43 protein-coding genes and 1 tRNA gene (2 of these 44 only partly in view) are annotated in these 57671 nt (G+C 40.0%); 24 read left to right on the forward strand and 20 right to left on the reverse strand.

The annotated features are described in order from the left end of the window. Positions 1-866, forward strand: the 3' portion of a protein-coding gene (locus tag A9970_RS28925) for a translocation/assembly module TamB domain-containing protein (RefSeq protein ID WP_182982829.1). Its footprint begins 3514 nt before the window's first position; 866 of the gene's 4380 nt are visible here — the last part of the coding sequence; its start codon lies off the left edge, out of view; it ends in the stop codon at positions 864-866. Next, positions 863-1048 (forward strand): hypothetical protein, encoded by a 186-nt coding sequence (locus A9970_RS14725; protein WP_182982830.1) that lies wholly within the window; start codon positions 863-865, stop codon positions 1046-1048. The genes A9970_RS28925 and A9970_RS14725 overlap by 4 nt, the downstream gene beginning before the upstream one ends. A gap of 138 nt (positions 1049-1186) precedes the next feature. On the opposite strand, the gene A9970_RS14730 is transcribed toward A9970_RS14725, so the two are convergent. Beyond that, positions 1187-2512, reverse strand: a complete 1326-nt coding sequence (locus A9970_RS14730) for a trigger factor (protein ID WP_153846535.1) — start codon at positions 2510-2512, stop codon at positions 1187-1189. 68 nt (positions 2513-2580) lie between these two features. Continuing rightward, positions 2581-2662, reverse strand: a tRNA-Leu gene (locus tag A9970_RS14735). A gap of 149 nt (positions 2663-2811) precedes the next feature. Between A9970_RS14735 and A9970_RS14740 the strand changes: the two genes are divergently transcribed. From A9970_RS14740 to A9970_RS14760, 5 genes are all read left to right on the forward strand, one after another. Continuing rightward, positions 2812-3423 carry a hypothetical protein gene (locus A9970_RS14740; protein WP_153846534.1) on the forward strand — a complete coding sequence of 204 codons (612 nt, stop codon included), beginning with the start codon at positions 2812-2814 and terminating at the stop codon, positions 3421-3423. Beyond that, entirely contained in the window at positions 3420-3722 is a 303-nt protein-coding gene (locus tag A9970_RS14745) for a transcriptional regulator (protein ID WP_075991269.1), read from the forward strand. The genes A9970_RS14740 and A9970_RS14745 overlap by 4 nt, the downstream gene beginning before the upstream one ends. A 51-nt stretch (positions 3723-3773) precedes the next feature. Next, positions 3774-4265 (forward strand): hypothetical protein, encoded by a 492-nt coding sequence (locus tag A9970_RS14750; protein ID WP_153846533.1) that lies wholly within the window; start codon positions 3774-3776, stop codon positions 4263-4265. Positions 4266-4269: 4 nt separating this feature from the next. Next, positions 4270-5736 (forward strand): cell envelope integrity protein CreD, encoded by a 1467-nt coding sequence (gene creD, locus A9970_RS14755; protein WP_182982831.1) that lies wholly within the window; start codon positions 4270-4272, stop codon positions 5734-5736. Between the two features lie 181 nt (positions 5737-5917). Beyond that, positions 5918-7999 carry a S9 family peptidase gene (locus A9970_RS14760; protein ID WP_182982832.1) on the forward strand — a complete coding sequence of 694 codons (2082 nt, stop codon included), beginning with the start codon at positions 5918-5920 and terminating at the stop codon, positions 7997-7999. A gap of 468 nt (positions 8000-8467) precedes the next feature. Here the strand turns inward: A9970_RS14760 and A9970_RS14765 are convergent, their stop codons facing one another. Then, positions 8468-9415 (reverse strand): MlaD family protein, encoded by a 948-nt coding sequence (locus tag A9970_RS14765; protein ID WP_159731852.1) that lies wholly within the window; start codon positions 9413-9415, stop codon positions 8468-8470. Between the two features lie 61 nt (positions 9416-9476). Beyond that, positions 9477-10277 carry an N-acetylmuramoyl-L-alanine amidase gene (locus A9970_RS14770; RefSeq protein ID WP_153846529.1) on the reverse strand — a complete coding sequence of 267 codons (801 nt, stop codon included), beginning with the start codon at positions 10275-10277 and terminating at the stop codon, positions 9477-9479. A 201-nt stretch (positions 10278-10478) separates the two neighbouring features. On the opposite strand from A9970_RS14770, the gene A9970_RS14775 reads away from it, so the two are divergent. Continuing rightward, the gene (locus A9970_RS14775; protein WP_220801617.1) at positions 10479-13112 is read left to right on the forward strand and encodes a putative LPS assembly protein LptD; all 2634 of its coding nucleotides are present in this window, start codon (positions 10479-10481) and stop codon (positions 13110-13112) included. Here the strand turns inward: A9970_RS14775 and A9970_RS14780 are convergent. Further along, a complete protein-coding gene (locus tag A9970_RS14780; RefSeq protein WP_182982833.1) occupies positions 13109-13270 on the reverse strand; it encodes a hypothetical protein in 162 nt (53 codons plus the stop codon). The two genes, A9970_RS14775 and A9970_RS14780, sit on opposite strands and share 4 nt — an antisense overlap. A 114-nt stretch (positions 13271-13384) precedes the next feature. Between A9970_RS14780 and A9970_RS14785 the strand changes: the two genes are divergently transcribed. Further along, positions 13385-14644: a competence/damage-inducible protein A gene (locus A9970_RS14785; RefSeq protein ID WP_182982834.1), complete on the forward strand. Its 1260-nt coding sequence runs from the start codon at positions 13385-13387 to the stop codon at positions 14642-14644. A gap of 112 nt (positions 14645-14756) precedes the next feature. Beyond that, positions 14757-16106, forward strand: a complete 1350-nt coding sequence (locus A9970_RS14790) for a dihydrolipoamide acetyltransferase family protein (protein ID WP_182982835.1) — start codon at positions 14757-14759, stop codon at positions 16104-16106. A gap of 102 nt (positions 16107-16208) precedes the next feature. Here A9970_RS14790 and A9970_RS14795 read toward each other — a convergent pair whose 3' ends face one another. After that, positions 16209-17585, reverse strand: a complete 1377-nt coding sequence (locus tag A9970_RS14795) for an MATE family efflux transporter (protein WP_182982836.1) — start codon at positions 17583-17585, stop codon at positions 16209-16211. Between the two features lie 242 nt (positions 17586-17827). Here A9970_RS14795 and A9970_RS28930 point away from each other — a divergent pair, with 242 nt between their 5' ends. Both A9970_RS28930 and A9970_RS14805 read left to right on the forward strand, forming a co-directional pair. Further along, a complete protein-coding gene (locus A9970_RS28930; RefSeq protein ID WP_083663500.1) occupies positions 17828-18349 on the forward strand; it encodes a twin-arginine translocase TatA/TatE family subunit in 522 nt (173 codons plus the stop codon). 85 nt (positions 18350-18434) lie between these two features. Beyond that, entirely contained in the window at positions 18435-20672 is a 2238-nt protein-coding gene (locus A9970_RS14805) for a Tex family protein (protein ID WP_182982837.1), read from the forward strand. Positions 20673-21023: 351 nt separating this feature from the next. On the opposite strand, the gene A9970_RS14810 is transcribed toward A9970_RS14805, so the two are convergent. Beyond that, on the reverse strand, positions 21024-22220 hold the full coding sequence (locus A9970_RS14810; RefSeq protein ID WP_123865850.1) for an IS110 family transposase: 1197 nt from the start codon (positions 22218-22220) through the stop codon (positions 21024-21026). A gap of 133 nt (positions 22221-22353) precedes the next feature. Between A9970_RS14810 and A9970_RS14815 the strand changes: the two genes are divergently transcribed. The 5 genes from A9970_RS14815 (at position 22354) to A9970_RS14835 (ending at position 26106) form a co-directional block, all read left to right on the forward strand. Continuing rightward, the gene (locus tag A9970_RS14815; protein ID WP_182982838.1) at positions 22354-23064 is read left to right on the forward strand and encodes a hypothetical protein; all 711 of its coding nucleotides are present in this window, start codon (positions 22354-22356) and stop codon (positions 23062-23064) included. Positions 23065-23068: 4 nt separating this feature from the next. Further along, positions 23069-23347, forward strand: a complete 279-nt coding sequence (locus A9970_RS14820) for a hypothetical protein (RefSeq protein WP_182982839.1) — start codon at positions 23069-23071, stop codon at positions 23345-23347. Positions 23348-23838: 491 nt separating this feature from the next. Next, positions 23839-24183: a PadR family transcriptional regulator gene (locus A9970_RS14825; RefSeq protein WP_182982840.1), complete on the forward strand. Its 345-nt coding sequence runs from the start codon at positions 23839-23841 to the stop codon at positions 24181-24183. A gap of 49 nt (positions 24184-24232) precedes the next feature. Further along, positions 24233-24790 (forward strand): hypothetical protein, encoded by a 558-nt coding sequence (locus A9970_RS14830; protein WP_182982841.1) that lies wholly within the window; start codon positions 24233-24235, stop codon positions 24788-24790. Beyond that, positions 24787-26106 (forward strand): serine hydrolase, encoded by a 1320-nt coding sequence (locus A9970_RS14835; protein WP_182982842.1) that lies wholly within the window; start codon positions 24787-24789, stop codon positions 26104-26106. The genes A9970_RS14830 and A9970_RS14835 overlap by 4 nt, the downstream gene beginning before the upstream one ends. A 178-nt stretch (positions 26107-26284) precedes the next feature. Here A9970_RS14835 and A9970_RS14840 read toward each other — a convergent pair whose 3' ends face one another. From A9970_RS14840 to A9970_RS14885, 10 genes are all read right to left on the reverse strand, one after another. After that, a complete protein-coding gene (locus A9970_RS14840) occupies positions 26285-27553 on the reverse strand; it encodes a family 16 glycosylhydrolase (RefSeq protein ID WP_182982843.1) in 1269 nt (422 codons plus the stop codon). 169 nt (positions 27554-27722) lie between these two features. Continuing rightward, complete coding sequence (locus A9970_RS14845) at positions 27723-28880, reverse strand: exo-alpha-sialidase (protein ID WP_182982844.1); 1158 nt, start codon at positions 28878-28880, stop codon at positions 27723-27725. A 72-nt stretch (positions 28881-28952) separates the two neighbouring features. Then, positions 28953-30935: a family 20 glycosylhydrolase gene (locus A9970_RS14850; RefSeq protein WP_182982845.1), complete on the reverse strand. Its 1983-nt coding sequence runs from the start codon at positions 30933-30935 to the stop codon at positions 28953-28955. A gap of 1 nt (position 30936) precedes the next feature. Continuing rightward, entirely contained in the window at positions 30937-32157 is a 1221-nt protein-coding gene (locus A9970_RS14855; RefSeq protein ID WP_182982846.1) for an AGE family epimerase/isomerase, read from the reverse strand. Between the two features lie 51 nt (positions 32158-32208). After that, positions 32209-34314, reverse strand: coding sequence for a GDSL-type esterase/lipase family protein (locus A9970_RS14860; protein ID WP_182982847.1), 2106 nt, complete (start codon positions 34312-34314; stop codon positions 32209-32211). A gap of 34 nt (positions 34315-34348) precedes the next feature. Continuing rightward, a complete protein-coding gene (locus tag A9970_RS14865) occupies positions 34349-35584 on the reverse strand; it encodes an MFS transporter (RefSeq protein ID WP_182982848.1) in 1236 nt (411 codons plus the stop codon). A gap of 52 nt (positions 35585-35636) precedes the next feature. Next, complete coding sequence (locus A9970_RS14870) at positions 35637-36776, reverse strand: hypothetical protein (RefSeq protein WP_182982849.1); 1140 nt, start codon at positions 36774-36776, stop codon at positions 35637-35639. 89 nt (positions 36777-36865) lie between these two features. After that, positions 36866-37786: a dihydrodipicolinate synthase family protein gene (locus A9970_RS14875; protein WP_182982850.1), complete on the reverse strand. Its 921-nt coding sequence runs from the start codon at positions 37784-37786 to the stop codon at positions 36866-36868. A gap of 40 nt (positions 37787-37826) precedes the next feature. Further along, positions 37827-39362 (reverse strand): SusD family outer membrane lipoprotein NanU, encoded by a 1536-nt coding sequence (gene nanU / locus A9970_RS14880; protein ID WP_182982851.1) that lies wholly within the window; start codon positions 39360-39362, stop codon positions 37827-37829. Between the two features lie 18 nt (positions 39363-39380). Then, positions 39381-42680 (reverse strand): TonB-dependent receptor, encoded by a 3300-nt coding sequence (locus A9970_RS14885; RefSeq protein WP_259655403.1) that lies wholly within the window; start codon positions 42678-42680, stop codon positions 39381-39383. 147 nt (positions 42681-42827) lie between these two features. Between A9970_RS14885 and A9970_RS14890 the strand changes: the two genes are divergently transcribed. Continuing rightward, complete coding sequence (locus tag A9970_RS14890) at positions 42828-43556, forward strand: FadR/GntR family transcriptional regulator (RefSeq protein WP_182982852.1); 729 nt, start codon at positions 42828-42830, stop codon at positions 43554-43556. A gap of 119 nt (positions 43557-43675) precedes the next feature. Here A9970_RS14890 and A9970_RS14895 read toward each other — a convergent pair whose 3' ends face one another. After that, positions 43676-44848 carry a glycoside hydrolase family 27 protein gene (locus tag A9970_RS14895; RefSeq protein WP_182982853.1) on the reverse strand — a complete coding sequence of 391 codons (1173 nt, stop codon included), beginning with the start codon at positions 44846-44848 and terminating at the stop codon, positions 43676-43678. A gap of 228 nt (positions 44849-45076) precedes the next feature. Here A9970_RS14895 and A9970_RS14900 point away from each other — a divergent pair, with 228 nt between their 5' ends. Together A9970_RS14900 and A9970_RS14905 are read left to right on the forward strand one after the other, a co-directional pair. Further along, positions 45077-46606: a sulfatase gene (locus A9970_RS14900; RefSeq protein WP_182982854.1), complete on the forward strand. Its 1530-nt coding sequence runs from the start codon at positions 45077-45079 to the stop codon at positions 46604-46606. Positions 46607-46900: 294 nt separating this feature from the next. Beyond that, positions 46901-49588, forward strand: a complete 2688-nt coding sequence (locus A9970_RS14905; RefSeq protein ID WP_182982855.1) for a carboxypeptidase-like regulatory domain-containing protein — start codon at positions 46901-46903, stop codon at positions 49586-49588. Positions 49589-49636: 48 nt separating this feature from the next. On the opposite strand, the gene A9970_RS14910 is transcribed toward A9970_RS14905, so the two are convergent. After that, the gene (locus A9970_RS14910; RefSeq protein ID WP_409079951.1) at positions 49637-50059 is read right to left on the reverse strand and encodes a hypothetical protein; all 423 of its coding nucleotides are present in this window, start codon (positions 50057-50059) and stop codon (positions 49637-49639) included. Between the two features lie 614 nt (positions 50060-50673). Between A9970_RS14910 and A9970_RS14915 the strand changes: the two genes are divergently transcribed. The 3 genes from A9970_RS14915 (at position 50674) to A9970_RS14925 (ending at position 55897) form a co-directional block, all read left to right on the forward strand. Then, positions 50674-53793: a SusC/RagA family TonB-linked outer membrane protein gene (locus A9970_RS14915; protein WP_182982857.1), complete on the forward strand. Its 3120-nt coding sequence runs from the start codon at positions 50674-50676 to the stop codon at positions 53791-53793. A gap of 138 nt (positions 53794-53931) precedes the next feature. Beyond that, entirely contained in the window at positions 53932-55371 is a 1440-nt protein-coding gene (locus tag A9970_RS14920; RefSeq protein ID WP_182982858.1) for a SusD/RagB family nutrient-binding outer membrane lipoprotein, read from the forward strand. 100 nt (positions 55372-55471) lie between these two features. Further along, positions 55472-55897, forward strand: coding sequence for a tol-pal system YbgF family protein (locus A9970_RS14925; protein WP_153847922.1), 426 nt, complete (start codon positions 55472-55474; stop codon positions 55895-55897). Between the two features lie 10 nt (positions 55898-55907). Here the strand turns inward: A9970_RS14925 and A9970_RS14930 are convergent, their stop codons facing one another. After that, on the reverse strand, positions 55908-56783 hold the full coding sequence (locus A9970_RS14930) for a glycerophosphodiester phosphodiesterase family protein (protein ID WP_182982859.1): 876 nt from the start codon (positions 56781-56783) through the stop codon (positions 55908-55910). Positions 56784-57072: 289 nt separating this feature from the next. On the opposite strand from A9970_RS14930, the gene A9970_RS14935 reads away from it, so the two are divergent. Then, positions 57073-57671 carry the 5' end (the start) of a TonB-dependent receptor gene (locus tag A9970_RS14935; RefSeq protein WP_182982860.1) on the forward strand. Its footprint extends 1732 nt past the window's final position, so the window shows 599 of its 2331 coding nt (coding positions 1-599); it begins with the start codon at positions 57073-57075; the stop codon falls past the right edge of the window.

The following is a 57671-nucleotide window of genomic DNA, read 5'->3' on the forward strand; positions in this document are numbered from 1 at the left end:
TAAACAGTGGAAAATTCAATTTCACTGCCCAAGACTATATCAACAAGATTTTTGATCTCAAAGAGGGCGGAACAGTGCGATGGGCAGGAAACCCAACCGAAGCGAATATCAATATCAATGCCATCTATCAACAAAGAACAAGCTTAGCCCCTTTGTATAATGCAGCAGGCCGGGAAGAAAATCCCGAGCGTGTATTGGCACAGGCCGACATGATCCTAAAAGGGCAGTTAAGTCAGCCGGAAATCACGTTTGATATCAACTTTCCACAAAACCCCGGGGTTAAGGATGAACTGCAAGGATACTTTTCAGATGCCAACAATGTCAATCAACAAGCGCTTAGCCTAATCGTGAGACGAAGTTTTACACCTGGTACACAGACAGACTTCGGTAAAGAAGTAAATAACACCTTGCTATCCGCAGGCACAGAAATAGCATTCAACCAAATCAACAACATCATAGCCCAATCGCTAAACATCAATTTCTTTGATATTAATATCAAATCTTTAAATGATGCATCTGCCTCGCTGCGTCTATTCAACGACAGGCTTGTTTTGACAGGAGGTATCTCCGACCGTAGAAGTCAGGCTCTAACGGATTTGAATGTATTTTCAGATCGGGTCTCAACCGATGCCGAGGCTATGTTTTATTTAAGAAAAGACGGACGTTTGGTCCTACGTGCTTCCAATCGCCTAAATACACGTAACTTTCTTCTTAGCCCCAACGACGGCGAATATATTAGTGCTTTCGGATTACTCTATCGACAGGAATTCAACACCTTCTCAGAGTTCTTGAAAAGGCTATTCCCTTTTGGCAAGAAGACGATTACGACAGCTCCTGCTGAAACAAAGAAAAGCAAGGTCAATTGACCTTTCGAAATAGTCCTTTGCTATTTCAACAGGCCTCTTCCAATTCCAGCAGACCTCTTTCAGCTCAGGCTGAGCTCGTTCAACTCGGGCAGACCAACTCCTATTCCAACCGCATGCCCCTATTCTGGGAGTCCGCTTCGATTCCACCAGTAGAACTTATCCAGCTATCCAGCTCCATATAACTACCGACACAGGCGATCTGTGGATGATCTGAACAACAAAAAAAAAGAATAGTGTAAAAGCTGCGACCACACTGCGCTGAAAATAAAAAAGTCCCTCCAAATAGATTGAAGGGACTTTCTTTTTATTTTAAAAATCGCTTATGCTAATTTCTCGAATTCTTTGTATTCAATGTCACTAGCATTCAATTTCACTAAACCTTTCAAGTGATCAAATACTTTTAAAGCTTTAGCTTCTTCGAACAAACGATTACCTTGTTCTCTATCTTGCAACAATTGAATTGCAAATTGGTTCAACTGCTCATCAGAAGGCTCTTCGTTGATGTTGTACATCTTAATTTGCGCGTAGATACGTTCTTTTGCTAAATTGATAACTTCATCATATTTAACTTCAAGACCATTTTCAGTAACAACGCGATTTTCGATGATTGTCCATTTCAAGTTATTCAAGAAATCAGCAAAACCTTCGTTCAATTCTTCTTCAGAAATGCTTGGGTTAGTTGCTTTCAACCATCTTTTCAAGAATTCTTCAGGGAAAGATACATCAACCTTCTCCATACCAAAAGTATACATATCATTACGTAATCTTTGATCTGAATTTTGTTTGAATAAATTCTCAACTTCTTCTTTCACTTTTTCTGTGAATTGAGCTTCTTCTGTTACTTCACCTTCCGCGAATAATTTATCGAAAAATTCTTGGTTAAGATCAGCTTCTTCTAAGCGGTTGATATTCTTAACAGTCAATTCAAATTTAGTGACGTCTAAAGCAGTTGCTTCTTCCTCAGTGATACCTAAGATACGTGCTAAATCTTCAGTTTTGAATGCTTTTTTAACATCAATCTTAACAACATCGTCTTTTTTAAGACCAACTAATGATTTTTTAATCTTAGCATCTTCTACGATATCTGTACGGATAGAAGTTGTTTTTTCTAGACCTTCCTCTTTATCTTGTTTCAATGTTGCATACAATACATCACCTTCTTCAGATACTTCTGGATTAGTCATTTTTCCATAGCTACGACGCAAGTTCTTGATACGATCTGCCAATGTCTCTTCATCAGCTTTGATTTCGTACGAAGTAAATTCAGTCTCAGCGGTAAAAGGTAATTCAAAAGCAGGAGCAAGACCAATTTCATATTTGAAGTTGAAATTGTCTTTATAATCCCAGCTGTATTGTGCATCATCTTCCAAAGGAAGTGGTTGACCTAAAACTTCTAATTTATTTTCAGCAATATAATTGGTGATTTTCTCATTCACTAATTTATTGATCTCATCAAATAAAATAGATTTACCATAAGTACGTCTGATATGTCCCACTGGAACTTGACCTGGACGGAACCCTGGTAATTTTGCTTTTTTAGCTTGCGCTTTAATCTCTTTGTCGACTTGAGGATTATAATCTTCAGGTGCTAATGCGACGTTGACTACCGCATTGATTGCATCTACATTCTCGTGTGAAATATTCATACTCTTTTTAGCTATATCGCATTCATAAAAAAATCCTCCCGAGGTTTTAAGTTCGGGAGGACATCAAGTGCGGAAGAAGGGACTCGAACCCCCACGCCTCGCGGCGCCAGATCCTAAGTCTGGTGCGGCTACCAATTACGCCACTTCCGCATTAGGATTTCTTTTGATGCCACAAAGATAGAAACCAAACCTATATCCTGCAAGTATTTTCCACTCTTTTTTTTATTTTTTTTCAATATTCTCCCAATCCCTTGCATAATTCATTATTATTCATTTACTTTGAATATCAAAGTACTTTTATGGAACAGAAAGATTTATTTAGAGAACTTGGGCAGATCAGATCATTAATGGAAAAATCGTCCAAATTTGTTTCAATAAGCGGATTATCAGGTGTACTCATGGGCTGTTATGCTTTGGTCGGAACACTATTGGGATACTATATTATACATCAACCCGAAAGTATCGCTCTACTATTGGGCAAAAATCTGAATGAGCCCCTACTGTTTTTAATGATTGCGCTGATCGTCCTGTTATCATCCCTAGTGACCGGCTGGCTAATGGCACGTAAAAAGGCGAGAAAAAATAAGCAGTCGATTTGGAACATTACAAGCAAATCTCTTTTATTTGCAGTTTCAATCCCTTTACTAACAGGTGGCATGATATCCTTGTTGTTTTTTGTCCAAGGCTACTACCAGCTGATTGCTGCTATGCTGCTGATCTTTTATGGACTGGCACTGACTGCGGGTAGTATCTATACCTTTGCCGAAGCAAAAGGCCTGGGTATACTGGAAATCTGTCTGGGTTTGATTGGTATATGTTTCCCGGACAACGGATTACTATTGTGGGGATTGGGATTTGGTGTGCTACACATCATCTATGGTTTTATCGTTTACAAAAAGTACGAATCGTGAAATTAGATCTTTCCTTATATGACAAAATATTTGAAAACAGAGTTCGCCTCCAAATTATGAGTGTTCTCGCTGCCAATGAAGAATATGATTTTAATTCATTGAAAGAATTGTTGGATGTAACCGATGGTAACCTTGCTTCCAACCTAAAAACATTGGAAAAAGAGGAATACATTATTGTCGAAAAAAGCTTTGTCGACCGGAAGCCGAACACCAGATACAAAAGAACGACAAAAGGACTTAAAGCCTTTGAAAATCACCTTATTGCACTTGAAAATTTAATAAAACAGCAATACAAATAATTTTTTTATCTATTTACTTTGAAAACCAAAGTACTTTTAAAACATAATTAAATGAAAGGAATTAGACTGAAACTGATGCTGCACCTCTACAATTGGTCCTCCAAAGTGTATGCAAACATCTTTAAATGGAACAAAAAAGCCTGGGGAATCTCTAAAGCAGATTTCATGACCTACCCCATTGGAAGCATCGGCCATAATTTGGGGTTCTTTTATGAAAGTAAAGGTTTCGATGTCATGCCCAAACTGGAAAATCACGATGTCTTTCATATCCTGACTGAAACCGGAACAGAGATACAAGATGAAATTGCCATGCAATTCCTTTTGCTTGGTAATGGAAAGATAAGCCTGTATCTCATGGCAATGATTTTTATTGGCGGCACCTTATTTCCTGAATACTTCGGTTATTACAAAAAACATTTTCAAAAGGGGCGATCGCTCCAGAGCTTTCATCATTTAGAATTTAAAGAAATCCTTCATTGGCAATTAACGGAGCTTCAAATTGCCTTATACAGCAAAAACATTCAACTTAACTTAAACCGCTAAAACAATGGACTACAATAATTTACCTCCGACAGAGCAATCCTCATTTTTTGAGAAAATCAGTAATTCTACTGTCCTAAAGCTATTTGTCATTTTCTTTCTTTCCCTCATACTACTTATTCCGCTAGCCTTAATCAGCGATTTGATTGAAGAGCGGAAAAACCGCGAACAGGAAGTATCCGATGGAATTACATTAAATTGGGGAAAGGATCAGGTTATTTCAAGCCCTGTTCTCGCCATCCCCTATCGCGAGACTATCCCACTTTCTGCCGAAAAAGCCGAAAAATCTAACCTTAGAGAAGAGCTGAAATGGATATTTGTCTTACCCAAAACTTCCAATATTGCAACAGATGTAACACCACAACATCTCTCCAGAGGTATTTATAATGCGGTAGTTTACAACAGCAACATAACATTAGAAGGTTCTTTTGACAAAATATCCCTAGAAAAACTCGAGATCCCTCATGAGCAAATTGACTGGAAAGGCAGCAAGCTTATTTTCGGTATCCAGGATTTTAAAGGCTTAGGCAAGCGCCCATCCTTGAATTGGGATGGAAACGAGTTAACTTTCGATCCAGACTTTAATAATCTCAAATTATTTACTCAAAATTTAGTCTGTCCGGTATCTTTGGATCCGCAGAAAACGGACAATCGTTTCAAGATAAAACTAAATCTAAAAGGATCCAAATCATTGAATTTCCTCCCTCTTGGTGACCAGACAAACATCCAGGCTAAGGGTAACTGGGCTAATCCAAGTTTCACTGGTGCATTTTTACCGAGCAAACGTAATACCGAAACATCCAATTTTTCGGCTTCATGGGAAATCCCATCTTTCAGTCGGAAGTTACCACAACAATGGACTGGCGATGCCCGTCCAATCTATCAGTTCGATAACAACCTCGAAAATGGAAATGAGGGCAATGAGCACAAAGCGGCACAAACCGCCACCACTACACTTGCCTCTGCAAATAACCTATTGGATAACACGGACATGATTACAATTAACTTCTTACCAGATATCAACAACTATCAAAAAACAACACGGGTTGCCAAATATGGTATTTTAGTCATTCTCCTGACCTTTACTTCGCTCCTATTCACCGAGGTGATCAAGAAAAAACGGATCCATATCATTCAATATATTCTAATTGGAGCAGCGATGGTTCTTTTTTACACATTGCTACTCGCGCTATCCGAGCATATTGGATTTAATCTAGCTTATTTAACCGCTTCCGTGGCGACAGTTATGCTGATTGGCAGTTTTATTAAATCTATTACCAAAGATCAGAAATCGGCGCTGTTGCTCAGTTCAATTCTGGCTTTATTTTATCTCTTTATCTATATCCTCATGCAACTTCGGGATTATTCCCTTGTCGCTGGAACAATTGGCATCTTTATCATTTTAGCGATTTTGATGCGCATTTCGACAAAAATAAACTGGTATCAATTTGACAATAGCCATGTGGATCAATAGACAACATCTTCGACTTTATTGGGTATTGATTCAGATATTACTTAAAAAATAGGGATTTACAATTCTCATAAGCCATTTCTAAATGAAAGAGATGGCTATTTTTTTTACTTGACTTAGCATTTATGACCAAATTCTGTAACTTGCGAAGAAATTTTTCAGCGGCATAGATATGTTTAAACAGATGAAAAAACTTACAATACTTACATTAGCGATTATGGCGTGCAACCTAAGCAATGCGCAAGAAAGCAAAGGTGGAAAAAGCAATTTTAAATTAGTGTCGGAATCGCCACAACCGATCAACCCAAGTACACTTTGGGATCTTGGTCGTGTTTCGGCCGAAGGACTTTCTGCAGATGGCAAAACATTGGTATATGGTGTTTCCAATTATAATTTGGAAAGCAATTCAAGTGAAAAAAATCTATATACGATTTCACTGGCCAATGGCACCAACCATCAGTTCACCGACCAAAAAGGCGGTGAAACAGTCGTTCAGATCGACCCCAACGGCGACGTAATTTATTTGTTAAAGGGGCAGTTATGGAAGAAGAACCTATCTAAGGGTGAAGCACTTCAATTGACCAATGGCGATATCGCCTTAGAAAATGTCAAATTTTCGCCCGATGGTAAGCAAATACTCTTCAGCCAGTCCATTCTGGTAAAAAAATACCACAGTACAGATAAATACCCCGAATTGCCAAAGTCAGACGCTTATATCTATGACAACTTAGATTATAGGCACTGGGATACCTTCAATGATGGTAAGTTCAGTCATCCTTTTGTGGCGAGTTTTATTGACGGTAAAGTTGGTGAGCCGGTAGACCTATTGAAGGACCAAGCCTTCTATAGCCCTCAGGCACCATTTGGTGGCGCCGAAGATTTTGCCTGGTCTCCAGATAGCAAAGCAGTGCTGTATGTCTGTAAAAAGAAATTCGGAACAGACTATGCCGTCAGTACCAATACCGATATTTATCGCTATGATATCGCTACCGGAACGACTTCTAACCTGACAGAAGGCATGAATGGGTATGATACAACTCCAACCTACTCTCCCGATGGAAAAAGCCTAACCTGGCTCAGCATGAAGACCGATGGTTATGAATCGGACAAAAATGACATCATGCTATTTGACAAAAACAGCTCAATTCGTTTAAATCTAACAGCACATTGGGATGGTACGGTCAATAGTTTTATCTGGAGCAGTGACAATCGCAAAATCTATTTTACAGCTGCTACGAAAGGTACCGTTCAATTATTTGAACTTGAAGTACCGACCAATATCAAAGCTAAAAGTTTACCAAAAATACATCAAATTTCAGAAGGAGACTTTGACATCACCGGTATTGTAGGCCAAGTAGCGGACAAATTAATCGTTAGCTCGACAAAGTTTACCCGGGCTACAGAAATCTTCAGCTTTGATCTAAAAACCAAATCATTAACTCCGGTCACCAAAGTCAACGATGCAAAATATGCAAGCATCAGCGAAAACAAAATTGAGAAGCGTATTACAAAGGCATCCGATGGAGCAGATCTTTTTTCATGGGTAATCTATCCGCCAAACTTTGACCCTGCAAAAAAATATCCAACCATACTTTACTGTGAAGGCGGCCCTCAATCCGCTCTGACACAATTTTACTCGTTCCGTTGGAATTTACAATTGATTGCATCACAAGGTTATATCGTCATCGCTCCAAACCGTAGAGGTATGCCTGGCTGGGGGGTAAAATGGAATGAAGCTATTTCCCAAGACTGGGGCGGTCAGCCAATCCGTGATTACTTAACAGCCATAGACGATATCTCCAAAGAATCTTATGTAGATACAACACGCCGCGCGGCGATTGGAGCTAGTTATGGTGGATACTCTGTTTATCAGCTAGCTGGCGTGCATCAAAACCGTTTCAAAACTTTCATTGCGCACAATGGTTTATTCGACATGAGAAGCTGGTATGGTACCACAGAAGAACTCTTTTTCGCCAACCACGAACTGGGCGGAGCGTACTGGGATAGCAAAAATGAGAAATCCTATACCGCATTCAACCCGATTGAAAAAGCAAATAATTGGCACACACCAATTTTGATCTTTCAGGGTGGAAGAGATTATCGTGTTCCAATCGGACAAGGACTGGCAGCATTCCAATTGGCTCAGCTCAAAAAAATTAAGAGCCGTCTGGTCTACCTACCGGATGAAAATCACTGGGTTCTGTCAGGACAAAACGCACAGGTTTGGCAAAGAGAATTCTTTACCTGGCTTAAAGAAACCTTATAGAAAGCACGGTGAAATCGGATTGGAAGATCATCTACTTTCGCGACTAATAAAGTCGCTCCTAAAGTGCTGAATTTAGCAGATTAGAAACGCCACTCCATGAGTGGCGTTTCTATTTCAACTCATAATTGACCGTATCATGCTCCTATTAACCAACGATTAATATCAAGTTCTAGTTTCACTAGGGTTTTACAGGGGGTTAACAGGGGTATAACAGGGGGTCAACAGGGGTCTACCCCTATTAACCCGGTGTTAATACCCTGTAAAAAGGCAGTTAAAACGCTGCTAATTTAGAACATCGTATAAACTTGGTTACAGGAAAGTACTGGTCGGTAAAGCATAGACCAAGGGAGCAAATTTAAGGTATTGGACCGCCGACAAATTCCAACGTCCAAAGGCAATCTTATGAAAACAGAAAAGCCTGCTATATGCAGGCCCTTTATGTATATTATCCGATTTGATTGCTGAAATCTACTTTTCACCTTTTTTTCCAAAGATGGAAAGTTTGATATATTTCCCTGGCTTCTCTTTAACGTCCTTCATCAAATTATCCATTTCCTTCGAAGCATTATTGAGATTATTGTATAAAGCTTCATCATTGAGCAATAAACCGATAGATCCCTTACCACTATTAATTTTTCCAGTGATCTCCTGAAAATCATTGACTGCAGCATTTACTTTGTTCATGGTGTGTTCAAAATCCAATCGTGCAGCCTTATCGGTTATATTATTCAGATTAGACATAATCGCATTGATTTTTTCACCATTTTGTGAAAAATTGGAAGTGATTGATTCCAGATTAGCCATGATTCTATTCAGTCTTCCCTTTTCATCCCCGACCAGACCTTCGACATCTTTGGTGATGCCTTCCACATTTTTCAAAGAAGTGGAGATACTATGGATACTCTTTTTAAAGTCGTCCTGAAACTGTTTGTCTAAGACACTATTAACGACTGATAGCGTCGAGTCTAGTTTAATAGTAATGGTTTCGATCCTTTTTTGAATGGGTTCGACCTTATCCATAATATTCGGTTGAACACCTGAAGCTAAAAAATCACCATCCTTTGCCAATTCCTTACTATTGCCCATTTCGAAAACAATAGCTTTACCGCCCAATAAATCTGTACTAGAAATTCTCGCTACTGTATTTTTTGGTATATCGTAATGAGAATGGATCTTGAACTCGGTTTTGATCTTCCCATCTGCCTGTAAAATCATTTTTGAAACACGCCCAATCTGATAGCCGTTGACTAGGACAGGCTTGGAGGGAGTTAAACCATCTACAGCCGTATAGGTCGTATAAAAAGTATTATCGCTACTAAAAACATCATTTCCTTTTAGAAAGCTATATCCTATAAATAATAAAACTATTGCAACTGTTGCTAATATGCCGACTTTTGTCTCGTTTGAAATTTTCACAAATAATCTATTTAGTAATGATCATTAATTTAAGTTTAAAACAGCATAAAAGCAAATCTGTTTAGCGTTCTACAGAATTTTTATAAATTTTTAGAGCTGAAACCAAATTATCAACAATCTCCTGTTGTCCTTCATCGGACAATAGATAGCTCTCTTCTTCTCTATTACTAATAAAGCCAATTTCTGTCAATACAGCAGGCATACCTGCTTCTGCTAGTACAGCTAAACCTTTCTCCCAGAACCCTCTACTGTATCGACCTGCTTTCACATACTCGCCTTCGATCATCTGCGCCAGACGAATACTTTTTTCACGGAATCGGTTTTTCATCAAGGAGAAGATGATCGCACTTTCAGGATCTTTTGGATCAAATCCCTGGTAATTCTCTTTATAGTTTGATTCCAATAACAATGAAGCATTTTCACGAACTGCAGCATCCTGCTGTCCCAAACGATGCGAACCAGAAACCAGTGTTTCGGTACCATGTGCACTAGCGCCACTTGAATTACAGTGTATCGAAATAAATAAGTCTGCCTTATTGGCATTCGCTAAACGGATCCGTTTATAAAGCTCAACAAATTCATCCGTCGTTCTTGTGTAGATGATCTTGATACCTGGAATATCTTTCTGAATCTGCTTTCCCAATTTTAAAGCAACATCCAAGGCTACATTTTTTTCTAAAGATCGTCTTCCCTGTGCTCCGGTATCTTTACCACCGTGGCCAGCGTCAATTACAATTGTCCTTATTTGATAGTCTGGAGGCTCGGGCTGTCCATTGTTTAATTTGAAAGAATTCAATAAAAAAAATCCCAAAGTAGCAAACACAACGCTACACCATTTTCTAATTCTTAAATCTGATTTCATTGAATAATTATTTGCTCTACTATAAACGAATCAAAATGAGTCTATATTATTTCTTTAATAGATAACGATATTTAACATATTTTCTATTGCTTTTTTGACTAATTTTGTCTCTCAAAGTTTAACATTATTTCACAAAAATAACATTTGTCTTTAATTTTGAAGTCGTTAATCAACATTTTAACACTATTTATCATTCTTGCAATGAGCAATTCTAGCTTTGCTCAAAGTAATATTCCATTAAAACAGAACGGACTTCAAGGTAAAGATCCTATTTCGGCGACCAATAAATCGCAAGATACGAGTAAATCCAAAACTGTAGATACGACCAAATCTGTAAGCGATACGACCAAGAAAAAAGGAAGTGGCTTACAGGCCGAAGTGAGTATTATTGCGGTTGACTCGCAGAAATCTGAAGTTGCCAAGAATATCAGTCACCTTTATCGCGGAGCGAAGGTAAAGTATCAAGATTTTGAACTTTCTGCCGATTATATCCGTCTGGACCGAAACAAGAAAAAGATTTTGGCTTCGGGGATCTATGACAAAACGGGGAAGTATGTGGGGCGTCCGATCGTCATTATGGGAAATGGTGAATCACCGAAAACGGTAGACTCACTCTATTACGATTACGAGAAACAAGAGGGAAATACCTATGGTATTATGACCGAAGTTGATGGTGGATTTATCCAGGCCAATATTGTGCGAAAGAATATCTACGACGAAATGTCGATATACAAGGGATTATATAGTACTTGTAATCTACCCTACCCGCATACCCATTTTGGCATTCATATCACCAAAGGAATTGTTACTAAAAACCAGATTATTTCTGGTCCGGCTTATCTTGTGGTGATGGGTGTGCCTATGCCCGTGGCATTTCCATTTGCATTTTTCCCAAAACCAGATAAAAGAGCATCTGGATTTCTCTTCCCATCTTTTGGGGAAGATTATACCAGAGGATTTTCGATGCGGGATATAGGTTGGTATTTGGCCTTCAACGATTATTGGGATAGTGAGATTAGAGGTTCCTTGTATTCAAAAGGTTCATGGGAAGCTTCCATCAATACGCGCTATACCGTCAACTATAAATTTAACGGTGGTTTTAATATCCGTTACGCCAATACCAAAACGGGTATTGAAGGAACATCTAATTATGGCTCCAATAAGGATTTTAATGTCACTTGGAACCATACCCAGCGCCAGGAAGCCAATCCAGGAACATCTTTCTCAGCAAGTGTTAACTTTGGTACAAGTTCTTTCTTTCAAAACACCGGAACCGGAAGTACACAAAACACCTATGAAAATCTTGCACGTAACCGTATGGGATCGTCCATCAGTTATGGAAAAGTATTTGCCGATGGCAAGGTAAACCTCACGGCCAGCTTAACGCATAATCAGGATATGGCTACGCGCAGTATACAGATGAGTTTACCAAATATCAGCTTAAACGTATCCTCTTTCAATCCATTTGACAGCAAAGACCGTGTCGGTGAACAAAAATGGTATCAACGAATTAATGTCGGCTATAGTTTCCAAGCACAAAACTCGGTAAGCACCATTGATACATTGTTATTTAAACCAGGGGGATTCAAGAAATTCCAAAATGGCTTCCAACACAATATTCCAATCAGTTTATCACTCAATGCTTTTAAATATTTTCAGTTCAACACCAGTGTAAACTATACCGAACGTTGGTATTTGCAAAGTACACGACAAAGCATCGACAATACGGCCGCAGGTTATAAACAACGTATCGATACCGTTCAGGGATTCAATCGTGCATACGATTATTCTGTTTCGACCGGACTTTCGACCAAGGTTTATGGTAATTATTATCCGAAAATCGGTAACCTTCAGCAGATCAGACACGTCGTCACACCGTCGATCAACCTGAACTATAGACCCGATTTTTCGGATCCAAGATATGGTTTCTATCAGCAATATAACGATCAATATGGAAACAGAAATGTATACTCAATCTTTAGTCAGGGTGTCTACGGATCTCCTTCTGCAGGAAAATCTGCAGGGATAGGTTTTTCCATTGACAATAACATCGAAGCAAAGGTCAAAAGTAAATCCGATACCACAGATGGTGGCTTAAAGAAAATCCCTATTCTTCAAGGTCTGACGTTCAGCGGAAATTACAACTTTGTTGCCGACTCGCTGAAGTTGTCCCCAATTACTTTCTCTGGCCGTACAGCTTTTTTCGACCAAAAGATGAATGTAAACTTCAACGGTACATTTGATCCCTATTCGGTCAACGAAAATGGTGTCCGCGTCAATCGCTATGCCATTAAAGACGGTAGCCTTGCTCGTCTGACAAACTTTGGTCTTTCCTTTGACTATAGTCTGAATCCTAAGGCTGCGAAATCACGTAATAACAATATCGACTCTTTAAGAAAAGAAATGTCTGGAGCAGGTATGACTCCTGAGCAAGCACAGGCCTTAGCTCGAATCAGCTCAGATCCAAACGCATTTGTGGACTTTAACATCCCATGGAACCTTGCGGCATCGTTCAGTTTCAATATGGCAAAATCGTTCAACTCCAGTACGCGGAGAATGGAAAGTCAAATCACAAGTACCTTAAACTTACATGGTGATTTCAGTGTTACGCCCAAATGGAAAGTCACCTTTCAATCGGGATACGATTTCAAACAGAAGGAAGTGGTCATGACCTCTTTCAATATCTATCGAGATCTGCATTGTTGGGATATGTCATTTGGCTGGATGCCTTTTGGGCGGTTCCGAAGCTATAACGTCACCATTCGTGCAAAGGCATCGATCTTACAAGATCTTAAGCTCACAAAAAGAGCCAGTTCAGGAGGCAGTTATTTTTAAAATAACTGCTTTTTTTTTGAAATGCCGTACTTGTATTGGTCAGCAGAACCGTCAGTTTTTTTCAAAAAACTTCTTCCATCAAATACATTTTTACCATTTCGTTGAGCCGCAATTTTATGTAAGTTTATATCCTGAATCTTTTGGTATTGAATTTTCATTTTTTAGGCGCTAGCGCATGGACATTTTAACACCAAAAGATTAAGAAAATCCAACACTATCCTCCACAGATGCATTTTTCAAAGTAGGGAGGTGGTTGCATAATTATTTTAAAGATGAAAGCAGAGATTATTACCATAGGCGATGAGATCCTCATCGGGCAGATCATTGATACCAATTCAGGCTGGATTGCCAAGCAACTGCTCCAATTCGAAGTCGATATCGTTCAAATGACATCGATCCCAGATACCGAAGAGGCTATTTCAACGACATTGAAAGAGGCCTCAGCTCGAGCAGATCTTATTTTAATCACCGGAGGTCTGGGCCCGACGAAAGATGATGTGACAAAAAAAACTGCCGCAGCGTATTTTGGAACCACCTTGATACGGGATGAGCATGTACTTCGGCACGTGACCAACATATTTGAATCGCGCAATCTAAAAATGCTCGACATCAATCTGCAGCAGGCCGATGTTTTGGCAAATTGTGAAGTCCTATTTAACGACTATGGTACTGCACCTGGCATGTTGGTACACCAGAACCAAAAGAAGTTTATTTTTATGCCTGGAGTGCCATTTGAGATGAAATTTCTGATGGAAAAACATGTGTTGCCTTTATTAGCCAAACAGGATCCTGACTTATTTATCTGTCATGAGACAATTTTGGTCGGCGGAATCGGAGAATCTTATTTGGCAGAAGAAATAAAGGATATTGAATCAGAACTTCCTTCAAGCATAAAATTGGCCTATCTACCAACCTTGGCCTTTATCCGATTGAGACTCTCTGGTAAAAGCAGGAATAAATCTGACATTATGCTCCAGGTTGCCCTTTTTAAAACAAAGCTACTCCATCGTTTACAACAATATGTCATTGCAGATTATGATACCAGCATCGAACCTTATTTAATTAAAGAGCTTGGCCGCCGAGGTGCTACATTGACTACCGCAGAAAGCTGTACAGGCGGTAGCCTTGCCGCTTCAATAACCGCAGTAGCGGGAAGCAGCGTTATATTCCTTGGTGGTACTATCCCCTACTCCAACGCTTTAAAACAACAATTGTTGAACGTCAAAGAAGAAACACTGATCCAATATGGCGCAGTAAGTGAGCAGACTGCTATCGAAATGGCTTCGGGTTCAAAAAAGGCATTTTCGTCGGATTATGCTATTGCGACAACTGGGATAGCGGGGCCAGGTGGTGGAACAATTGAGAAACCAGTTGGCACTATCTGGGTGGCTGTTGCGGGAAAAAAAGAAGTTTTAACCAAGAAGTTTCAGTTTAATAACGAAAGACTGATCAACATCGAACGTACCCGTATGAATGCTTTATTACTTTTGTGGAAGTTGCTTGTAAAAGAAAAAGAACAAGATACACAATAAAGTAAAATAATATTTCAACAAACACGTTATTTAAGGAATAATATTTTAAATTGTTGAAAGTAAACCACAATTTATTTAACTTCGTTTTTCTATAACGAGATTGCTAAAAAATATGGCTTTATATAAACTCTTGCTCCCAAAAATGGGAGAAAGTGTATCCGAGGCAACAATCACAAAATGGTTAAAACAACCTGGTGACCTGATTGATGAAGATGACACTTTATTGGAAATCGCAACGGACAAAGTTGATTCAGAGGTACCTTCCCCTGTAAAAGGTGTTTTAAAAGAGCATTGCTATACCGTAGACCAGACTGTCCAAGTTGGTGAAGTCGTTGCAATTATAGAAATTGAAGGCGAAAATGAAGAACCTGCGATTCAAGCGCAAGAAAATACAACTCCTTCAGCGACAATTCCCGAAGAGATCATAGCATTGAATATCCCTGGTGTAGACCAGCTGCCAAATGTAGCAGCTGAAATTTCGTCTTCTCCCTACGAAAATACCCTTCGTTTCTATTCACCTTTAGTAAAGAATATCGCACGCCACGAAGGATTGTCGCAAGATGAACTTGACCGTATCCAGGGTACTGGAGCAGAGGGAAGAGTGACTAAGGAAGATATTTTAACTTATGTAACACACCGAGATTCATCCTCAGCACCTACAAAGTCTATTCCGGTAGAGCACACGAACACGGCTACGGAATCTCCGAAAATAACCTCCACAGCTCCATCGCATGTTCATACTGTTGCCAATGGCAGTGATGAAATCATTGAAATGGACCGCATGCGAAGGTTGATTGCAGACCATATGGTCAAAAGTGTACAAACCTCTCCCCATGTATGTTCTTTTGTTGAGGCAGATGTAACCAATTTAGTTTTGTGGCGCAATAAAGTTAAAGATGCCTATAAAAAACGCGAAGGAGAAAACATTACGTTCACCCCTTTGTTTATCGAGGCTATTAGCAAGGCGCTCAAAGATTTTCCATTGGTCAATATCTCGATCGACGGTTACAATATCATCAAGAAGAAAAACATCAATATTGGTATGGCGGCAGCATTGCCTAATGGCAATCTCATCGTTCCTGTTATCAAAAATGCAGATCAATTAAGCTTAGTAGGCTTGAGTAAAAGTGTCAACGACCTCGCACAACGGTCACGGACAAATAAATTAAAGCCTGACGACACACAAGATGGCACATTTACATTCACCAATATCGGCGCTTTTGGCAATATTATGGGAACTCCTATCATTAACCAACCGCAAGCTGCAATCTTGGCTGTAGGTACAATTACGAAAAAACCAGCAGTCATAGAAACAGAGTATGGTGATATGATTGGTATTAGACATATGATGTATCTTTCACTTTCTTACGACCACCGTGCAATCGATGGTGCCCTCGGAGGTACCTTCTTAAAACGTGTGGCGGACTACCTGGAAAATTGGGATAGCAATAGAGTGATCTAACAATCAAAATCGATAAATAATAAAAATGCCCCAAATAAGTGTCTAACTTTTTGGGGCATTTTTATAACCGAGCCTTTTTTATTATTTAAAATATATTTTTTGTTACTTAAACATACTTTGTTCGAATTGTATTTTCTTCTTCTTGATCACCAATTGAAACCGCAGATAAAGTAAAAGCGAAGAGGTTAACAAGCCTAATGTCAGCCCATACCAAATCCCCTTGATACCCCAGTTAAATACCACTCCCATGAGGTAGCCACTTGGTAGCCCTATAATCCAGTAAGCAATAAATGTGATAATGGTTGGAATATTCACGTCACCCATCCCACGTAACACCCCCAGACCGACAACTTGCGTACCATCAAACAATTGGAAAAGTCCCGCAATAATCAACAGCTGAGAAGCAATAATCACCACGGCATGATCTGAGGTAAAGATATAAGGTAAATAATTATTCAACAACGCGAACAAAGACGCTGTAATCACCATAAAGATCAACACCAATTGATACGAAGTGATGGCAAATCGTTCGAGGCGAAAAAGGTTTCTATTACCATAACTATTCCCCACCTTGATTGTTGCAGCAGCAGCAATACCACTCGCCATCATATACGTCATCGCGGCCAGCTGGATGGCTACTTGATGAGAAGCTTGCGCTGTAGCACTTATCGTACCGGCCAATAGGGAAGCCCCCGCAAAAGCCCCAATTTCAAATACATATTGCATAGCCACGGGTGCCCCGATCCGTATTATCTTAAGTAATCTTTGCCGATCTATCAATGTCACCTTAAAGTATTGAATATATCCTTTAAATTTCTGCGATCGCAATACATAAGTCATCATCACAGACATCATTAACACACGGTCGATCAATGTACTGTATCCGACACCCTTGACCCCCATAGGACTAATGCCAAACATCCCTTTGACAAAGATGATCGCCAAAATAATGTTCAGTACATTCCCCCAAATAGTTACATTCATGGCTTGCTTTGTAAACCCCAAGCCTTCGGCAAATTGCTTAAATGTGCTAAATACCATCAACGGAAGCATCGATAAACTCAGAATAAGTAAATAAGGCTTTGCCTCCTTCACCACAGCCGGATCTTGGTTGAGGTGATCGATAGCTAACATCGAACCAAAGTAAACTAAAGCGAACAACAAGAGTCCTGCGATAATATTTAACCAAAAGCTATTGGACAACAATATGGCACATTCTTTTTTATTATCACGGCCATTCTCCTGCGCAATCAACGGCGTGATACCATAAGCAATTCCCAACCCGATGACCATAACAACCATAAAAACAGCATGTACCAACGAAACTGCGGCCAATGGAATGGTTCCTGCAAAATGTCCAACAATCACACTATCTGCGGTATGCACCAGTGTATGTCCCAATTGTGAGATCACCACGGGCCCCGCCAATACCATCGTACTTTTGTAATACGGTTTAAATGTTTTAAAATTTCCCAACATAATCGATTTCCCTAAAAAAATAGCCACAAAAATACGAAGATATTGCTACCCTATCGTCATATTAAAAAATATTTAGCAAAAATATAACAATTTACACCCATCAAATAACCGCACTTTGTTAAGTAATTTTTATGTTTCAAATACCTTAAAATTATCTTAAATTTACTTTTGGGTCTAAGAACTATAGAAATATAAATGTACCTTAGCATCTAGTTAGTAATCAAAAGAAGAGGAAAAAGAGTATGTACAATCCAGTAATAGCATTTCTAAACATCGGAACACAAGAGATGATCTTAATTGTGTTTGCAATCTTGTTACTTTTTGGAGGCAAAAAACTTCCTGAATTGGCGAGAGGTTTGGGAAGAGGAATACGTGAGTTCAAAGATGCATCAGAAGGTATCAAACGTGAAATTTCAGATCAAATCAATAATTTCGAGAAAGACATAGACGTTAAAACAGAAGTAAAAGAAGAAGCTGTTCCTAATGATGTGCGTTTAGCTGAAGAGAAGGCTCAAGCAGCACACGAAGAAGAGGCTAAGCCGCAGGAAACCGTAGAAGGTTCAGAAACAGAGCAGCCCAAGAAAAAATATGAATTCACAACACCTGCCGGTGTCGTTGAACATAATCCACATAAACAACCCGATTACGGCGAAGAGCCATCTCACATCACGTACGGGTATAACGATCATTTTGCTGAAACTAAAAACAACGAGGTAGAAGATAAAAAAGTTCCTGAGCAGGACAATACCAATAAACCTGCTTAATTTTACTACTTTAGTTTATAATTAGATATACTTAGAGCTGTTGAATGGTGATTCAACAGCTCTACTTTTTAAGATTAAACCGACAATGAGCTTATCAACACACGAAATTACTATTGCTAACGAGCTTTCTATTAGCGAAAAACAGGTTCGCACGACTATAGCACTATTAGACGAAGGCGCTACCGTTCCGTTTATCTCACGCTACCGCAAGGAAATGACTGGTAGTTTGGACGAAGTTCAAATCACCAATATCAGAGATCGTTTCCAGCAGCTGCGCGATTTAGATAAACGTAAAGAAGCTGTTCTTAAATCTATCAACGATCAGGGGAAATTGACACCGGAGCTTGAGCAGCAGCTTTTAAGTGCCGAAACCATGGCCAGTCTTGAAGATATCTATCTGCCTTACAAACCTAAGCGTAAAACTCGCGCCAGTGTGGCACGTGAAAAAGGTCTGCAACCTTTAGCGGATCTTATTTTAGCGCAAGAAACAGGCGATTTCCTCGCTCTTGCCGACAGTCTAATAGATGAAGAAAAAGGCGTAAAAAATACAGAGGAGGCACTAGCAGGTGCCCGCGATATCATTGCAGAGGTCATTGCCGAAGATGCGACAGTGAGAGCCAAGTCGAGAGCAATATTCCTCGAAAAAAGCGCATTTGTTTCAAAAGTAGTTCCTGGAAAAGAAGAAGCCGCCCTAAAATATAAAGATTATTACGAATGGTCTGAATCTTTGAAGGATGCACCTTCCCATCGTGTGCTGGCCATGCGCCGTGGGGAAAAAGAAGAGTTGCTCTACTTAGATATAGCGATCAATGAAGAAGAAATTCTACCCCGTATCGAATCCATCTATGTTAAGGGTGCCAACGATGCCGCAGCTCAGGTAAAACTCGCCTTGGTCGATAGCTACAAGCGTCTGTTAAAACCTTCCATGGAGACGGAAATTCGTGTATTGACACGTCAAAAAGCCGATGAAGAAGCCATCAAAGTTTTTGCCGACAATGTTCGCCAATTACTTCTAGCCGCTCCACTAGGGCAGAAAAGGCTACTTGCGATCGACCCAGGATTTCGTACAGGCTGTAAAACGGTTGTTCTGGATGAACAAGGACAGCTCAAAGAAAATACGGCTATCTTTCCGCATACGGGTGCCAATGGACTAGCAGAAGCAAAAAAAACAATTCAGTATTTAGTCTCGAAATACGATATCCAAGCCATCGCAATCGGCAATGGAACCGCTGGTCGCGAAACGGAAGAATTTGTACGGAAACTCGGATTAAATAACGTTACTATCGTTATGGTCAATGAAAGTGGAGCCTCTATTTATTCGGCTTCCGAAACTGCACGTGAAGAATTTCCAGATCAAGATATTACGGTACGTGGTGCAGTATCTATTGGTAGACGATTAATGGATCCCTTGGCTGAGCTGGTTAAGATTGATCCAAAATCGATCGGTGTCGGACAGTATCAGCATGATGTTGATCAAAATAAACTCCAGACCTCATTGGATGATACTGTCATTAGTTGCGTAAATGCTGTCGGTGTTGAACTGAATACTGCCTCCAAACAAATTTTAGCCTATGTATCTGGATTAGGTCCTTCCCTAGCACAACAGATTATAAAATATAGAAATGAAAACGGTCCTTTCGCCTCCAGACGCGAGCTAAAGAAAGTTCCTCGCCTTGGTGATAAAGCTTTTGAACAAGCAGCGGGATTCCTTCGCATTCGCCATGCGGTAAATCCATTGGATTCCTCTGCAGTACACCCCGAGCGTTATACATTGGTGGAACAAATGGCCAAAGACTTGGGAAAAAAAGTGGAGGACCTATTGACAGATGCTGACTTAAGGAAATCTATTCCCTTAAAAAATTACATTTCGGAGGAAGTTGGATTACCGACATTGAATGATATTCTTCATGAATTAGCAAAACCCGGATTAGATCCAAGGGAAAAATTCGAAGCATTCTCATTCACGGATGGGGTCAACAGTATTGGCGACTTACGGGTTGGCATGAAACTGCCGGGAATCGTGACCAATATTACGAATTTCGGAGCCTTTGTTGATATTGGCGTACATCAAGACGGTTTGGTACACCTAAGCCAATTATCTAATCGCTATATATCAGATCCGCATGAAGTCGTCAAAGTACAGCAACACGTCATGGTAACGGTAACTGAAGTAGACGAAAAACGTAGCCGCATCGCATTGTCAATGAAAACAGATGAGAAGCCTGCGCTACCCAAAAACAAAAAAAATGATTTTAAAAAGCAGGCCGAACCACAAACGGATATGGCCAGCAAGCTCGCTGCATTGGCGAGTAAGTTCAAATAGATACATTTAACTCCGAATCAAAAAAGCTGACCGTTCGCTGAACTGCCAAGAAAAGTGTCTAACTTTTTAGAGGCAAGGCATCGCTTGGTCAGCTTTTTTTGAGTCGATTAAATCCAATGTTCGTCGTTCGTGTCGCTGTTTTATTTTGTATCTTTCCTCTATAAATTAACTATAATACAGTCCCCTTGCGCATTGGGTTTTGCGATTTTCCTCTTCGAGTTTGGTCAGCCGTAAGGCTGGCATTAACTCATGCTTGTGTACTTATAGCCTTTTCAGGCATTTGCATTGGCCAATTTAAAAACGGGGTCTTTTAGCCACCATAAAGATACCCGGCCTTTACGCAAAAAATTGTTATGGTTTAAGTTTCGCTATGCGTTCCATTTCTTTTTGGTGATACCGTATCCTGGCATCTAGTTTGGCTGGTTCGTAGATCACCTGTAGTGCCGGATTATAAGGGGTTAAGTCTTTTAGGATATTCCATACAACAACGGATATTTTTCGTGCGATAGCGATCAGGGCCTTTTTCGAGGATTTTCTTATACTTAGACGGTTGAATTTGTCTTTAAAATAGGAGCCTTTACAGCGGCTTGCCGCCCAGGCAACCTGTACCAGTATTGGCTTGAGATATCTGTTTCCTTTAGTGATCGCTGTACTTTTATATTTCCCTGCGCTTTCATCATTCTTTGGTCGTAATCCGACCCATCCGCTCAGTTTACCGCTGTTTTCAAAAACTTTCATGTCTGCGCCGGTCTCGGCGATGATCACAGCGGAACTGATACGGCTAACGCCGGGAATCGTCTTTAGCAAGGCACTCTGCCGTGGAAAATCACGCAGGCAGATCGCTTCAATCTTTTCTATATACTCAGCAGACTGCTTGATCAACAGGTCGTATTCAACTTTTGCCATCTGCAGGTTGAAGCGGTGGTGCTCCTTCATGCAGCCGGTTAGTGCTGCTGCCAGCTTTCCGTTTTCTTTGTTCTTCTTACTGGCATAGACCAGTTTGCTTAAACGTACGGCATCACGCTCCCCGGCTATCAGGGCATCAATGACACTCAGCATACTTTTCCCTCCGATATCGGTCACAAGACTACCCAAACGGATTCCGGCCTGTACGAGGATATTGTCCATTTTGGTAAGCATACGGACTATCCGCTGCTGCAACTTGCTATAGGAACGGGTGTAGCTCCTGAGTTCCTGTATTCGCTCACCGGGCACAAAACTCCCGCGAAGCATATCTTTGTGAAGTAGCTGGGCAATCCACTGTGCATCCTTTACATCGCTTTTGCGGCCGGGCAGCTGTTTGATTAAAAAGGGATTCACCAGCATCAGATCAAAGCCCATTTCAGAGAGAATATTCCAGACCGGGATCCAGTAAATACTGGTACTCTCCATCGCTACTCGGAGAACACCCGCAGCCTTCAAGTAGGCTCCCAACTGTCGAATGCCCGTACTGAAGGTTTCGAAAACCTCCACATCCGAATAATGCTTCCCATTAAATACCGCACAAAAAATACTATCTTTATGCACGTCAAGTCCTGCTGTTTTCATATAACTTTTTTTTTCAACATAAAGATAAGCAGCGGGACTTGCTTTGATTGCGATAGCTCTCGCCAATTTTTATCCGCTTGTGTGTAATCGGAAAATTAAATGTAAATTTAGAGGAAACAAATTTAGACCCGTTATGAAAAATTGTACCCTCCTATTCTTTCTATTTTTTGGAATCTATTTTTCTAAAATCCAGGCACAACAACTTCACGACGGAGCCTATCTATATCAGGATGGCATCAATAAACACTTAATGCTCGTTAAAGATCATTATATCTCGTTTATAAGTTACGATGACGTCAGAAAACGTTTTCAACATACCTGGGGTGGCGCACTTGATAAACAACCTAATCTGATCAATGTCGTCATCGAGTATAACTCACAGGATTCGTCTGCCATTGGCAAAACAACCCAATTGCCTTATCGGAGTGAAGCAGACTCCCTTCGCCTAAAAATAGCCAATAGCTACCATCTCTATATTAAGCAGAAAAAAGTTCCGCAGGACCTCGACGCACTTTGGCGTATCACCGGTCGCCAACAAGAAGGCAGAATGCATGGTATTCCAAAAGCAGATCGTAAAACAATCAAAATATTGGTTGATGGATATTTTCAATGGATAGCGATTAATCCTGCTCAAAAAGGCTTCTATGGTACAGGCGGAGGCAACTATCAGTACAATAACAATCGGTATACTGAAAAAATACAGTTCTTTTCGAGAGACAATAATAGAGTTGGGCAGGAACTGGCCTTTGATGGTGAAATCGTAGAGGACAAATGGCAGCATAAAGGAAAAAGTTCGAAAGGAGATGATATTTATGAAATCTGGAGCAAAGAAATAACAGAATAAAAATATGACAATAGAAGAATTTCAATCTCTTGAAGCTCCGCTTCAGCATTGGACAGCGGTACAAAAGTCACTTTGGTATGATCTAAAAGGAAATTGGAAAACCGCGCATGACCTGATCGATCAATTGGGCGGAACCGACGCAGCACATGTTCATGCTTATTTACACCGCAAAGAAGGCGATCAATGGAATGCAGAATATTGGTATCGGCGTGCCAAACAAAATGTATACAAAGGTAATTTAGATGATGAGTGGAAAGACCTCTTCAAATGTTACGTTCCATAACTACAATTACCCTATTTTCGGACAGCCGCTGTTTTCTTTTATATACACAAAAGGACAATTTGAGTGTTAAAGTAGTCAAAAATAGTATAGAAAATTAACTCAGTACTTTTTTAGGCTGTTGAATATCTTTAAAAACATAAAAATATTACCAAATAAGATATAACATCCGCCAAATCCGAAGATAATACGTAACAAAAATAACACAAAGAAAAATATTATAAAACTAACAAATAGAATGGCACAGATATTGAACATAGTTTGTTATACTTGAGAAAGTATACTTTTCATAAATTTAGGTTAATAATTGGTTAGGTTAAACACTTGAAGTTCCCCACTTCAAGTGTTTTTTTTTAGAAAAAATTCAATCGAGTAACATCAAATCCACTTCCCCCATCTTTTTTTAATTAGGATACTTTCCTTCACTAAAAGGTATATTAAAAATTTAAAACAATACATTGTATTACTATGTATTTTGTTATATATTTACTTCTATGAACAAAGAATTTATTGACAAATGGGTTTCACAGCTAAAAAAAGGAAGTCTTTCTTTTGTTGTATTAGGTATTCTTGCCTATGATCAGGAATACTATGGCTACGATCTTATCCAGGAGGTCAAGAAGAAAACGGCCATTGATATTGCTGAAGGAACTTTATACCCCTTATTGATCCGTTTAAAAAACGAAGGCCTGGTCGAATCGAACTGGGTGCCTCAGGCTACTGGGATTCCAAGAAAATATTACAAAATAACAAAGGAAGGCCAAAGTACCTTCTTAGAGATGAGAACCTACTGGACAAGCTTAAACCAACATTTAACCACTTTGACGCATGCATTATAACCAGATACCCTTTACAAATAGATCCTCAGCTCAGCTATATCAAGACTACATGTCAACAGCATCGGCTCTTGTGAAAAAATTAGCCTTGGAGCAAAGACAGGATATATTATGTGAAATCAATAGCCACATATTTGAGGCATTGCAACAGCAGCTTCCTCCGCAATTAATCCAGAATGCCCTGCCCAGTCAGCTCCAAGATATCTTGGATAAACTTGGATTACCGGAAATTTTTATCCGGGAAATGATTTCGACAACGTACGTTGCCCCGTCAATAGAACCTTCTCGTAAATCGGCATCCCTTTTGCAGGCACCTATTATACTCACACAAGGGATAGCAAACATCATTTATTATACCATCTATACCCTTATGCTTATCGCCGTCTTTCTAGTCGTGGCCAAATTTATTGATCCTCAGGGAGTCGGATTTTTCTATGCACCCAACAAGTTTTTCATATTCGGCAAACTTATTTTACAGCACGAAGAAGCCCTACGTTACGAACAATTGGGCAATTATTTCATTCCGGCCTTTCTATTTATCATCAGTGGACTTTACTATTCCTCTACGTTAATTTTGAAACTCAAAAAATCTATTCACCATAAATTATGAAAAGAACCACAGTCTTATTGCTCCTCTTAGCAACGCTAACGGGCCCCACTCTCAAAGCCCAGGAATTCAATCCTGTTCGCATGGACAGCCTGATGTCTCTCATGGATAAAAATAATGTCTGGATGGGCAGTATTGCGATCAGCAAAGGCGATCAACTACTCTATCAAAAGGCAATTGGGTATGCAGACCTGGCACAGAAAAAGAAAGCGACCATAGATACACGGTATGGGATTGGCTCGATCTCCAAAACTTTCACCGCAACACTTGTTTTAAAAACGATAGAACTCGGAAAACTCCAGTTAAACCAGACATTAGCAACATACTTTAAGAGCATTCCAAACGCCGAAAAGATTACCGTTCGTCAATTGTTAAATCATAGCAGCGGAGTTCATAGCGTCACGGACGACAAAGATTATTTGACATGGAACACTAAACCCCAAACTGAGCAGGAACTTGTTGAACGCATGGTCAAAGGCGGAGCTGAATTTACCCCCGGAAGCAAACATGAATACAGTAATTCAAACTATATTCTACTTACTTATATCCTGGAAAAAGTATGGAAAAAAGACTATGCTGCTCTATTGAAAGAATATATATGTCTACCATTAAAGTTGGAACAGACCACATTTGGCCGTCCACAAAATAACAGCAGGGATGTTAGCGAATCCTATCGTTACACGCAAGAATGGAGCCTTGAACCACACACGGACAATTCTGTTCCGCTTGGTGCCGGAGCAGTTTGGTCAACTCCAGCAGATCTGGACAAATTTTTCAATGGTTTATTTAGCCATAAAATAATCAATGCTGCAAGCCTGGAAGAGATGAAAAAAATAGATCAGGGTTATGGACTGGGCTTATTCCAATTGCCATTCTATGAACATATAGGGTTTGGCCACACAGGTGGTATAGATGGATACTCCTCCGTAGCTGGTCATTTTGATGACGGCAATTATAACGTCGCACTTATTAGTAATGCCAACAATTATAATAATAATGAAATTCTAAAATTCAGCCTTGGCGAGCTTTATAAAAAACCTTTTCCACTTCCTGATCTTACGGAAATACAATTGACAGAGGAAGAAATTTCAAGTCTCGTCGGCGAATACAAAAGCGAGCAACCTCCTATTCAGATAAATATTACGAGAGAGGGCAACAAGGTGTTTGGACAGGTCGTTGGTCAACCTTCATTTCAACTGAAACCCAAGGATAGAAACACGCTGGTCCAACCACAATTTGGTGTAAAAATAGTTTTCGAACGTAGTGAAAATAAAATGACACTCTATCAAAATGGACATACTCTTGTTTTGAAGAAATAAGGAGACACTGAGGTTAAATACTAAAGCGAAGATCCATGGCCTTTATTCGGCACTAACTTACATTTTTCCTTCGGTAGTGATATCGACATCCTCACTGAGGACCGATGCCCCGTCATCACGCAGTATCGCTAAAAGAGCAGCGGTTTAGTTCAACCGCTGCTCTTTCAACTACGGTGTTTTACAATTTTTCCAAATAGAAATCATCACCATACACCGTACCGCTCAATGGTTTATAGAAATAGACCGTAGCAGTGGTATTATTGGTTCCAGTTGTAAAAGTAACCGAATTATTGGAGTAGCTGGTTGTACCTATAGTTGCATCGACAGCAGTTCCCCCATAATTTTTGACACCGATACTGACCGACTGGCCAGCTGCAGACACTTTGGCGTAGCCACCGAACCGATAGGTGGTATTCGGCGTTAGACCGGTCAGGTATTGTTCAATGGATGTCTCTCCGCCTGTTTCGCGGATGCATTTGGTTCCTGTCCGGGCATCGGTAGAAACAACCGATGAACCACCGCCCCATGTTGTCCATGGATAGATGACACCATTTTCGAAATCGCCATTACTAAATAAAGGCAGTTTATACACACGTACATAATCTACCTGCATATTAAAGGGCAAGTCAGCATTTGTGATCGCCCCTGGCCATCCAGCTCCACCGGCCTGATTTAGAATCAGATAAAAAGGGACGTCAAATGGCCACTGCTGCGTTCCCCCACCGGAAACTCTTGCGTAGGTATACTGCAATACATTGTTGACGTAAAATCGAATGTCGTTTGGACTCCAGATCATTGTATATAGGTTGTAATCTGTCGTATTATAGGTGGCAGATTTCGATGCTGTGCTCCCACCATTTGCATTGGTAACTGAACCATTGTGGATCGTATGGTACATTACATTTTCGTTGTTGACATGCTCCATAATGTCAATTTCACCACAGCCAGGCCAGCCGCCATACGCTGTAGCAGGTTCGGGCATCATCCAAATAGCAGGCCATGAACCTCTTCCTTGCGTAAATTTGGCCCTCACTTCAACTTTTCCATAAGTCATACTAAATTTCCCCATCGACTTAACTCCTCCTGCATGATAGGCAACAGGATCTCCGGCCACAACAGCATTATCCATACGCAATACGAGATTGCTCCCATCTTGGGATGCATAAGCTGGCAAGGAGGTCATATACTTATTCCATGCGACAGTGCCCCTATCAGCATAAGACCATTTTGTGGAATCAAATCCCCCACTACTATTAAACTCATCCGACCAGATCAATTCGTAATCTGTTGTCGCTACGGTAGTCGCATTTAATAGCTTAGTCGAGGCCTTCGCCTTACTTACTTCCGGAATCGGAGTTTTTGTTGTTGTCGAGTCTTTCTTGCAGGCAAAAATAGACAGGCTGGTTGCGATTAGGCTCAACACCAGCCAAAATTTGGTTTTTCTCATTTAGTTTTGGATTATTGGTTTTATTTAAGTTTATATCGTTATTTAACAGCTTGTGGAGCAAGCCGGATAATAATCGAAGATTCATTTTTTTCTTTCATTCCTTCCTGTTTTAACCAAAAGGAAGAAATGAAAGAAAATGCGGATTATTTCGATAATACGATGTGCCCGATCATTTAAAATTTACGGGCAAAAAGACAATTTTGCTGTAATTTTCTTTTTCAAATAAAACGCCGAGATTATTTTTATTTAAAAGTACTAAATCGGAATAAGCAGCATAATCCCCTTTCACACCCTCCGGCGCTTTGGCCACAACCTGATTAAAATACCATGTTTTGCCCTGATCTTTACTTAATCGAACGGTTAGATTGTCTCTTCTATTGGTTGATGCAGCATTACACACAGCCAATATATATTTTCCTTTCTTTTGCCAGGAAAGCACTGAACCCTGGTTGACCGGATCGGGCAGATTTTCATCATAATAGGTTGTATCCCAATTGACACCACCATCACCGGAATAGGATACAATCCTCGATTTTATATTACCTTGTTGATTACGGGAATTCATATACAGCCCTGTGTTAGAGATCTGCGCGGCCATTGTTTCATTTGATCCCTCAAATTTCACACTTGATCCTATCTTGAATGTCTTTCCATGATCGTCCGAGTAATACGAATGCGCAAAATAGTCCTTGCCATTTTCTTTCGGGTTTCCTTCAGAATGGTTAGCCGGAATATAAATACGTCCTTTATATTTGCCCGAATCAAATTGTAAAGCATGTCCGGGCGTATTTGCGTAAGTCCGCCAGTCTTCCTTAAAAATATATTGTGCATTTACGGATGGTTGATTGGGACGATGCGTCTCAAGCGTTATGTTTTCTGGATTAGACCACGTCTTACCACCGTCGGTCGAACTAATTGACCAACATTCTCGCAAACCATTTCCTTTGCGGACTTCTCCCTCATGATTATTACCCGTATTATAAAAAAGAAACAGGCGTCCTTTCGGATATGCCGGATCCAATAGATCCACTACCGGAGCTGGATTTCCGACCTGCAAATTATCATTGTCAACAGCAACTTGCAATGGGCCCCATGTTTTTCCATTATCCTGACTGATTTTATAAACAATATCTACATTACCAAAATCGCCGGCATGATCCACCCTACCTTCTGCAAAAGCAATTAACTGTCCGCTTTTATCCTTTACAATAGCAGGTATGCGGTAGCTTTTATAGCCATCTTCTCCTGAAACAAATACATTCACTTCCTGAGCGTGACAAATTCCTGCCAACAGTGCAAATACCAACATTGTCCCTAATTTCTTCATATCTATATAAGTTTTATTGTTACTTCTATTTAAAAAATTCATCTGTGTTAATACAATGCGATCGGTTATTTATTACTCCCTTTCAATCGGTAGGCAGGTAAACATCCATTTTAGTGGATTTTGCCAATCTTTCCCATTTAATTTTCCCACAGGAAGTTTCACCACAACTGTATTCCAGCCTTTCTCCAGCAGAACAATGCTTGGACTTCGGTAGCTGTAACCTTCATCAACCAATGGGAGCTCCAAATTTCCTTTTTGGCCAGCATGTTGCCAATTCGGCGGAAGCACTTCACGTCCGTTTACCCAAATCTTGCTCATTCTATCGTCCCAGGTCCCCAAATTTGGTGAATCACTGGCATATGAACGGGAGAGGTCGTTAAAACCGATCCAAAAACTTTGGTTTCCCCCTTTTTCACTCCATACTTTGCTCACAGCATATACGGTGTTATTTTCAAGCGGCCGATCAATAGCCCCTTTTACCACATCAGCCCACCAATGGCGTAATACGATAGTTCCACCATAAAACTCACCGATCTTTTTTAAAGCGGTAAATTTTCCTGTCGCTTCATTTTTTAAGACCATGCTCAGATCACCTTTATTTTCCACAGGCCCATACAACATCCATTTTTGTCCACTTTGTGCGTAATACGGAAAAATAAGATCTTTAAAATATAATCTTTTATGTTGGAGCAAACGCTTTTCAAATTCAACAAATTGCGTTAATCCCTTTACATCCGTTTTGATATTACTACGCCATTCAAAATCTCCTCCTCCTCGCCAAATTCGTTCCGCAAAAGTCAGCAAAGCCGGGTAAACTGCATTCTGATGGAATACATCACGCTCATGATGGACTGCACGATCGGGCCAGGAACATAACGTCGCACCCATTAACTTTTCATTTTCTGACGATTGACCGCCCAATGCCCTATAGAACAAGGTCGGCACCGTTTCCAAAGGATCCATATGATTGATATACAAATGCTTTGAGTCAATCACTTCAAAAGGACAGTTATTGGTAATAGCCTGTGGCCCACCCATCCAAAGCTGGCGGATTGTGTGTTCCTGCAAATTACCACCAGGCTCCCAGCCGATGGTTTTTAGACCTAAGTCCTCCGTCCATTTTGTCATCATCGGCAAAAATGCTTGGTTGTGAATTTTCACCTCATCTCCCCCAATATGCAGATAAGGTAGCCCGGGATAGGTGGACGCAAATTCCTTCAGCAGTTCTTTGATGATCGCTATGCCGCTATCGCTCTGCATATCGGTTTTAAAATTACGGCGAAATGCTGCGGAATGCCCTGGCATATCAATTTCGGGTACGAGCTGAATATGACGATCACGACAATACCGGATGAGCTGCTGCATATCGTCGACTGTATAATACTTTCCCTTCCAACGCTCCATATTTGCCGAGTCGGTCAAACCGGGATATTTTTTACTTATCAGTCGCCATGCAATATCCTCGGTGAAATGAAAGTGAAAAATATTCAGCTTATACCGCGCCATCATATCGATCTGCTCCTTCAACACCTGCATAGACTGAAAATTTCTTCCCACGTCTACCAAGTAGCCACGCCAACGAAAAGATGGATAATCTGTAATGACGCAATACGGCAACTTACCATCGCTGCCTCCCAGTTGACGCAAAGTTTGCAGGGCATAGAAAACCCCTTTACCCGCTCGGGCTTCAATGTTTACTCCCCTTTTATTTATAACGATCCGATAGCCTTCCAAAGAAGACGAGGGAAGTTTCATTTCTTTATTGCAACTAATCGTTATAGCTATATTTTCTTTGCTATCGAAGTCTATCCGCCTTACATCCCAATCGCTTAGCAGTGCTGTCAAAGTCTGTCTATCTGTAGTTGACACTTCTCCTTTGGTGCGTACACACACAATATGTTTGACCTGGTAATACCCGGTTTTCCAGGTAACAGACTGCGGCATGGGAAGCAAAGGTCTGATTTTTTCGGACATACCATATAGCGGAGAGATCATCATGACAATTATCATCAGCCTTTGGAGGAACTTAGTTGTCGCTACAGTTTGTCGCATCATGTTATCCCTTAATCGTGTTAAATTCCTGTAGTATTTGCATACAATACCACTCTTGACGAGGGAGATGGAAAGGTCCTTTAAATAAATTACCTTTTGCCGTTTGCGCAATCTTCCCATCACGATGCAGATACCCATACCACTCACCATTGATTTTATCATGAAAATGATCATAGGCATACTGATTGATCTGCTGATGCCAACTTTTATATTTCTCATTTCCCGTCATTAGGTAAGCGAGTAATGTTGCTATAATCGTTTCATTCTGCGGCCACCAAAACTTCATATCTTGCCAATATTCTTGTACCGGCTTTCCATAGACATCTCGAAAATATAGTATACCACCATATTCTGTATCCCAGCCGCGCTCCCACATATAATCGAGCATACGACAACCAAGATCAATCAGATGCGGATCGTTCGCCCGATATTTCGCTTCATGCAAGATAAACCAAGCTCCTTCGATGGCATGTCCGGGATTGAGTGTGCGCCCGTCAATATGATCAACAATTTCACCTTCAGGACCAACTTGTTCCATCACACAACGTATGTCATCTTTTACAAAATCACGTTCAATCTGCGCGATAAAATCACTGATAACGAAATCACAGCGTGGATCTCCAATTGTTTCGCGAATTTGCTGTGCGGTATTGATCATAATCATCGGCACACCGATCCCTTTCATTGGCCTGGTCTGTTCGTACTTTGGTTCCACCAATCTTTCTCCCTGTGCATAAGCCAGACAAATTCCAAACAGCTCACGTGCTTCCACAGCAATACCGGCATCTCCCGTCGCTTTTGCATAGGCTGCAAAGGCGATTGCCGCAAAAGTCTCCGAAAAGAAATAACGACGCATACGAATTGGGTTACCGATGCGGTCTACATGAAAATACATTTTGCCGTTTGCATCAAAACAATGTTTCTTCAAAAATTCATAGCCTATCCGGGCCCCTTCCAGCCATTCCTCTTTTTGCTCAACTGTATTGTAAAGTGTGGCCAGCAACCAGCATGCTCTTCCCTGTATCCACACGGCTTTATCTGTATCAATCAAAGCCCCATCATGATCACGCATAAATAGGTAGCCGCCACATTCATGGTCAATCGATCGTGGAAACCAAAATGGTACAGTGTCTTTTAAAAGCTGATCACGATAAAAAGCTTCCAACTCCTTCAAGTAATCAGTGTCTATTATATTTGCGGTATCTTTTATACTTGTCTGTTTCATCTGTTCTAGTTTTTGTGTCAATTTATTTCTATTTATTTGATCGTCTTATGTTTAGTTGATCGTCAAATCAAAAGTGGACACTGGCGTTCCAATTTCATTTTGAAGATTTGCTCGGCTAAAAGGTTCATATCCATACAGTATTTTGGTGATTTGGAAATTCGGCTTAACGATTTCGACGACATTGCCCAATAGGATATTTGCATTTACATCAGAAACTTTCCCCTTATTGTCCATTACCTGAAAACCTTTCACAGCCACATTCCCCGGGGTTATTAATTTTATACAATGATCAAATGTCAATAACAGCTTATCATCGCGAAGCGCATACCTGACCAGATCAGGATGATCTGCATTCAATTCAACACCATATATATGTTTACGCACTAAATTTGCCAACCGTCGGCCTACCACAATCTTTTCACGGGGATGTACATCCAAAGAATCACCGACATCGATCGTTACGGCCATGTATGTACCAGCAATGGCTTTCTCCAATAAGCGTTGTGAGTTTCTAAAATCACCCCATGAAGGCCTATCTATACTTGTGAGCTGAACAAAGAAAAAAGGTAGATCTTGGTGAAAACTCTTCCGCCAGGAAGAAACCAATGTTTTAAAAAGACGTTCGTGAAGTTCTATATTATGCGCATTGCTCTCACCTTGATACCACAGTATACCTTTCAATCCTGTGTTCAACCATTTGCTGACACCCGCTTCAAAATTGTAAGCTGGTTGATACGGATGGCGTTGATTTTTCACCTTTGAAACTGCTAGATTTTGACTGGCGCGCTCACGACAGAACTCCTGCAGGAAATCTGATTTTTGCCAGTTGTGAATATAAGAGGCAAGAAGATCGTCGCTTTCCAATGATTTTCGATCAATCCATGATTCGGTATTAGACCCACCTACCGATAGATCAATAATGCCAATAGGAATATGCTGTTCGTTGGCGATCTGCTGGGCAAATGAATAAGCAACAGCTGAGAATTGCGCGGCCTCCGCCCCGGTAGCCTGCCGCCAGGCACCGCTGAAAAAGGACAAATCGTTTACTTTCCTTAAGGTCGCGGTATCCCATGCAACAGCATTGGTCTCCGCAAGGTTGCGGCATTTAAAAAGGCGCACATTCTTTAAGTGCGGTGCATCGTTGATCAGCTCTTCGCCCTTTATGGCTCCACGAAGTTGAAAAGCCATATTTGATTGCCCCGAAGCAAGGTATACATCGCCAAAAAGAATATTTTTCAACACTATTTTCTGCTTGCCCGAACGCACTGTTATTTCATAAGGTCCTCCGGCTTCCATTTTAGGCAACTTTATTGCCCAGGAGCCTTCGGGATTGACTTGGGTCTTATAGTTTTTCTTATTAAATGCAACAGTGATCTCATCGGCGGCAGTACCCTTACCATAGATGCTATTTTCCCAATTACGCTGGAGCACCATATCCGAACCGATGGTTTCGGACACTTGCAAATCTTGGAGAACAGGGATCAATACATGCATGACCTGTTCAGCAATCAATGCAGCTCCTTGCTTATTCGGATGCAAGTAATCGTCAAAAAGATCAATCCGATACCGCAGTGGGCTGTTCAGATCGATCAGTCCCACTTGGTTATTTTTTGCTATCTGCGGTATAAGCGCCTGAATTTGATCGTACCAATCGCGTGTCCCGGATAAGAAGCGCGGATGACCACTAAAAATAGGAGTCAATCGACAGATGTAAATTTGTACTTTGGGATTAACGGATCGTATGGAGTCAATCAGAGTCGCGTAGTCTGATGCAAAGGAGTTCTTATAATTTGGCCAGTTTCTCGGATCAGTATCATTGAGTCCCAGGTGTATAATGGCAACATCAGGTTTATAATCCAAGGCTTTCCTGTATTCTTCCGTTTTATAATAAGGTCTATGCCCCTTACGTAAAAGTGTAGCCCCTGAATGGCCAAAATTCCTCACTTCAAACCGCTGGCCCAGCAACGCTTGAAGCTGGCTCGGATAAGAATCCTGAGCAGGATTGCCGAGCCCATAACCAAAGGTTACGGAATTACCTATACAAGCTACTTTTGTACGGGGTTGTCCCACTGAAATGGAGATAGAGACAATCAAACCTAAAAGTAGGCCTACTTTTTTTGAAATATAGGTAAGCAGCGTGCTGATTAAAGATTTCATTTTCATCATCTATTCATTCAGGATATAAAAGCGATTACTTCTCCGTTGTTTTAGGTTTGAGAAACAGGAGTTGCAAGAGTAACGCCAATAGTACGGCGCCCCCCAATAATGCAAAGCCTAAACCAAAATGACCTTCATCTTTAAATTTCCCTAACCATTGCGTGATAACGGCTCCAGCAAACACGCCCACCATATTCATAAAACCATAAGCGGTTGCGCGCAATTTTTTAGGAACAACCTGACATAGGATAGGCATATTGTTGGCATCGAATATGCCAAAGCCAATTCCAAAACAGACTGCAGCTCCGACCACCGCGGGTAAAGTCTGACCTAATCCTAAAAACAATAAAGCTGGTATGGTCAGTCCAAGCCCAATTGCACTGGTATAGATGCGGCCACGGATATTTTTTTGTACCCATTTGTCACTCAGTATTCCGCCGACAATAACCCCAATAAAGGATGAGATCGCGATTGTAATGGTAGACAATGGACCAGCTTTGGCCATTGGAATATTCAGGCTATCGGCAAACAATGTTGGCAACCAATTTTTGATGGCCCAGCCAGGTAAGCTTGGAGCCGCAAAATAAAATAACAGAATCCAAAACGCCACATTGGAAAATAGCAGCAGTAAACTTTTGGGAAGAGACAATCGCCCTTCCGAAGCAGGCTCCTCAAGGGATGGCTCATGTTTTTTTTCCACAAGCATGACTGCTAGCAGGAGCGCATAACATATTCCGATAATTCCAAACCAATGAAAAGCGGTATGCCATCCTTTTGAAGCGGCCAATGTGGCGCCAAAACCGCCCAAGGCCTGACCTGTATATAGCCCTGTCATATGTAGCCCAATGGCTAACGATCGATTTTTTCCGGTATGGTAATCGGCGATCAGCGAAAGAGCTGTTGGGATATACAATGCTTCACTAAATCCCATAATTGCCCGTAAAGCCAATAGCGTTGCGTAATCGTGTGCCATCCCCATGCCATACGTTACGGCCGACCAAACAAAAAGGCTGCCTACGATCAGCCATTTTCTATTGCTGCGATCGGCAACGATACCGGCTATAGGACTCATGATACCATAGATGTAAAGAAAAACGGCCATCAATACACCAAAAGTCTCGGCACGCTGCAGCTGTGGAATATCGACCTGCATGGCTTCACGCATAGTTGATAGCATCTGTCGATCCATATAATTCAGCAGGGCTACCCCCCAAAGGAGGGCTACAACGAGCCATGGGTAAAAAGGTTTATATCGCAAAGAAGATATCATTTCAAGTTTTATCAGGTTTATATTGAGTTTTTTATATCTTATTTTTTCAATCCTATTTATTAGAAAATGTGGCTACTAAAATCTCAGGAGTACGAACGCCCGCCTTAACTTCGCCACTGGGCAAAATGATCATGTCGTCCCAGACAACAGCTGTCGTGGTTACAGGTCCATTCGACGGCAGATCCCCCATCCGCTTCCATTCATCCGATTTCAGATCATAACGCCATACTGCTCTGCCGAAACCGGGATGATTGACTTGCAATTTATTCTTGGCATCAATAAGTTTCTGTCGCTGCGATGGATTTGTTTCCTTTTTAGCATCAAAGATTAGCGCTTCCACCTGATGGAAGGTATTGCCCCGATCCGCACTCAGCAACCATATTCCTTGGTCGGGCAATAAACAAGCTGTTCCTGCCGCAGCAGGAAAAGGAATGTCCGCCCGTTTGGACCAAGTACTACCATCATCGGCTGAGCACCACAGTTCATGATATAACGTTGAAGGGCTCTCTGGATGAGCCTTTCTTCCACCAAGTAGATACAGGTCATTTTGACTATCAGACAACAATTGCAAATGGGAGACTGCATAGGGTAATTTTCCAACACAAACCCATCCTTTTTCAAGATGCGCTAGATCCAATTTCAACACTTGATCCGATACAGCATCAGGCATTTCACCACCGGCAATGAAAAGTTTATTTCCATGAACTACCGCTCCCATATTAGCCAACGGAAATGGGAGATTCGGAAAGTCTGACACCGTAATTTTCTTGGTAGAGCCATCATATTTAATCAGTCTACAAACGGCTGTTTTTCCATCAGGAGTCTCTCCACCGATAACCAGCAATCCATCAGGTAGACTCAGGCTGGCTGCATAAGCAACCGCCATAGGAAGACTATCCTGGGCTATTAAACTCAGTCGTCCCTCTTTTTTTCCGTAAATAAAAACATCTTTTTGGATCTCTTTCGCCCCACCTTTCCAAGGTGGTAAATGTGGAAAATTCGCTCCGCCGGCAACCAGGAAACAATTGCCTGTGACACCAGCTATTGGTCCTGCCATACCAATATGCGCCTTTCCATCTTGCATAGCTGGCAACGTAATGCCTTTATGCCATTCCAATCGACCAACCTGTGCATGAACAGCACCTGTAAACAGTATTCCCACGATAACTCCCATCCAATATTGTTTTGTCATATCTATTTATTCTCGAACCTACAGTCTACCTTGTAATCTCCCTCTCAATGTAAGCACACATGATACTCATCTCGAGAGGGAGATCTATTTTACTGTGCACAAAACTTCTGAAAATTAAGGTTGTTCACATCACTCTTAAAGAGTTCAAATTGCTCTGCCGACATATTTTTCACGGGCAGTCTAAATGTTCCGCAGTCAAGGCCAATCAATTTCATATACGATTTTCCTACTGAAATACCACCATACTTCCCTAACAATGTGATCATATCGATAGATTGCTGCTGCAAAGCATTAGCTTTTTCAAGATCTCCCCGATCATAAGCCTCAATAAGCTCAAGATATAAAGGTGCAGCGTAGTTATAGGTACTGCCGACAGCTCCTTTGTTACCCAATACCAAAGCGGACAGCATATTCTCATCTCTTCCCCATAACATATCATACTTGCGATCTGCATAATTCAAGCAGCTTAGAAAATCCATAAAATCTTCGTGCGTATATTTGATTCCCTTAAAATTGGGTATTATGCCATCAATCTGCTTCAGCAGGTCGATCATCTGGAAATTTCCACCAGTCAATACCGGGATATGATAATAATAGAAAGCCGTATTCGGGGCTGCACTAGCAATTTCGACACAACATTTTGCCAATTGATCCACATTGGCAGGTTTGAAATAAGATGGTGAAGTAAATGACACGACATCTACCCCTGCATGCTCGGCCAGCCTAGCCAATTGTTGGCATTCTTTGATATTCGTCCCGCCCAAAAGCATCATGAGTGTAAATGCATTATCCTCTTTTGTTAATCTGGCCCAAGCTGTCATCACCGCAACTTTTTCCTCAAAAGTCAACGACACCCCTTCTCCGGTAGAGCCACAAATAAAGGCACCCGTTACCCGGTTGCGCTTTAACATCGCATAATATTGCGGAATCAGCTCAAGATTCAATTCTCCGTTTTCATCGAAAGGAGTAAATGGTGCTGCAATTAATCCTGAGATTTTTTGATTTAGCATGATATGTGTATTTAATATTATATTATTTTTTAAAATGTAACTAAAACGACGTATAACCTTTCGTTTGAACCAATAGCCGGTTATTTGTCAATGCATCCCTATTAATTGGCCATAAAAGGCGAAATGATTCTGCTACTGGTAATGATGTATATTTATAAACAAAGCTATCGCCCATTCTTCTCAAATCATACCAATATTTCCCCTCGCCAATAAATTCTAATTTGCGTTCTTTTAAAATTGCTTCCATCGGATCGCTGTCTATCTTCTGATTTGGAAAACCAAAAGTACCTTCGTTGTAATTACTTCCAAAAGCTCTTGCTCGAACCAAATTGATTTCTTCTTTGGGGCTTTCACCTAGTAGCACTTTAGCTTCAGCTAACAGCAAGAGTAAATCTGCATAACGATAGATTGGAAAATCATTCGTAAATGCCCGAGATCCAGCATTTTGTTCACCTTGATATTTTTTCAGGAAACAACCGGCCATATTGAATTTTCCTGTTGCATCTTTTGAATAGGCCGCTTGAATAGATGTGTTTTTACGTTGATCCAAATCATTGTAGTCCCGATACGAACGGATACGAGTCGGTGCACGTAATATTCCACCATAGTTTTCAGCAGTTACGGTGAATTTTCTGTTGGAAAGTGAGTCATAATAATTTGCGATAAGACCAGATTGTGGAACGAAATCGGATATAAAACCTAAAGTCGCTTCATTTAATTGATGACGCGCTACAAAAATCATTTCACTATTGCCGCGATTGCTTGAAGAAAATAGACCAGAAAAATCTGATTGCAGAGACAAGGTTAGATTTGATTTTATTTCCGATAAAGCATTTTTGGCTGTTAAAGCGCCATCCTTACCTCCGCCTCGATGTGCATTCCAAAGATTCACTTCTGCTTTAAGCATTAATGTTGCAGCTTTTGACCAATACGATTTTGTATTCTTCACGGAGTAATCTGTTCCAAAAGATGTCAAAGAGCTTTCTAAATCCGAAGTTACAAGTCCTAAAACATCCGAAGCTGGAGAAGCGGCTTTAGCAAGGTTGGTGATATCAATATTTCCAACAGGCTCTGTTTGCAGGACAACATCTCCCCAGGAACGATACAACTGAAAATAGTAGAATGCACGCATTCCATAAGCAATCCCTAAATAGTAACCTTTATTTTGAGCGGTCACAATATCAGTCGTATTAAGTTTGCTGATCAACAAATTTATCTGATTGATGTTTTCGTAAAAAGCGCCGAAATTGCTCACCCCCGGATTATCAAGATCCAAATTATGATTCCACATTCTTTCCAACCCTTGCGGAGCTTCCCCTGTAAAAGACGATGTCGTTCCGGGATCATTGCCAAAGACCTCCCCCTGGTATTCACCCAGAAGTACAAATGCGCGCTCATGATTCCGAAATCTTGCGTGTAAACCACTCACAAAGGAATCAAACTGATCGGCTGTCTTCCAGTAATTCCCATCGCTAATTGTACTCACTGGATTTAACTCTAGATTTTTATTGCAGGAACTTAAGAGGCCTAGTCCCAATACCGTTGCCAAGCTCAAGGTTTTTATATTGATTTTCATCGTTTTCAATTTTTAAGATTAAAAGGATAGTTGAACACCTAGGACATAAGATCTTGGTGTGGGATAAGTACCTAAATATATACCTGTAACCAAATTATTCAGATCTACTGGCGGCTCAGGTGATGGCCCCGAGAATTTTGTGATGTAAAAAAGATTAGATCCGGTAAAATAAATTCGTGCATGCGAAAATACCCGCGATTTTTCGAGCAATGATTTGGGCATGTCGTACGAGAGAGTCAGCTCACGGAGTGCCAAATAATCTCCTTTTTCATAAAACCTCGAATTGTTACTGTTCAATACCGCATTGGCATTGTTTCCACGTGTATAATTCTGTTTGGAACCACCAACCTGATCCGCAAAATAAACCTTTGGAATGTCTGTTATAGTGTTGGTCGGTGACCAAGCTTGCTTTTGCAGCTCAATATAATTGAATGTGCCCTGATAATTACCCAATGTTCTTGCAACAAGATCATTGTAAATCTTATGTCCCAGAGCAAACTCCCAGTTTGAAAAAAGGCTCAGATTCTTATAGCTTAAATTCGTTGTAAATCCGCCCGTCCATTTTGGATTAATATTGCCGATATACACTTGATCACGTGAATCGATAATATCATTTCCATCGACATCCAGCCAATTGACATCTCCAGGAGTAATTCTTCCATTTTTTCCAACAGGAAGATTAGGTCCAGTAATTCCGGCAATATTATCCGTACGGTTTCCGGCAATTGAACTTACCTCAGCATCATCTTTAAATATTGATACTTGTTTATATGCGTAGATATCGCCCAGCGATTGCCCCTCCTGATATCCACCTACCCATTTAACTTGACCCGATGTTGGATCATAGACCTGTAGGCCACCTTGACGATTATTTTCGTTTCCATTATTCGGCAGCTCCAGTATTTTATTTTTAACAAATGCAGCATTGGCGCCAATATTCAAACTAATACCATCGGGATTTCTAAGCACGCGAGCTTGTAAACCAAACTCCAAGCCTTTATTTTGTAAAGTTCCTAAGTTGGTATTTATAGACGAGAAGCCGATATAACTAGGCAGAGTCAGATCTGTTAAAAGGTTTTTAGTTTTTCTATTGTAATAATCGAATAATAAGGTTACACGGTCTTTCCATAAACCTAAATCTAAACCTACACCAGTAGTTTTACTCGTTTCCCAAACCAGATTTCCATTTACAGGCTGTGTATTAAGGTATCCAGCTGTTCCATTATAATTGGTTTGCAAAGAATAAGTTCCCTGGACCTCATATCTGCCTAATCCGTTTATATTTCCGTTTTCTCCGTAACTCAGTCTGGGCTTCAAAGTTGAAATATATTCCGCTAATTTGGTATCCTTAAAAAATGTTTCTTGATGAACATTCCACCCTGCAGAAAGACCTGGGAAAAAGCCCCAACGATGACCATCTGCTAAGCTCGATACACCATCCAAACGATATACGGCATTCAACAGATATTTCCCATCATAATCATAAGCCAAACGTCCCATGGACGAAATAATTCTATATTCAGATTTTGAAGATGTGTTATTTCCAGCCACAAAAACTGTCGAAGCATTGACGGTCGGTATATCGTCTGTAGGCGCATTCTTCCCATACACCTGCATATAATCTGTTTTCGTGTTAAAATATTCCGCACCAAGCATAGCATTCAGATTATGCTTCTCACCAAATGTCTTGGTATAATTTAAAATACCGTTGAACTGTGTTTGGAAATCGCGATTTATATTGCGATAAGCATCTCTTGAAGTACTGCCTATTGTTTCAGGGTTAGAAAACACATTGGCATAGGTTTGGGTCGATTTTTGGAAGAACTCATTCAATACCTCTTTCATATAGGCATTTCCCGAGACTTTGAGGTATAGACCAGGAATAATATCCCATTTTAGGGAACCATTTACGACAATGCGATTCGTTTCATTATTTCTCTCCATACGGCTCAACCAATACAGTGGATTTCCATCATTGATGCCGTTGCCTGGATTGGGCCTCGTCTTCGCCTCATCAACCCAGGGATTGAATGTAGGCCAAATAGCCAAATTCCGATATAATGCACTTATTTCAGATCCGCCAACGCCATATTGAGAAGCAGTTGACAAATTAACCGAGGTTGCTACCTCCAGATTCGGTTTCAGCTTATATGAACCATTTAGATCTGCAGTATATCTTTTATAGTTGGAGCCTACAATGATTCCATTCTCATCATATGCATCAAATGCAGCGAAATATTTTCCTCGCTCGTTACCGCCCGATACATTCACATAATGATCCTTTGTATAGGTATTTCGAAATAAGATATCCTCAACTTCACCCGAATGATCTTTATAAATTATCTGACCACCATACGGATCATCTACAAGTTGCCACCCTTTAGCTAGTAATGGATCCAAGTCAGATGTGTAACGACGAATATCGAACGAAGATAAATTTGCATTATCAGTCAATAATCCCAGTCCTCTGGAGCCATTAGCTGTCTCAATCGTTTTACCTGCATTTAAATAACCCAAGCGCGTATAATAAATGTAATCCCCAGCATTCATGTAACGATACCCGTCACGGCGTTGGTTGAACCCTCCTGTGAACTTATAAGATATATTTGACTGTCCTGATTTACCGGTTTTCGTTGTGATCAAAACCACGCCATTATTTGCACGAGCACCATATATTGCCGTTGCAGAAGCATCTTTTAGAAGTTCGATGGATTCAATATTATCCGAACTCACATCATTCATCTCACGAATAACACCGTCTATCACCACCAATGGTGGGCTAGAACTCTTTATTGATGCTCCACCGCGCAATTTCAACATGGGCGCTGCTCCGGGGGTACCTGATTTGTTCACCACCTGCAATCCAGGCACAGTTCCCTGTAATGCTGTAGCAACATTAGAACGGGGCGTATTTTGCAAAACAGTTTTGTCCACTTTAGCGATAGATCCGGTTACATTTCTCCTATTTTGTGTTCCATATCCCACCACCACAACTTCATCCATTTGCTCAACCTTGGATTCAAGTTTGATATCCAGTTGATTTAATTGCCCAACTTTTACTTCATATGGTCTATACCCTGTAGACGTGATCACTAAAATAGTATTGGGATTGGTACTGATTGAGAAAGTCCCATCGGTATTTGTCTGCAAAGATTGATTGGATCCTTTGATTTTTACAGTCACATTGCCTAGCAATTCCCCTGTCTTTGCATCGGTAATTTTTCCCCGCACCGCATGATCTTGCGCCTGCGCTAAGAGCATATTACCCATCAAAACGGATAGGGTGAGAAGGGTTCGTAATTTTAGGTTTGAATACATATTGGTTTGTATTAAGTATTACATATATACAAATATATAAATAACAAAATGTAAAAAACAAATTTTAATTAAATTATGTATAACATATTAATCGCTTTTATTAATTATCTTTGTCTTAATGCGCCTAATGCGTTATATGTAATATATATGGAACCGAATTCTTCGCTGATAGAACATCTGAATACAATTGATACCTCTTCACTAGTAGATCGTGCGGAAAAAGAAATCATCAATCTTTTTGTCAATCAAGGCTTAAAGGTTGGAGATGCTTTACCTAAAGAAATTGAATTGGCCGAAACCCTTGGTGTAAGTCGTACAGTAGTTCGCGAAGCCATGTTGCGGTTGCGTATGGTTGGATTGATCGAATCAAAAAAACATCGCGGAGCTGTTTTGACAAGTCCAGATCTTATAAAACCCCTACGCAAATCACTTTATCCTACTATCATGGAAAACAAGACCTTACAGGATCTTTTTGAAATGCGTATGGTGCTGGAGGTGGGTATGGCGGATATCCTTTTTGAACATATACAGGAAAAAGACATTGAGGAGCTGGAAGCGATCGTTGCCAAAGAACCTATAAATGCAGATAATACAATTTTCGATATTGAAACTGAAATTGCCTTTCACGGTAAGCTCTATGAAATCACTGGAAATACAATTCTCAAAGATTTTCAGAACATGTTGTTACCAGTTTTTCAGTATGTGCATAGCAGCGGCTTACTAACTAGTCCCAGTTCATCGAAAAGCTTCATCTCACACCGAGGCCTAGTTGATATATTAAAGGTGGGCAATGCCGAGGTTTTTCGAAATGCCATGCGCAAGCATCTTGACAATCATTATCAGCGACTGTTTTTATATAAGAAATCTGTTGGATAATCCCTTTTACGAGATCGATTCACAACACTATAAAAAAGCCCAATCATATGATTGGGCTTTTTCTTTAAAGGGTCTCCACTTGATCCTTTTACTTGGTTATCGTACAATTTGACACTTTGTTATTCAGACAGCAACAGTACAATGATTCCATGCGGAGGAAGAATGAATTTTGTATTCTGACCAAGGTTTCCTTCATCGCGATGAAGCCATAAATCTCTGACGCGATTTTTTGGAGACAAATTCAGCGCTTTAGTATCCAGTTTAAACATCGTTTCCTTGTCTGATCTATTAAGTATTGCAAGTGCTTTACGCTTTGGATCTGCCAGGTCTTTTTTCCATACTTCTACCTCACCCGCTTTAAACACAGCTTGTGCTTGCTTAAAAGCCTTATCCTGATTAAGCGCGATCATTTCTTTGTTCGTCAATATAGCGAGTGTCTCTTTTGAAATTTTACGCAGATCATTTCCGGCCATCAAAGGTGAATTTAACATACACCATATTGAAAAATGTGTTTTATCTTCTTCATGAGTCATTCCATTGCCCACTTGAAGCATATCCATATCGTTATAATGACCTGGAGAGCTATAAGGATAAAGATTACGATTGAGATCAATAATATGCAACACTGAAGCAAAATTTGGTTGTATATCTTGTGAAATACGCCAGGAATCCACTTGTTTAATTGCCCATTCCCCGGGAAATTGCCAGCGGCAAAGATTAAAGCCTACATCTCGACGAACCTTCCTCACTGCTGTTATAATCTTTGTATATTGCTCGCGATCATCCAGTTTCATTTCCAATCCACCACACCAATCCACTTTGATGAAATCAAAATTCCACTCTTTAAAAAATAACTGTGCATCTTGGTCTTCATGACCATACATTCCTACCCCGATGCCTTTTGGATCTTTGTCCCAGATAGAACCACAGGTATTTTTTCCACCTTCCGAATACAATCCAGCTTTTAACCCCTTGGAATGAATGTAATCAGCTAGCGCCCGCATTCCATTGGGAAATTTTGAACGGTCTTCGTAAAGTTTTCCCGCTTGGTCACGCCCCCCGAAATACCCGTCATCCACGTTGATATAACTGTATCCCGCATCGTGCAAGCCAGTCGCGACCATGGCATCTGCCTGCTCCCGAATCAACTTTTCATCAATATGGATCCGAAAGCTATTCCAGCTGCTCCAACCCATTATTGGCGATTTTGCCTCTTGACACAACGCTTTTAGACTCCAAGCACCTACTAAAGCTCCTAAAAGTATACCCTTAAATAATAACTTAAATCCCATAATTGTAGTATAAAAAAAGATCTTATCTCTCTTTTATTTTCATTTTAATCCGCTTCAAAAATACATAGAGACAATGATATGAAAAAGTAAATTCAATCACTTAATTATTTTATGTAATACATAATAATCATTATCTTAGTCAGCGTTATCACCATCGTGAAATTTACACTATTTTCAAATAGCATAGCTGAAAAAAGCTTGATACATTCAATTTAAACCAAAAACACAATGAAACTCAGGATCTTTTTATTTGCCGTAATCGCAACACTTCTCTATAAAAATGCTTCTGCACAAAAAAAGCCTAATATCATCATCATTATTTCCGATGATCATGCCTATCAAGCAATTGGTGCCTATGGTTCGAAATATGGGAAAACACCACAAATAGACCGCATCGCTGCTCAGGGTGCGCTATTTAAAAATGCCTTCGTCAACAATTCCATCTGCGGGCCATCCAGAGCGACATTATTAACGGGTAAATACAGCCATAAAAATGGATTCAAAGACAATGAAACTTCTGAATTCGACTTTAGTCAGGATCTTTTTGTGAAACAGCTCCAAAACGTAGGTTACAATACCGCTTGGGTGGGTAAAATTCACTTAGGAGACAAACTGCAGGGTTTCAACTATTATGACATTCTTGTTGGGCAGGGAACCTATTTTAATCCAGATTTTATCAGCAAAGAGGGTCGCAAACGCACTCAAGGGTATGTATCTGATATCGTAACCGAAAAAGCTATTGATTGGCTCGATACGGTAGACGCTGATAAGCCATTTTGTCTAGTCATCGGTCATAAAGCCACACACCGTACCTGGATGCCAGATCCAAAGGACTTCGGCACCTACGATACTGTAAATTTCACCTTACCCGCTACTTTCTACGACAATTACCAAAGTAGGTCGGCAGCAGCATTGCAGGAAATGTCCATTGACAAGGACATGAAAATGGGCTACGATCTCAAAATGTTCAATTCGTTGGAAGACATGATGGCCGACGGTAACTTCAAGCGGATGGACCAAGCTCAAAAGGATAGCTATATCGCCTATTACCGGCCCATTTATGAACAACTAAAGCAAGGTAATTTGACGGGCAAGCAACTTGCAGAATGGAAGTTCAGACGTTATATGATTGATTATCTCAATACTGCCCAATCTATGGACCGCAATATAGGAAAAGTACTAGATTATCTGGATCAAAAATCACTCGGTGAAAATACAATTGTAATCTATCTTTCAGACCAAGGTTTTTATATGGGTGAGCATGGTTGGTTCGACAAACGTTGGATGTATGAGGAATCTTTTCGTACCCCAATGGTCATGCGGTACCCAGCCCTATTACGCGCAAACTCAACCATAAACGCTAAAATTGTCAACGCTGATATCGCTCCCACGTTATTGGAGTTAGCTGCTATCAAAAAACCGAAAGACATGCAAGGTGAATCTTTTGTACATGTCCTGAAAAATAACAAAGAGGAACATCGAAAAGATCTTTTCTATCATTATTTTGAAAATGGAGAACATGCCGTGAGCCCCCATTTTGGTGTTCGTGATGACCGTTATAAATTGATCCGCTATTATAAACGAATCGAAAATTGGGAACTCTTTGACCTTCAAAAGGACCCCAATGAACTCCATAATGTCTACAAAGATCCTGCCTATCAAAGCGTCGTCAAACTGATGAAAAAGAAACTGATCACACAAATGCGCCAATTTGATGACAAAGAAGCAGAAGCTATTTACAAAATCAACATCGACTAATTATGCCATCAGGGTATCCGATCTATTGGATGCCTTTTTTTATTGCTATACGTTTCTTCAAGATGTTTATTGAAATGCTGCCTATATAGTTAAGTCCAATAGGCTCATTGTAAATAGGTTGTTTTGCAGACACATAATCTTAAAAAAATTGTAATAAATAGAATCCGCAATCGATTGTCTTATAAATAAATTTTCATTTATAGTATAATTTTCATTTCTTTAATATAGTATTAAAATGGTTTACATAAAATCATTTTAATCACCAATATAGCCAAGATATGCGTACTTAATTTTATGAAAATTTACTTATTTTTAATTTTATTACTCATCACAAATATAGTTCTAGGTCAATCGAAGGGCAAAGTTCTTGGGACTGTATTTTCTCAAAATGCGGAACCATTAGAAAAAGCAACTGTAACGATTCTCAATTCAAAAGACTCTTCCGTAGTTTCCTACCTCCTTACTGACACAAAAGGTAAATTTGAATTTGTTAAAATTCCCACAGGGACCGCATTAACGCTTTTTATTTCACATGTCAATGCAAATCCTTTTCGTAAGGAATTTACTATACCTAACGGAGAAAATTATGATTTCGCTCACTTAAAGCTCGACTCGAAAAGCCTCGATGAAGTAGTCATCAATATTGTTCCCCCCGTACGGATGAATAAAGATACGTTAGAATATAACACCAACTTCTTCAAAACTCGTCCAAACGCCAACGTAGAGGAATTGCTCAAAGAACTACCTGGTCTTCAGGTTAATATGGATGGCTCTATTTACTATCAAGGGAAAGAGGTTTCAAAAGTAAAAGTAAACGACAAGGATTTCTTTTCGAGTGACGTACGTATTGCCACACGAAATTTGGATGCTTCTCTTATCAAAACAGTACAGGTGTACCGTGATAAGGGCGAAACAAAAAAAGATAACGAAGACGAAGATAAACTGCCGATTACGATTAACCTAAAATTTAAGAAAGATTTTCTCAAGGCCAGTTTTGGTAAACTTTATGGTAGTGCAGGTACAAGGAGCAGGTATGAGGCCGGTGGTTTATTCAATACATTTAAGGACACACTACAGCTGAGTTTCCTCGGTTTTGGAAATAACATTAACCGCCAGAGTTTTGATTACAATGAATTGAACCAAGAAGCTGGACTTGGACGTGCCGAAAACTATGGATTTGATAATTTTGGAGGTAGGAACTATTCGGGTAAAGCCAACGATATTGGCTTGGGCTTTAATCTCAACAATGACTGGGGAAAGAAGACCAAGCTGAACATCATGTACATGCTGAAATATAATAAAGCTGAAAATCAAAATACCGGCAATCAAATCTCTTTATACGATCAGGAAAAACAATATTCAGCATCCGATTACCAGCAACAGGAGAAATCTGTAGGGCATAATCTCAAAACCCTCCTCCGACATCGCATGGATACAACAGCCTATTTTGAATTTACACCGAATTTGGGTATCAATTCAAAAAACAATTCAACCTTCGGAATGAACCGTTCCTATACGGATCTCAAAAAACTAAATGACGCAACAGGTACGGGCGGAAATAAGGAAAATACGCTGAACTATTCACATGGATTCTATATCGAAAAACAACTCAATAAAAACCACATCGTATCTTTTAGAAATACGATTTCCATCAATACAAATGAAAAAACCGATACCTCCTTCCAAAACACCTATATATATGACACAGCTAAGCCGCGGACTAGTTTATGGTATAAAAACCGAACACAAAATAATTCCAACAACCTATATTTCAGTGCAGCCTATTATAATAAAATAATTAAAAAACTAAACTTTGACTACTACTTCACCTATGTTACTAACCGCCAAGGGCCACAGGAAAGTGTATATATCAACCGCGATAGCACTGGAGAGATGCATGCAGCTCCTTATGAAAATAGCTATCGTTACAAATACCAGGATTATATTACGGGTATTATATTTTACTGGAGACCGACCAAAGATTTTAACGTAAAATTTGGAACAGCCTATCAAGTAAAGGCAAATCATTTTGATTTACTTAAAATCAACTCTGTCGAGAAATCATCTTTAGGCTACTGGTTGCCCAATATTAATATCCGTTATAAAGATCTAAACCTCGGCTGGTATAAAGATCTCGAGTCCCCCGAGCTTTATGGAATTCAGCAGCTCGTCTTGGATTTAAATCCGTTATATACACGAAAGACATCCTTTATATTCAACAATATCGAAAAACAGAATGTCAGTATATCATACTATAAGTATACCTCGAAATTGCAGTTTAATGTAAATGGAAATATCAATTATGTCAATAACAGCATCGGATCCCGTAGCTGGCGAAACAACAATACAGGACAAATGACCACCCAGATGTTTCTCGCTGGCTCAAAATATAACTATAGTGCCTATACTTACCTGAGATACAACCTAAAAGCCAGTAAAAATTGGTCATTCTATCTATCGCAAAACAACAATTTCTATACCTATGAAAATTATAGTTCCATCAATGATGTTGATAATAAAGGAACCAATATAGGGATCAATGCCAGCCAACAATTTTCCGCGACATGGAAAAACCTAGTGACGATATCACCACAGTATACCTATTCTTGGAACAAGAACATAAATTCGGTAAAAGATAACACCGACTTTATTGAATCAACTTATTCAACCCGTAAAATTGGTGCAGGATTGAATATTAATCCGATCCACGGATTTTCGCTGGAATCAACATACTCCTTAGATAACCGGGCCAGTGGATTAAGCGGCAGAAAAAACTACCATATCCTAAATGCGTCAGTCTATTATACCTTTAAAAATAATTCACAGCTAAAACTGACCGGTTTTGACATATTGAATCAGAATACCCAAAATTATTGGGGCAGTCAAGGAAACGTAACATATTTTGGGAATTCACTTACATTGAAACAATATTTTATGTTGGGCTACATCCATAAATTTAATATTATCAAAACAAAGAAATAGATCAGGTAAAGAGCTGAACCTTGTTTATAACAACAATAAAAATGATCATTACAATCTTTCAATATTCGATATCTTACTTTTCATTTCTTCAAGTTCAGTACGTGATAAACGTTGCTTTTCAGAATAGCTATCTGCATGTTGCTCGCGCAATTTGCGTAGACCCTTTCGGCTATCCGCTTCATAATCGTTTAGGTCAAAGGTGACAGAGTCGGTCGTTAAATTGGCGATACGATAAAGCGTACGCATCGTTTTTCCATCTTTTGTATAGGAAACCTCATACACATCACCAACCTTTGGATCTTTCAGGTATTTTTCCTTCTTTTTTGCACCGTAAATTCCTGCTATAACAATAGCAGATACAAAAAGCCCAATCAGAACTAAGCCCGCAAAATATCCAAAAGGTGTTTTACGGATAGCTCCCGAAGATATGGCATGAAGTGTTTGTGGGTTGATTTCACGTTGGTAACTCAACTTTTTGCAATGATTGCAAATGGTAATGACCTCCGAACTATAGGGAAATATGGGTATCCAAAAAACATGGAAATATTTAATTTGCCTGTATGCAAAAAGGGATTGAACTGTGCCACAATAATCGCAGTTTCCGATTGCCGATTGCGATTTATTAGCTAAAACTTTTGTTCTTGTGCCAAAAATAATCATCGTGTTAACGTTTTAATTTACTATCATGGAGACACAAGAACATTGCCCTTTCTTATTCGAAAATACGAGGATTTACAATCCGTGCGTTGTTGTTTACGATTCGCACCTATCAATCAATATACTGATAGGCAACATATTGCAAATAACACAAGAAGGCGTTCCGGAAAAAAAACTTGATAACTCAGCTACTCCTTTCCTATAACGATGGCATCTCATCATTCTGACTCAAAAATTACAAAAAACATAAAAACAAAGTATAGTTATCAGGTAGATTTTATATATTTGCATTAACATTTTTTAACACATGAAACAACATACAGATAATATCCTTAAAAAACGAATGTCCTAAGGGGATGTTTTTACAGGTAAATTTCAAATATCTCCTATAACCCAATTCAAACAATAAACTCACTATTATAATTAGTATGGCAAAAAACAACATAAATTTTGTCGTAATGGCCGCGCTTTGTCTTAGTACTGGCGCACTATACGCACAAACCACTATAAAAGGAAAGGTAGTCGACAACAATAACAATCCTATTCAAGGGGCTACAGTTACCGAAACAAACAGTAAAAAACAGGTTCAAACAGATGCAAATGGACTATTTGAGTTCCCTTCGACCGGAAGCTCACTTAACATCAGCATTCAATATATTGGCTTTGAAACTAAGACTGTTCAAACCAATACCACAGGTTTCACCACGGTTCAACTTCTGCCAACGACTTCTCAACTGGACGAAGTTGTTGTGACGGCATTGAATATCTCGAAAGAAAAAAAGACATTGGGATATTCTATTCAGGAGCTGAAAGGAAAGGATCTTTCCGAAGCAAAAGAAAGTAATTTAGTCAACTCACTTGCTGGAAAGGTTGCAGGTGTTCAAGTCACAAATAGTCAAGGTAATATGGGGTCTTCCCGGATTATTATCCGTGGAGAAACATCAATTGCAGGAAATAATCAGCCACTATTTGTGATCGACGGAACCCCCGTTGATAATTCCCAGTTGGGTACGAGCGGTAATCGGGATTATGCCAATGCAATCTCAGACATCAACAGTGAAGATATTGAATCGATCAGTGTACTAAAGGGGCCCAATGCTGCTGCATTATATGGTTCAAGGGCTGCTGCCGGGGTAATTTTGATTACGACAAAATCTGGAAAAAAACGCAAAGGACTTGGAATAAACATCAATTCAAATAATACAATCGAACGACTCGCCGTTTTACCCGATTATCAAAATGTTTTTGGACAGGGTGCCGATGGAAAATTCAGCTATGTAGATGGCAAGGGCGGGGGTATCAATGATGGTGTGGACGAAAGCTGGGGTCCAAAGATGGACGGCAGACTGATTCCTCAGTTTTATTCCAATGGTGAAGCCGTGCCATTCGTAGCACACCCGGATAACGTCAGGAGTTTCTTTGGTACGGGAAGAACCTTAAATAATGGCATTTCAATTGCCGATGCGACTGAGAAGATTGATTATCGTTTCTCCTATAATAACAGCAATCAAACGGGGATTATTCCCAATTCTTCCATTGAAAAAAATAATTTCAATATCAATACCCGTTATAAAATCACAGAAGATCTAACGCTTACTGCCAATGCAAACTATGTGCGTACGAATTCTGGTAATTTACCTGGTGTAGGTGGTTTCCGTTCTAATGGTTACATGTTACAATTTACGTGGTTTGGAAGACAAGTGGATGTTTCGCGTCTAAAAAATTATCGAGATGCTAACGGCAATCTAGTCAATTGGAACAATAGTTATTATAGCAACCCTTATTTCATTGCGGAAGAGAATACGGTTCAGCAGCAACGCGACCGCATTTTTGGCAATATTGGTTTAAACTATAAAATCAATAAGTATTTGACGGCAAACTTCCGTACGGGTAACGATTATTATACGGATCGTCGCAAAATTAGGATCGCATATGGCACGAATGGTACGCCGTATGGATCTTACGAAGAGGACGCATACACAGTAAATGAAAATAACACAGAGTTTACGCTGAATTATAACCGTCCCCTTTCCAATGACTTCACATTGGATATCCTAGGGGGCGGAAACATACGAAGCCAGTCCCGACAAAGGAATAACCAGAAGGCACCGCGTTTGGCAGTGCCAGATGTATATACACTGGCAAACTCGAGAGATGCTTTGATTTCAACAGGTGAATATAGTCCGTTGAAAGCCTACAGCATTTTTTCTTCCGCGCAATTGGGTTATAAAAATTATGCCTTTTTGAATTTGACGGCACGTAATGATTGGTCTTCAACCCTACCTGTTGACAATCTATCTTATTTCTACCCATCAGCAAATGCAAGTATCGTACTGACAGATGCTTTCTCCATTCAAAGCAATGTACTCTCTTTTTGGAAATTACGTGGAGGATGGTCTAAAGTAGGTAAAGATACCGATCCGTTCAACTTGATCGATTCTTATCTTTTTAGTGCTCCTTACGGAAATAGTCCACAATTATCAGTCAATGACATCAAGAAAAATCCAGATTTAAAACCGGAAACAACAACCTCTACTGAATTAGGTACCGAGTTGGCATTCCTCAAAAGTCGGGTACGTTTGGATCTAAGTTTATATAATATCAATAGTATCAATCAAATCCTAAGCGTCGATGTGAGCCCTTCAACTGGTTACAAAAAACAACTAGTCAACGCCGGAAAAATCAACAATAAAGGGTTGGAAATTCAACTTGGAGTTACCCCGATAAAGAAACAGGATTTTCAATGGGACATCAATGTAAATTTTGCTACAAATAAAAGTAAAGTGGTAGAATTAGACGATGCTGGGTTACTACAAAGCTATACGATCGGTTCTTCGGGAACGGTACAGGTTTTGGCTGCAGTTGGAAAACCTTATGGAACTCTCTACGGAACCGGATTTTTAAGAAATGAAGCTGGACGTATTATTGTCAATGCAGATGGGACACCTGCTACTGACCCTGTCAACCATTATTTTGGAAAATTTACACCGAACTGGTTAGGAGGAATTACCAATCAATTCCGTTACAAAGATTTTGATCTGAGCTTTTTGATCGACATCAAACATGGTGGAAAACTGTATTCTGGCACGAATGCCACAGGTACAGGCACAGGGGTATTAGCCTCTACCCTTCCTGGAAGAGATGCTGAACATGGTGGCTTAAGCTATACCGTGAACGGTATAACATACGATGACGGTATTATTGCAGATGGTGTTAATGCAGATGGCTCAGAAAACACAAAAGTTGTTTCGGCACAACAATATTATAAAACATTATACAGAACCAATGAAGCAAATGTATTCGATGCGTCTTATGTCAAATTACGCGAAGTAAAATTAGGCTACCAATTACCTAATCGCTGGATTTCCAAAATTGGTTTTCAGGGAGCATCTTTCTCTTTAGTAGGTCGTAATTTGTGGATTATTCATAAGAATGCCCCCAATATTGATCCGGAAACAGCTTTTAATACAGGAAATGCCCAAGGTTTGGAAAGTTTGCAATTGCCCACTACGAGAAGCTTTGGTTTCAATTTGAACCTGAAGTTTTAAGAAAATGGAACAATCGAATTAAAAGTAGAACAAAACTTACGAATTTATACAAATAACTGGCAATCAACATCAACAAAGCAAATATGAGCACAAGCACAGTTGATAACAGATAATTGATAAACAAATAACGATTAGAAAATGAAAATAAATAGCAAACATATAGCAGGACTTTTTCTCTTACTAGGTCTAACGACGTCCTGTAAAGACGAGTTGGCAAAAGTAAACCAAAATCAGAATGAAGCGGAAACTCCTCAGCCTGCCTACCTGCTAACCAGTACAATTAAGACGACAACAGATAGCTATTGGGGTATAAGTAACAACCTCGCGTCTAGCCTTTTATTTGTTCAACATTGGGCGAGAATACAATATACTGATCCCGACCGTTACATCTTTACAAATAATGATTTTAACGAGGGTTGGTCCACTTGGTATTCGAAAAGCATAAGTCAATTGAAAATCATTCAAAAACTGGCGGAAAACACAGGAAATGACAACTATAAGGGGGTGGCAATCGTCCTACAATCTTGGGTATTTTCGTTACTCACAGACGCTTACGGTGAAATACCTTATACAGAAGCTGGAAACATTGACGTCTATCTTACACCGCATTACGATACGCAAGAGAAAGTATACACAGGCTTATTAAACGATCTGAAAAGTGCTCAGGCTTTATTAAATCCGAGTGGAAAAAATATTGAAGGAGACATTATTTATAATGGTAGCATCGCGCAATGGAAGCGTTTTACAAATGCACTTCGTCTACGCATTGCTTTACGTATCGCAGATCGATTACCAAATCTCTCCAAAACAACATTACAGGAGATTGCCGCAGAGGGAAGTGGATATTTGACCTCAAATGCAGACAATGCACAGCTTATCTACCGCGACGCACCCTATCGCAATCCGGTCAGTGCATCGTTTGAAGCACGGGAGGACTATAGAGTCAGTAAGACAATTGTCGACAAACTACGTTCACTCAACGATCCGCGTTTGGGTATTTATGCCGATACGACCACTACCTCAACGCCAGAAAAATATATCGGAGTACCAAATGGTTTAACAGCAAGTGACGCTAGTAACTTAGGCTTCGCTCGCACTTCAAGACCGGGTATCTATTTTAGAGATCCACATGCTCCAGCAGTAATCTTAAGCTTTTCGGAAACACTTTTTGGTTTGTCCGAAGCAGTGAGCAGAGGATTTATCACAGGTGATGCAGCAGATTATTACCAAAAGGCAATCCGTGCTTCTTTGGAACAATACAACATTGGCAATGACCAAATCGTTAGCTACCTCAGCCAGACAGCCATTAAGTTCGATTCCAACCGCTACAAAAAATCCATTGGGGAACAAAAGTGGATTGCCTTGTACGGACAGGGCTTAGAAGCCTTTGCAGAATGGCGTCGGTTAGATTATCCGCAATTAACGCCTGCGAAGGCCGGGGCTTTAAACGGCAAAATTCCTTTGCGGTTTCTGTATCCCGGAACCGAACAATCACTCAACGGAACGAGCTATAAGGAAGCAATCGCACGTCAGGGCAGCAATACTTTACTCACTAAATTGTGGTTTGATGTAGAATAAATGTAGGTTAAAACAATTTTAAAAAAGCGGAAGAAGTTATTTTTCCGCTTTTTTCTGTAGATTTCTTATCTTCATATAGCACTCTAAAGAATAAAATGTTATGGACGATCAAACATTAGACAGAATAGACCAACTTAGCGAAGAAGGAAACATCCAATGTGATGAAGGCAACTATCAGGCGGCGATCCGGGTGTGGACCGAAGCACTTGATCTAGTTCCTAGTCCACAACATGTTCATGCGGAAAGTCTTTGGCTCGAAGCTTCCATAGGAGATGCCTTTTTCTTACTGGACGATTTTGGCAATGCCCTCACCCATTTTGAAAAGGCAAAACAGAACATTATCGAAAATGCCTACGAAAACCCTTTTATCATGCTGCGCTTAGGACAGTGCTATTTGGAAGACAATAATAGCGAGTCTGCCCAGGAATATCTTCTCCGCGCCTATATGATGGAAGGAAGAGACATTTTCGAAGACGAATCGCCTAAGTATCTTAAATTTTTAGATGACAATATCGATTTGGATTGATAATAATCCGTCAAAACGAACCGATTAGTTCACCAACTTCCATAGGGAGATCGGACTCAAGAATGGAGGCTCCTTCCGCAAATATGGCCCTATACTTTTCGGCGCGTTCTGCCTTTGTCTTCAGCTTATCGTAGGTAGACGCAGCTGAAATCATGCACATCACGCCTTTGTTGTTGAAGAATTGATACATCTTCAGATTGGAATCTCTCAGTTCTGGCCCAATATAGACAATCATACGGTCGTAGGGTAATCCAGAGGATTTAAATTTTTCCAATGCAGCCTGATCTTTGATATGCATGGACATATACTGTTCTGGATTCTGCGCCAAATAAAACGCTGCCTGTTCGGTATTATGTACCGTAACCCACACCCAACTATAGGCATTGTATTTTTTGAGAACTGCTGCTGTAGCCGCCAAAGGCAAGTCTTTCTTATCTAAGTTCAGAATGGTTTTACCTTTTGCCCATTGAATGACTTCTTCAAGTGTGTTAATACCATACCGGGTAATATTTCCAGCCTGATCCTTTAATTTCAGCTTACGCAATTCATCCCAAGTATAGTCAGATACTTTTCCTTTTCCATTTGTTGTTCGCTCCAATATCGCATCGTGCATCAAAATAGCAACACTATCCTTGGTATAACGCGGATCTATTTCAAAAATGGCCGGTGTCTTTCGTAATACGGCTTCAAATGCCGCAATCGAATTTTCAGGAAGTCCAGCCTCCATCGTTCCCCGATGACCACTTACAATTTTTTTATCTTTAGCATAGGTAAAATAATCACGCATCGCCTTTGGAGAAGCAAACTCAAGTGAATGGATTTTTTGTCCGACGACTACTGAGTACGACGAAACAAAAAGAAAAAAAGCGAAAAATGTTCTACTCATTAATTTATAATTACGTTCAAATATATAAGCTTGAGCCACAAAAAATAACAGCCTAAATTAATCAACCAAGATCAATAAATCGTTAACAAAACATTCAATTCATATCAACCACCAATCCACATATAAACATAAACTTAAGGAATCAAACTTTTACTGCAATATCAAATCCTCCTGAAAATCACTGTATACCACCTCTAAAAATCAAAAAAAAATATAATATAGCTGTTGGCACAACTATAAAATAAACTATATTTGCGCATTAATTTATATTTGATCTAAATAAATTACCATGAAAAACAGAACACGATATATGATGTTCAGCAGTGGAATTCTTTTGCTATTAAGTGCTCAGCTACATGCACAAGAATTATCCCTTATCGTAAAAGACAGAGACAATAAACCATTAAGCCAAGCGAATATCAAAGTTGACGGAAAAAGCGTCGGCTATTCTAATCAACTTGGACAATTCATTTTTGCCAAAAGACCTTCGAATAATCCGATTCAATTGCGGGTATCATACACAGGCTTTTCAACGGTTGAAAAAATGGTCAATTTAGATACCGTTCAACGTCCATTGTCAGTTCAGCTTAATTCTACCCAAGTGTTAGATGAGATTATCGTAACAGCAGGACGTAAGCCGGAAAGCATCTCCACTGTCCCTTCTTCAGTAACGATCTTAACCACAAAAGAAATTGAGGCCCAAAGCCAAATCAGCACCAATCTTTCAACAATTTTAGGGAATACCGTTCCCGGTCTTGGAACATCGACCAATAAAGCGACAAACTCCGGACAAACACTTCGTGGGAGATCTGTGCTTGTTTTGATCGACGGTATTCCACAATCAACGCCTTTGATGAATGGACAACGTGATCTTCGGACCATTGACCC

It is taken from the genome of Sphingobacterium sp. UME9 (assembly GCF_014170215.1).
GTDB lineage: Bacteria > Bacteroidota > Bacteroidia > Sphingobacteriales > Sphingobacteriaceae > Sphingobacterium > Sphingobacterium paramultivorum.

Excerpts from the sequence above, each read along its gene's own strand:
- A9970_RS14920 (WP_182982858.1), top strand. The coding sequence starts at position 53,932 with ATGAAAATAAATAGCAAACATATAGCAGGACTTTTTCTCTTACTAGGT.
- A9970_RS14790 (WP_182982835.1), top strand. The coding sequence starts at position 14,757 with ATGGCTTTATATAAACTCTTGCTCCCAAAAATGGGAGAAAGTGTATCC.
- A9970_RS14890 (WP_182982852.1), top strand. The coding sequence starts at position 42,828 with ATGGAACCGAATTCTTCGCTGATAGAACATCTGAATACAATTGATACC.
- creD (WP_182982831.1), top strand. The coding sequence starts at position 4,270 with ATGGACTACAATAATTTACCTCCGACAGAGCAATCCTCATTTTTTGAG.
- A9970_RS14750 (WP_153846533.1), top strand. The coding sequence starts at position 3,774 with ATGAAAGGAATTAGACTGAAACTGATGCTGCACCTCTACAATTGGTCC.
- A9970_RS14875 (WP_182982850.1), bottom strand. The coding sequence starts at position 37,786 with ATGCTAAATCAAAAAATCTCAGGATTAATTGCAGCACCATTTACTCCT.
- A9970_RS14815 (WP_182982838.1), top strand. The coding sequence starts at position 22,354 with ATGAAAAATTGTACCCTCCTATTCTTTCTATTTTTTGGAATCTATTTT.
- A9970_RS14785 (WP_182982834.1), top strand. The coding sequence starts at position 13,385 with ATGAAAGCAGAGATTATTACCATAGGCGATGAGATCCTCATCGGGCAG.
- A9970_RS14855 (WP_182982846.1), bottom strand. The coding sequence starts at position 32,157 with ATGAAACAGACAAGTATAAAAGATACCGCAAATATAATAGACACTGAT.
- A9970_RS14835 (WP_182982842.1), top strand. The coding sequence starts at position 24,787 with ATGAAAAGAACCACAGTCTTATTGCTCCTCTTAGCAACGCTAACGGGC.
- A9970_RS14820 (WP_182982839.1), top strand. The coding sequence starts at position 23,069 with ATGACAATAGAAGAATTTCAATCTCTTGAAGCTCCGCTTCAGCATTGG.
- A9970_RS14895 (WP_182982853.1), bottom strand. The coding sequence starts at position 44,848 with ATGGGATTTAAGTTATTATTTAAGGGTATACTTTTAGGAGCTTTAGTA.
- A9970_RS14900 (WP_182982854.1), top strand. The coding sequence starts at position 45,077 with ATGAAACTCAGGATCTTTTTATTTGCCGTAATCGCAACACTTCTCTAT.
- A9970_RS14805 (WP_182982837.1), top strand. The coding sequence starts at position 18,435 with ATGAGCTTATCAACACACGAAATTACTATTGCTAACGAGCTTTCTATT.
- A9970_RS14885 (WP_259655403.1), bottom strand. The coding sequence starts at position 42,680 with ATGTATTCAAACCTAAAATTACGAACCCTTCTCACCCTATCCGTTTTG.
- A9970_RS14845 (WP_182982844.1), bottom strand. The coding sequence starts at position 28,880 with ATGAAGAAATTAGGGACAATGTTGGTATTTGCACTGTTGGCAGGAATT.
- A9970_RS14740 (WP_153846534.1), top strand. The coding sequence starts at position 2,812 with ATGGAACAGAAAGATTTATTTAGAGAACTTGGGCAGATCAGATCATTA.
- A9970_RS14775 (WP_220801617.1), top strand. The coding sequence starts at position 10,479 with ATGAGCAATTCTAGCTTTGCTCAAAGTAATATTCCATTAAAACAGAAC.
- A9970_RS14915 (WP_182982857.1), top strand. The coding sequence starts at position 50,674 with ATGGCAAAAAACAACATAAATTTTGTCGTAATGGCCGCGCTTTGTCTT.
- A9970_RS14925 (WP_153847922.1), top strand. The coding sequence starts at position 55,472 with ATGGACGATCAAACATTAGACAGAATAGACCAACTTAGCGAAGAAGGA.
- A9970_RS14770 (WP_153846529.1), bottom strand. The coding sequence starts at position 10,277 with ATGAAATCAGATTTAAGAATTAGAAAATGGTGTAGCGTTGTGTTTGCT.
- A9970_RS14760 (WP_182982832.1), top strand. The coding sequence starts at position 5,918 with ATGAAAAAACTTACAATACTTACATTAGCGATTATGGCGTGCAACCTA.
- A9970_RS14780 (WP_182982833.1), bottom strand. The coding sequence starts at position 13,270 with ATGAAAATTCAATACCAAAAGATTCAGGATATAAACTTACATAAAATT.
- A9970_RS14930 (WP_182982859.1), bottom strand. The coding sequence starts at position 56,783 with ATGAGTAGAACATTTTTCGCTTTTTTTCTTTTTGTTTCGTCGTACTCA.
- A9970_RS14795 (WP_182982836.1), bottom strand. The coding sequence starts at position 17,585 with ATGTTGGGAAATTTTAAAACATTTAAACCGTATTACAAAAGTACGATG.
- A9970_RS28930 (WP_083663500.1), top strand. The coding sequence starts at position 17,828 with ATGTACAATCCAGTAATAGCATTTCTAAACATCGGAACACAAGAGATG.
- A9970_RS14860 (WP_182982847.1), bottom strand. The coding sequence starts at position 34,314 with ATGAAATCTTTAATCAGCACGCTGCTTACCTATATTTCAAAAAAAGTA.
- A9970_RS14730 (WP_153846535.1), bottom strand. The coding sequence starts at position 2,512 with ATGAATATTTCACACGAGAATGTAGATGCAATCAATGCGGTAGTCAAC.
- A9970_RS14810 (WP_123865850.1), bottom strand. The coding sequence starts at position 22,220 with ATGAAAACAGCAGGACTTGACGTGCATAAAGATAGTATTTTTTGTGCG.
- A9970_RS14825 (WP_182982840.1), top strand. The coding sequence starts at position 23,839 with ATGAACAAAGAATTTATTGACAAATGGGTTTCACAGCTAAAAAAAGGA.
- A9970_RS14850 (WP_182982845.1), bottom strand. The coding sequence starts at position 30,935 with ATGATGCGACAAACTGTAGCGACAACTAAGTTCCTCCAAAGGCTGATG.
- A9970_RS14865 (WP_182982848.1), bottom strand. The coding sequence starts at position 35,584 with ATGATATCTTCTTTGCGATATAAACCTTTTTACCCATGGCTCGTTGTA.
- nanU (WP_182982851.1), bottom strand. The coding sequence starts at position 39,362 with ATGAAAATCAATATAAAAACCTTGAGCTTGGCAACGGTATTGGGACTA.
- A9970_RS14870 (WP_182982849.1), bottom strand. The coding sequence starts at position 36,776 with ATGACAAAACAATATTGGATGGGAGTTATCGTGGGAATACTGTTTACA.
- A9970_RS14830 (WP_182982841.1), top strand. The coding sequence starts at position 24,233 with ATGTCAACAGCATCGGCTCTTGTGAAAAAATTAGCCTTGGAGCAAAGA.
- A9970_RS14905 (WP_182982855.1), top strand. The coding sequence starts at position 46,901 with ATGAAAATTTACTTATTTTTAATTTTATTACTCATCACAAATATAGTT.
- A9970_RS14840 (WP_182982843.1), bottom strand. The coding sequence starts at position 27,553 with ATGAGAAAAACCAAATTTTGGCTGGTGTTGAGCCTAATCGCAACCAGC.